Here is a 57671-nt window from a genome sequence, read left to right on the forward strand (position 1 = left end):
CACGCGCACCCGCTTTGGCGCTGCAATATTGGGTTGTGCTGCGGCGTACGTGTTTTCGACCGCGGTTGCCAGCTCAGATCCACCTGACCCGCACCAGCCGGACATGACGAAGGGCTACTGCCCGGGTGGTCGATGGGGTTATGGCAATTTGGCCGTGTGCGACGGCGAGAAGTATCCCGACGGGTCGTTTTGGCACCAGTGGATGAAGACCTGGATTGTCGGCCCGCAGTTTTACTACGACTGCGTCGGCGGCGACGAACCTCTCCCGGGTCCGCCACCGCCGGGTGGCTGCAACGGCGCGATTCCGCCCGGGCAGCCGGCCCCGCCCGCAACCTGACCGTGCGGCGCAGCGGCCGCGAAATCACTCCCGAGTTTCGACCTCGATGCGTTTCGCCGCCGGCGCGCCGTTGGGCACCGGCACCGAGATCGCGAGAATGCCCTTTTCGTAGGTGGCATGGACGTCGTCGACGTCGGCTCCCGCGGGCAGCGGAACGGAACGCGCGAAGGCTCCGTAGCTGAACTCGGACCGGCCATGGGATTCGACAGCCTGGCTGCGTACGGCCTTGATGGTGAGCATCCCGTCGTGCACGGTGATGTCGATGTCCTTAGCTGGGTCGACGCCGGGAATCTCGGCGCGCACCTCGTAGCGGCCGTTGTCCATCTCATCCTCGACGCGAAGGAGGTTGCGGTCGAAGAGCGGACGCAGGCCGGCGAACAGAGGAGTACCACTGAAGAGCTCGGCGAGATCGGGCACCAGGGTTCTGGGCTGACGCTGGATTGGCAGAATTGCCATGGATTCTCCTGAAGTCGTTGCATCTCTTTCGATTTCGATCGAACCACTGTGCCGCCGGCGGTGCCAGACGGCGCGCGTCGATGTTGCCGAGAGATTCATTGCGCGTTAAACAGGTCGGCCGCGTCCGCACGCTTGATCGGCCGCATCGCTGCTGGCGACTTCAGCCCACCCGCTTCAGTGTGTAGTGAGCACTCGTCCGTTTGGGGTCGTCGGCGAGCCTCTTCACCTCTTGGCGGATCGGATCCACGGCACCGCCCAACGCGCCGGGGCAGCCGTCGGGGCACCGGACTTCCCACCACGAGTCCGACGGGTGTGGCGGCCACGCCCCGAGCTGTCCACCCTTCGGCTGATAGCCGATCTCGGCCGCAAACTTCCTGAGGTTACCGACGTGATGCTGCGCCGGGCAGAAGAGCGATACATCGATACTGAGGTTCTCTGTTTCGTTCATGGCCGCCATTCTCGCCCGTCCCGCGAGCCACCACACTTCCTTTCTTTGCGGAGATCTCCCTCGGCAGCGTGACCACAATCACTGCGAAACGGACGGCTCAGGGGGCGTAGTCAGTTGACTACACTAGGCGTGCTGTGGTGTAGTCAACTGACTACACCACAGGCCAGGTCGCCCACAAAGAACCCAAGGAGAACCAACCATGACCACAGCCCGCGCGCGGGATCGCGGAACCGATCTAGCCATGGAATTCGACCTCGCGGCACCCCGCGGGGCAACCTGCGTCGACGAATGGGAAAGCATCGGCGCAGCTTTCAGGGTGTTCGACGGCCCGGAATGGAGAATCGAGCCCGTCAGCAACCATGGGCGGTGCCCCGATATCGGTTCTATCGTCGTGTCCGTCATTGGGCGGCAGTACGCGGATGGGCACGCTGAGCGCGAGATCATCATTGACGGCGTCGATACCCCGGTCATCACGCCGACCGAAGCGCGGAAGCTGGGAAGGGCGTTGCTCGCCGCCGCAGACGCCGCTGACGGGTGACTTGAGGGCCGCACCCGGCCGACTTGGTTTCAGCGAAAATACGGTGGTTGCACTGCCCCCGGCACGACTCGAACGTGCAACCTGGGGGATTACCGATCGACGTCTCTCGTGTTTGCTCGCGTCTGTCCGTGTTCGCTTGTCTTGCAATGAATCTGACGATGCCTTGGCTCGGCCGAGAACCGTCGATTACCGTCGAATCGCGGCCACGGCCGCTGCGGCGCGCTCGCACATGGACGCAACCGGCTTCCGGTGAATGATCGAATGAGCAGGCCTTCCCGCGCCCTTGGGAATCGGAAGATAACCGACAGGAGGACCCTATGGAGCGCCAACAGATCGATGACGAACTGTCCACGACCGGCGCGCGGGAGTTGCTCGCGTCCACCTCGTGGGGCCACCTTGCCTGCATCGCGCAGGACGAGACACCACGGGTGGTTCCGGTCGGATTCTTCTGGACGGGCGAGCAGTTTGTGGTGGCCACGGCCACGACCGCCCCAAAGGTCAAGGCGCTGTCCGCTCGCCCGGCCGTCGCGCTGGCCATCGACGCCGGCGAGACTCCCGACCAAGCGCGAGCCCTTTCAGTACGCGGGCGGGCGAGCGTCGAGATCGTCGACGGGGTGGTCGAGGAGTACCTTTCCGCCGCCAGGCAAGCCATGGACGCTGAGGCGGTGGCCGAGTTCGAGCGGAACGTCCGCGGGATGTACGACCAGATGGCCCGAATTGCGATCACGCCGCACTGGGTCCGCTATTACGACTTCGGCGCTGGCCGAGTGCCACGATTTTTGCAGGACCTGGCCGAACGGAACCAAACCTTAGGGGACCCAGCGCTCGACTGATTCCTCGGAGGTAACGTCAGGCGCAGTCAGTCGTTATAGTGGCATTTCGAAGGCGCTTCTTTAAGGCTGCGATCCTGAGCAGTCGGATGGTCATGTTTATGGAGCCGAACATAGGAAACACGCCGATATAGGGTCGCAGGGAATGGGGTCCATGCACTTCCAGGCCGCCGAACAAAAAGATACATCCAAGGGCGAAGATAGCGGCGGGGATGGAAAATGCCATCAAGGATCCGCGATCAGCAACGGCCTGCGCCGCGAAATCCCACTCTTCCTTCGACATCGCTTCGCCTCTACGCAGCTTACTCAAGACCTTTCTGGAGTTTCCCACTTCTTCGCTTGTCGATGTAGGCGCGCGTCCCAGGAGGCGGTTCACGAAGATAAAGGCGAGAGCGCCGAACACCAATTCAGCCGCCCCGGCCAGTATCGCCAGATAACCAAAAAGGCCCACTCTGTTCACTCCTTCGTGCGACGAGGCGCTGTCACGTGGCAGAAGAACCGCAGGCGAATAACACGCGGCTACGCTGTTTTGTCCGGCAAGGTTCGGCTTGTGGGCTCCTTCAGGCGCGCAGTTGGCTTCACCTCGAAGGTAACCGGGAACCGGCCACGGGGTCCCCGTCCTCCCACAGCAGCAGTTGGCGAACCGCAGGACGCGGCCCGTATGGGCGAAGCATCGTGCTGGCCGGCCGGGGTCGCACGCGCTGTGGCCACCAGAACCACCGCCCGAGAAGCGTTGCGACGGAAGGCGTCATGAAAGAACGCACGATTAGCGTGTCGAACAGCAACCCCAGCCCGATGGTGGTGCCGATCTGACCGAGCACCAGCAAACTGGCGAACACGAAGGAAGACATCGTGAACGCGAACACCAGGCCGGCAGCGGTCACCACCGCGCCGGTGCCGGCCATGGCGCGGATAATTCCCGTCTTCAAACCGGCATGAATCTCTTCTTTAAACCGGGAGATGAGCAATAGGTTGTAGTCGGATCCCACCGCCAAGAGGATGATGACGGACAGCGCAAGGCAGATCCAGTACAGCTTGATACCGAAGATGTCCTGCCAGACCAATACGGAAAGCCCGAAAGAGGCGCCCAGCGAAAGCGCCACCGTGCCCACGATGACGATCGCGGCGACCAGGCTTCGGGTGATGATCACCATGATGATCAAAATCAGGCTCAGGGCGGCTATTCCGGCGATGAGCAGGTCGTATCTCGCGCCGTCGGCTATGTCCTTATAAGTTGCCGCGGTGCCGGCAAGATAGATATTGGAGTCCCCCAGGGGGGTGTTTTTCACGGCCTGTTTCGCTGCGTTTCTGATGGGGTCGATATGCGAGATGCCTTCGGGGGTCGCGGGATCGCCTTCGTGGGTGATGATCATGCGTGCGGCCTTGCCGTCGGGCGAGAGAAATTGTTTCAGGCCTCGCTTGAACTCGGCATTGTCGAAAGCCTCCGGAGGTAGGTAGAAGGAATCGTCGTTCTTGGCGGCGTCATACGCCTGCCCCAGGGCGGTGGCTGTGTCAGTGCTGGCTCGCGCCTGTGCGTTGATCCCGAAGTTCGTGGCAAAGTTGGACAGTATTAGTCCCAGGTTCTTCTCCTGGTCGGCGATCTGGGGTGGTAGCAGTGTCACCAATTTCTGCTGCCCCGCATCCAATTTGTCCAGGCTGGCGGTGAGCTTTTCGAATTGTGCACTGAGCTGATCAATGCCGTCGATTACATCAAAAACGGATCGGAGCGCAAAGCAGGCGGGAATGTCGTAGCAGTGTCGTTCCCAGTAGAAATAACTGCGTATCGGCCGGAAGAAGTCGTCGAAATTCGCAATCTTATCGCGCAAGTCATTGATGATGGCGATGGTTTCGTGAAAGCTTTGGGTCTCCTCGTGCGTCGAGGCGGCGAGCTGTTGTTGCAGGGCATATTGCCGGTTCAGGATGCTGATCGTGTCACGCAGCTGGTCGGCCTGTTTGAGCAAGTCCTCCGCGCGGTCTTTCTGATACGGCAGGTTCTCGATGTTGCCGATGCTGCCCGCGCTGATCTGAAACGCCAGCGAAGTGTGCTCGAGCGGCGTGCCCAGGGGCCTGGTCATGGACTGGACCTGCGCGATGCCGGGCAGGTGGGCGACGGCTTTGGCCACTCGTTCCAAGTTGATCATGTCGGCCGGATTACGCATATCGTGATCAGTCTCGATCATGAGCAATTCGGGATTAAGCCGGGCTTGAGAAAAATGCCGCTCCGCGGCCGCATACCCGATATTGGCCGGGGCACTGGTCGGTAGGTAAGGGCGAGCGTCGTAGTCGGTCTTATATCCGGGCAGGGCGAGCAAGCCTATGAGCGCGACCCCGGTGGCCACCACCAGGATAGGCCCGGGCCAGCGGACGATGGCGGTGCCGATGCGCCGCCATCCACGAGTCGCCATCCTGCGCTTAGGATCGAAGAGCCCGAAGAGACTGCCCACGGTGATCACCGCCGGGGCCAACGTCAACGCGGCCACCAGCGCGACCACGATGCCTATTGCGGCGGGAATGCCCAAGCTTTGAAAATAATTGAGCCGGGTAAAGCGCAGGCAGAACACCGCGCCGGCGATGGTCAGGCCCGACCCCAACACCACGTGGGCGGTCCCGCTATACATGGTGTAGAAGGCCGTTTCGCGATTCTGCCCGCTGTGTCGCGCCTCTTGATACCGGCCGAGAAAAAATATCGCGTAGTCCGTGCCGGCGGCGATGACCAGCAAGGTGAGCAGATTCGTCGCATAGGTGGACAACCCGATTAGCCCGACGTTTCCCAGGAAGGCCACAATGCCCCTGGCCGCGGCCATTTCAACAAGGACCGTGACCAGCACGACGATTGCCGTGACGGAACGGTAAACCCACAACAACATCACCAAGATCACCAACACCGTGATCACGGTGACCTTGAAGGCGCCTTTGCTGCCGACCTCGAACTGATCGGCAACAAGAGGCGCCGCGCCGGTCACGTAGGCCTTGACCCCGGGCGGTGGTGGCGTGTGAGCCACCGTCTCGCGGACAGTGGCAACGGACTCGTTCGCCAAGGCATCGCCCTGATTGCCCGCGAGGTACAGCTGCACGTAGGCGGCCTTGCCGTCTTTGCTTTGCGAGCCCGCAGCCGTCAGCGGATCGCCCCAGAAGTCCTGGACGTGCTCGACGTGCTTGGTGTCTTGCTCGAGCTTGCGGACCAAGCTGTCGTAGAACCGGTGGGCGTCATCGCCGAGGGGCTTGTCACCTTCTAGGACGATCATGGCCGAACTGTCGGTATCGAACTCGTGGAACACTTTCCCGATGTGTTTCATCGCCAGAAAGGACGGCGCATCCGGTGTATTGAGGGATACGTTGTGCGCCCTGGCCACGTCCTCCAGATTCGGTACCGCAATGTTCGATATCGCGGCCAGACCGGCCCACAGCAGCAGGATCGGCACCGAAAGCCGGCGAATGGCGCGCGCCAACGCGTGCTCCCGGGGGCGCTGGTCGCTCATGCCGACTTCACCAGGCAGAACGTGTAGGCGTTCACTTGGTTGACGACCCGTTCGTCCTTGACTTCACCGTCCACGAGGATGCGACAGCCAAGGGAATCGCTGTTGCCCTGCGCCACAAGGTTGCTGAAGGCTCCCGGTTGTGTCGTGACCATGGTCAGCGACCACGGCAGGACCGCGTTCACCACTTGCTGCGGCTGGACATTGATGTCCACATAATTGATGGTTGCCACCGCTCCAGGGTCACCGAAGACCTCGAGGGTGATGTGTTTGGGATTGAATGGTTCCGTCTGATCTGATATGCCGCCGCCGGCCGCCGTGTTGTTGTGCGACCCGAAGATTCCGTGGAGTCGATAGACGCAAAACCCCGCGACGGCCACCACCACGGCAACGACAAGCACTATCCACCACCGTCTGACCCGACTGGTGAATGAAATCCTGTTCACCATTGGCCTTTCGATAACCGGGACACCATCGCGGGTAAAGCTTGGATGCATCGGGGCGGATCGACAGTCTGACAGTACGGTACGGGACCGTGCAGCGACAAGAGACGGGACCGTCTATAACACGCAGGTAGTTTCCCCCTGCCCAGCCGGCGAATCGATGGGCCGTTCCTTCTAACGGGGTCTGTTAAGAGGGGGATGGGCACGTCATCGGCCAGGTTTTGCGCGGGGCTTTGCGTGGGAGGCTGGTCGGCCATGATTCACCTGAAGTTGAGATGGCCGGGAAGTAAGTCTCAGAGTGCGTCGCCGACGGCGGCCTAAGCATGCCCCCCTCGCGGGACGGCTTGTCGCAGGACGTGTCCGATCGGCGCTTTCCGCCGATCGAGGAACCAATGCTCCTTCATACCGCTTTCGGCAAGCCGCTGAACGCGGAGCGCAGCTCCCCCGGTCCCGCGCCAAAGCAAGCATGCGGCCGATTGTACAAGTTGATTAAACGTTCATTCAATAATATGGTGAGCTCGTGGGTGCGCGACGTGAACAGGCCCAGCGTCGGCGGGATGAACTGATCGAAGCTGCGTTAGCCGTTTTTGCTGCCAAGGGCGTTGATGGCGCATCGGTCAAGGACATCGCGCGGGCCGCCAAGGTGACGCCGGGGTTGATGTATCACTATTTCGCGAGCAAGGAGGATCTCCTCGCAGCCGTGCTAACTGAGCGTGGGTTCATGCCGCAGTTGCGCGCGGTGCTCGGGGAGCAGGCAGAGCAACCGGCGACGGTGGTATTGCCCCGCCTGATGCGCGCCTTTGACGAAATGCTCGCCGCCAACGCTGATTTGGTATCACTGTTTTTTTCGGCGAGTCACGCCGATGCGGCGTTGCGCGAATTCGTTGCCACCGGGCAGCGTCTGCTGCAGTCGTATCTGAAGTCCCGCACCGAGGCGGGGGAACTTCGGCCCGAGCTGACCGGGGCTGCCGCAAGCACTTTGTTCGCGGCGGTGGCCATAGGCCACAAGACCGGCCGACGAATCGATACCGACGTACTCGTGGAACTTGTCTTGAACGGATTGGCGGCGTAATCACCTGCGGAGGTTGCCATGTCGTATTTGTTCAGCGATCACCAGCGTGCGCTGGCGCCGCTGCTGTTCCCCGGTGCGGGGCCAGATGCGTCGCGCCGGGGGCCCGTGTTGCCTCACTTCCAGGCACCTCCGATGGTGCCGATCCACAAGCCGGTGTCTGAACTGACCATCGGGCTGCTGGTCAGTCTGGGGGCGCGGGCGCCCGGGCAGCCACCACTGCAGCGCACCAATGACCTGTCCTACCGGATCATCGACCGCAGTGTGCCCAGCGAGCAGATCGTGTTCGACCACGCGACTCCGGCACGTTTCTGGGCCGACGAGGACCTCAACGTCGCGTTTCCCCGCGACCGCATGGCCGAGCTGGAGGCCGAGGGCACCATCGGTGCGTTGGCGCCCGAGGCGGTCAGCATCTGCGGGTCCATCACCAAGTGGGAGGAGCTGGCCACCGACACCGCGCCGCGCATCCGCGACGAATTCGACCGCCAGAACGTCGATCTGGTGCTGATGGTGCCGTTCTGCCCGCAGTGCCATCAGGCCGACGCGGTGCTGGCGCGCGCGTTGGAAGCCCGGGGTTTGCCCACGTTGATGCTGTCTACCTTGCGCGACATCTCCGAGGCCTACCTGCCGCCCCGCACCGCGCTCGTCGACTACCCCATCGGATCGCCTTGCGGCCGAGTCGGCGACCCCGAACACCAGCGCGCCACACTACGCGCGGCCCTGACCTGCCCGCTGAACACCACCACACCGCAGCTGCACCTTGTCGACCTGCCCTATCAGGCCGACGGCGGTCACGACTGGATCGAAGTCATTCAGGCGGCTTACCGCGCCGACCTCGCCAACCTCCGGGAGAACATGCGCCTGCATGGTGGCTTTGACTCCCTGGCCGGACACGAAGACGCCTTTGCCGCCCGCTGCAACTGCTGACGAGTCGATCCACGGACGAAAGGGAACGGCAATGCCGCTTTCAAGCTCCGCTCTGGTGGGTTATGTCGGGGTTGCGGCGGTGGTCGGATTGATCGTGCGGCGGCTGCGCATCGCTGCCGGGATGCGTCGTGGTGACCCAGCGGTCATTGACGCAAAGCGCAAGCGCAACAATCGGTTCGCCAACAAAATGGTCACCCGGTTTGGGCGAGCCGGGCGCCGGCACAGCGTCTTCGCCATCATGGAGTGCACGGGTCGGCGCACCGGCCGCCGCTACAGCACCCCGATCCGGGTTTTGGAGCAGCCTGACAGCTTCATCGTCCCGCTCACCTATGGCCCGAAAACCAACTGGTATGTGAATTTGCAGCACAATCCCGGCGTGCTGCACTGGCAGGGCCGCCCAATCCCAGTAGGTAACCCAACCCCCGTGCCCACCGCCACCGTGGCACACCTGCTTCCGCCGCCGTCGCGGTTCCTGCTCTGGCTCGATGGCACCGACCAGTGCGTCCGCCTCCACAAGCTCAGCGAAACAGCCCAGGTCGGCCAAAACCCTGACGCCAAGGAATGAACACCGCACACCTCACGGGCGGCTGATACCTTTGCTCAGCCACGCTCAACTCCCTCATTTAGGGAGTGTCATGGATCAGCCGAAGTAACTGCCAAGCATCAGCCGAAACACTGTCAGGCATCACCCGAAGCAGAAATGTCAAGCAGCAGCCGAGGTCATACAACAGTTCAGTGCCCCCGGCACGACTCGAACGTGCGACCTGGGGATTAGAAGGCCTTCGCCGCGCTCTAAACGACCAGGCAAAACAGTTAGCTGAAACGCCTCGAATCGCCTGTGCAGTCGTCGTCCCCATTCTCGTGGGCCGGGTTTGCCATCGTGATGTAAAGGACGCGTAAAAGACACGTAAAACACGGCTGTGTTGGCTCGCGAATGTCGTTGGGCGCTTTGTAGGGTAGTCATTCTTTACAACTCCACGGTCGAAGTTGCGCGTCGTGCTGCCTTCGCCAGAGAAAGGATTGACTATGGCAGTCGTCCGACCGCAGATCAAAGCGGCCACCTACTTCGGCGAGGTTTTCGAAGCCAGCTTAGCGTGCCAACCCAAATTCTTGACCGCAGCGCTGTGAGGCTTCAATGGCCACGGCGCAACTTCTCCCCCGCGATCGGACTCGACGCTACCGGGCGGCCGCGGGATGGAACGTGAAAGTACGCGATGCCGCGCCGACGAGCCGGGTGATGGTGGTGGCGATCACGGTGTCGATGGTTCCGTTCCTCGACGGCGCCATGGTGAGCCTGGCTCTGCCGGCCACAGAACGCGACCTCGGCGGGGGCCTGTTCCTACAACAGTGGGTCGTCGACGGCTACCTGCTGGCCCTGGCAGCCATGATTCTGCCCGGCGGATCCATCTCCGATCTGTTCGGGCGCGTACCGGTGATCCGCTTCGGGCTGATGGCCTTCGGTACGGGCTCGGTGTTGGCGGCCACCGCGGACTCGCCGGCGATGCTGATTACCGCGCGCATCATCCAAGGTCTGGGGGGCGCGGTTCTGGTGCCCGGTTCGCTTGCGCTGATCAACTCCGCGTTCGACCGCGCACACCGACCCGGAGCTATCGGCTCCTGGACGGCCTGGACCGGTACTGCCTTTGCCCTAGGCCCGTTGCTGGGCGGCTTGGCCGTGGACTTCCTTAGCTGGCGATGGATCTATGTCCTGTCGGCGATTCCGATGGTCATCGGCTTCGCCTTAACGTTTTGGCTGTGCCCGATGCCCGGGCCCGCCAAACGTGCCCGCGTCGACATCCCTGGCGCGGCATTGTCCGCGGCCGGGCTCAGCGCCGCGCTGTATGCACTGATCGAATCTCAGCGGCGCGGATGGGTCGACCCCGTTGTCATCGCGTCGATGGTCTTCGGGGGCGCGGCATTGCTGGCGTTCGTGGCATGGGAGCGCCGTACCTCTCACCCCATGCTGCCGCTGGGACTGTTCACCGTCCGAAACTTCGCCGGTGCCAATCTGGCCACTGCGTTCGTCTACGGCGCCCTAATGCTGGGCTCGCTTGCCATCGCCCTCTACATCCAGGAGGTTGCCGGATACTCGGCGACCGTCGCGGCTTTGATCACATTGCCTACGCCCGTCCTGTCATTTCTGTTCGCCCGCCGCGTCGGCCGTGTGGCCGCTCGGATCGGATCGAGGGTTTTCCTGACGGCGGGCCCACGTTGGCCGGGATCGGGCTGCTGCTCATCCGCCCCTCCGCATACGGATTCAACCTCGTCACTCACCTGCTGCCCGGGAGGATCGTGCTGGCCGTTGGTCTGGTCGCTACGATCACACCACTGAGCGCAGTCAATTTATCCTCCGTCGAGTCCGCGCACAGCGGAATAGCATCAGCATTCCAAAACGCCGTGGGCCGGCTTTCTGCCCTGATCGCGGTGGGCTGCATGGGACTCGTCGCCGCCGGCACGCTCACCGATGCCAGCTTCGAGCGGCTGCTGCAGGTCAGCGCGGTGCTGTTCTTCATCGGCGCCGTCATCGGCGCCGTCACCATCAGCAACCGGACCGTTACCATTTCACACGTGAAAGGTCGTTGGTTCGATCCCAGCGGGGACCAGACCATCGATAACTTCGCACCCTGACAGCACCCGCACACCGGTCGCGGAGACACTCAGCGCGGCGCCAAATTGGTTGAACTTCAATTCAGTTCCAAACTATTGGGTTGAAACGGGCTCGCGTGTCCCCGGGTGACGGTCGGTGAGTTGTTAGAGACCTCAGGGGTGCCGGCGAAACGTCCTGGCGCGGTATGCTGCCGCACCTGGTAGCGGCAGGTCGGCATGGCGGGGCCCGCCAAGATGCCGGAAGACGTAGGGCGCTCGGCTGAGCGCGGCGCCGAGTCATGAGCTCACGTGATGGCATCGGCTGCGCTCCTCAACCACGCCTTCCACGCGTCTGGAACGGGGACGTATCCGTTGTCCGCCAAGCCATTCTGTCCGGCGCTTGTCGCGCTTTGCAGGAACGCCCTCACGGCCGCGCCAACCTGCGGGTCCGGATACTTCGAGCAGACAATCTCATAGGTCGCCAACACGATCGGGTAGGCGCCGGGCTGCGTCGGGTTGTAAAACGACACAGCGTCGAGCACCATGTCGTAATCCCGCCCGGTGACGGCAGCCCCGGCAATCGTCTTGCCGGCCGAGTCGGCGCTGATCGTTACCGGATCCGGACCGGCCGAGGTGATGATCTTGGCCATGCTGAGGTTCTTTGCCTGGGCGAACGACCATTCGTTGTAAGTGATCGCCCCTTCCGTGGCCCGGACAGCCGACGAGGTGCCGTCGTTGCCCTTGGCGCCCTCGCCGACACCGCCGTTGAACGTCTTTCCGGTTCCCTTGCCCCACGCGCCGTTGGACGCGGAATCAAGGTAGTGCTGGAAGTTATCCGACGTCCCAGACAGATCGCTGCGGAAGATCACGCGAATCGGCTCGGCGGGCAGGGCCGCGCGTTTGTTCAGCGCCCGGATGGCGGGATCGTTCCAGGTGGTAATGCCGCCGTTGAAGATCTTGGCCGCCGTCGGAGCGTCCAGAGTCAGCGAAGTCAGGCCCTTGACGTTGTAGGTGATCGCGATCGGGCCGAACACCACCGGGAGCTCCCACGCCGGCGAGCCGCAGCGCTGCTGGGCCGCGGCGTACTCGTTCGGGGCCAGCGGCGAGTCCGACCCACCGAGATCGGTTTGGTTGCTGGCGAACTCGCTAATTCCGGCGCCGGAACCATTGGGCGTGTAGTTCAACGTCTGACCGGGGCAAGCTTGTTCAAACGCTTTGACAAAGCGGGTCATCGCGTTGGCCTGGGCTGTGGACCCGCTGGCCTTCAGCGTCTTCGTCCCGCCGCAATTCACCGGCATCGCACTCGTCGTCGCATTTCCTGCATTGGTTGCTGTGTTGTCACTGCAACCCGACAAGATCACTGCGCCGGTAGTGAGAACGCTCAGCGCGGCGCCAAATCGGTTCGGATTCAATTCCGTTCCTAGCTGTTGGGATGAAACGGGATCGCTGCCGGCCTAGCCGCGGCGCCAACCAGCCATCTGTCGCAGTCATGGCCAGACTAGACCATACGGCGCTCAATCGGAGCGTTGCATTGCTACGGCCGTGTGACAAGCTAGGACTTGTTTCGTAAATGCCTACAATGCGATTCGGCGACGATTGCTACAGTTTCGCCGACGACTCAAATGGAGTCCAATCCATTCCGTGCTGATTGTCGATGAATTGTCACGTCAACTCAGCGGCGACACATAGGAACGGGCTGACATGCGTTGGAACCATTCCGGTAGTTCAGGCGGGCACAGTGTATGTGTCGACACCTCGGAACACCTGCCATACGGACTGTAAATCCGCCCCTGGCATCCCAACCCCAGCGGCGGCCGCGTGCCAAAACTCCACAGCCGCCACCCAGCTTCTTCTTAGTTAGCCACCGAATCATGGAGTGGCTATGTGAATGGATCGACAAGTCTTGAAAGGCGGCGGATGTTCACACGAAGGTGGTGGTGGCCGCTCGCCCTCGTCGCGGCCGTTTTCGCGCTGCTGGTGCCGGTGCACACGCTGCAGTCGGATCCGGTTCAGCTGCGCGGCTACGGCGCGGCCCTGCTCGGTCGGATGCGAGCCGTCAACGCTGCCGACGCGACGGCGGACGTGGGCTCCGGACTGGTGCTGATCAACAGCGACATCAGCTGACACGCTCGACCCGGGCGGCGAAACTCATCTGGTCAACGAAGCGGCGGCCACGACGACGGTCGCGGCCGCCGCTTCACCCTGCCCCCTTGACAAACTGACCTACATATCAGCTCATAACCCGGCGACCATCGTTCGACGGGCGCCAGCACACTACTACGTGCGTAACACGTCGGCGCATATGCCCAGCACAGGGATAGCTCGCGCAACACGCCTACGTCGACAAAAGGCCATTTCACAGGCTGTTTTTGCAGGAAAGAGCAGGGGTTCGAATCCCCATACCTCAGCCAGGTTCGTGCTTAGTCAACCCGAACACGCATCGGCAGGCGGATTGACGCAAGACGCGTCGACCTGCGCGATCTGCCTCGAAGCAAACGTGTTCGTCCAGGCGCCCGACCTATCGAGTGAGGCGCGCCGTCCGTACCCGCCCGCAAAACTCTACCGCATGTTTCGCACGTCATTCTGCCGCACTATCGGGCAACGCCAGAGTCACTTGTATACGCCGCCCATAACCAGGCCCAGCTCGACGGTTCGCAGCCCTATGTCGTTCGGCCGTCATTCGCGCCGGTAACGAATATCGGAGCCTATCTGTAGATATGGCGCCTACGTCGATCCAATCGTAGAAGTTGCCCTCCCGGCAGTCATCTCGGCTGTAGTAAAATAATAGTATCTTCTATCAAGGCGAGAGGCCGATGCCGCACCGTGTGCTCGAAGAGTCAATTCGCAAAACAATTAGCGCCACACCTGAAATAGATTGGTCTATTTGTATTCGAAATCATGCAGGTCAGAAATTAGCATCATATAATCCTAACGCTTCGATGAAGACTGCTAGCCTTGGAAAGCTATTATTATTGGCCGAGGTTGCACGGCAGTGTGATGCGGGTAACCTAGACGGCACCCAATTACTCGGTCGTGATCCAAATCTTCTGGTTGCCGATTCGGGTATCTGGCAGTACCTGAAAGTTGAAAAGCTGTCTATACACGATCTCTGCGTGTTGGTCGCTGGCGTCAGCGACAATTTAGCCACAAACGTTCTATTGAAACACGTGGGATTTCAGAGGCTTCGCGAACTTTCCAAAGCTCTTGGACTGACTAGAACAGCATTGCTTGATTATGTTCGAGACTATCGCGGCCCAGACGATTTGTGGACACTTTCGGTAGGCTCAGCCGCCGAGCTGTCTAGTTTCATGAGCCGTGTAGCCAGAAAAGAGCTCATATCGCAAACAGTGTCGGAGCAGCTAGACGCATGGCTGGCGACAGGCATGGACCTGTCGATGGTGGCGTCTGCTTTCGGGTTTGATCCACTTGCACATGCAGAATCAGATAGGGGCTTTTCCATACGCAACAAAACTGGCGCAGACACAGGAATCAGAGCGGATGTTGGCACTATCGGACGGAAAAGTTCGTGGTTCTCCTATGCGGTTATTGCCAATTGGGAAGCTGCTAACCCTAGCTTACGCGATGCGGTACTTTCGAGAATGAACTCAATCGGTAGGGTGCTCAGAGAGTTCCTTCAACAAGATTTGCGATAAGGCATCGTTTGCGCATTTTAACAAGGCCGCCAACCGCTCGTCGACGTGGACGGCCCCCCGCCCACGTCTAGCGATCAGATAGGAACCGTCCGAAATCCGGCCGTACCTTGTCACGGCAATGTCACGACTCGGCGGCAACACGCAGGTATCCGGTGACATGCCCTGACATCATTACAGCAGGTCATCAGAGGGGTTTGGCGTTAGGACGCCGACCCCTCCAAATGCGAAACGCAATCGACATCCTTGCCTGCGACGTGTTCCAGCGCGCCGACCGGACACACCAACACGGCTCCGATAACGTCGACGAACGTGATCGTCGCCGCCACCCGAACAGTGCTTGCCGGTGTTTTGTCCACCGGTGTCTTGTCCACCGGGCTCGCGGCAGTATCCGTCACCGCTGACCCTGCCAACCTCTCCGGGTCGTCGGAGGCGCGCAGCGCTTATGTCGCCGTTTCGGTGGCCACGGTATGGGCCACGCCGCAGAGCCCGCGTCCAGTCGACCATCCCGCCCTGACAAATCCAGTCGATATTCGCGGCTGGCTGTCGGACATGACGCTGGCCCAGCAGGAAGCGCTCACCTCGGACAATCTCAACCAAACGCAGGCCCTCTTCGGCGACCACGTCTTTGTGGTAGGGGAGCAGGGCGACTGGGACGAGGTACTGGTCCCCGGTCAGCCCACACCGAAGGACTCCCTGGGCTATCCCGGCTGGATTCCCAAGGCCCAGTTGACGACCGACCCGGGCTACGGCGCGCTGAAGGAACACGCTCCCTTCGCGCTGGCCGATCGCGGCATCACCACCTGGCTCTACCGCGAATCCGGACTCTCCGATCAGGACCTCGAGATCAGTACCAACACCAGGCTTCCCGTCCTGAGCCGCACCGACAAGGCCGTTCAGGTGGCCACCCCCGATCGCGGCCCGAAGTGGCTGGATGCCCGAACGGTGGCGGTCTACGAAAAGCCCACGGACATACCGCATCCCACCGGAGCCGATTTGGTCCGGTACGCCGCCGTGTTCGTGAACGTCCCCTACCTGTGGGGCGGCCGTGCCGGGTTCGGGTTCGATTGCTCCGGTTTCACTTCCACCATCTACCAGGTGTACGGCATCACCCTGCCGCGCGATGCTGGCCCGCAAGCCGCCGACAGCCGGGGCCGCCCCGTCGACAAATCCGCGTTGCAACCCGGCGATCTGCTCTTCTACTCGCACGGCAGCAGGGACCCCGACAATCCCGACGCGATCTACCACGTGGCCATGTATTCGGGGAACGGCGACATGATCGAGGCATTCGACAAGACGGCACCAGTGCGCATCACCCCGGTTCGACTGGACGCAGACTACTGGGGCGCGCGCCGCTACCTCGACCAACCGCAGTGATAGACAATGTCTCCTACGGCGATCGGCGGACGCGACAATCTTCGCCATCCAGGTTGGCGGAGCTTGCACTGGCGGATTTATCCGCCGGCTGGTGCGCATCCTGCCGGTTATCTCAGGTCAGAGCCCGATAAAACGGTCGTCCTGTGCCCAGAGGCTGCGTGCGCGGCGGCGACCGTCGTAGTCAGTCCGACTGCGCTCTCCCGCTGCACGGTCCAGCAATACGACGGAATATGCAAGATTACCGTAGGAGTCGCCGTTTTCCCGCAGATCATGACCGCGGACTGCAACGGTCACATAGCCTGGGCCGTAGATGTCTCAACCCTGAAGCTGGCGTCAACCCGGAGTGGCTAATGTTCGGTAAGCCATCTGTGCGAAAGGCCATCGCTATCGGAACTGTCCTGCTTACACTCGCTGTGGCTTGCTCGCAGGGAAATTCAGCGCACACAGCGGTAAGCGACAGCGCGCGGGCAACGCCGGCGCCGGCTGAGGATCCCACAAGCGCGCGGGCAACGCCGGCGCCGGATGCGGCCCCGGCACCTGAGTTCGCAACAGTGTCAAAGCTGATGAACGATGCGATTGCGGCACATAGGCTGCCGGGCGCTGTGGTTGTGATCGGCCACGGCGGCAAGATCGTCTTCCACCAGGCTTTTGGCTCCCGCAAGCTGGCCGGCGAACCGGGGCTAGATGGATCGCTTGCACCTGCAGAGCCGATGACCGAGGACACGGTCTTCGACATGGCATCGTTGACGAAGTGCCTCGCGACGGCGACTGCCGTCATGCAGCTTTACGAACAGGGCAAGGTTGCGTTCGACGATCCCGTGCAGACGTATTTGCCTGACTTCAACACGGCGAACGATCCACAGCGGGCAAAGGTGACGGTTCGCATGTTGCTTACGCACACTTCAGGCATAGCGGGAGACACGGGAGACGTAAGCCTCAAAGATCCGTGGGGACTGGACGGAGCCGATAAAACAGAAGGCATTCACCGTGCGCTCACCACGCCGCTGCAGTCGGGTCCCGGTGAGGTTTTCCGCTACGCCGACATCAACTACGTTCTGCTTGGCGCGCTGATCGAGAAAGTCACCGGCGAGGCAGAAGACGCCTACGTTCAGCAAAACGTATTTGCGCCGCTTGGCATGGCAGACACCCACTATCTTCCGCCGGCCAAAGCATGTGGTCCACACACGATGAGAGGAGCCGCGATTGCGTGGGCTCCCGCGCCAGAAGGGCGCGCGCTGGTCGCCTGTCCCGCGGGGAGGACTTGGAGCACCAGTCTTTTGTCGCGCATCGCACCAACAACACATGACGACGAAAGCAAAACCGATCCGAGCAAGAATCCCGATTATGATTACCTGCTTCGGGGCACAGTGCATGACCCGACGGCGCGCCGCATGGGTGGGGTGGCCGGGCATGCCGGTGTGTTCTCGACGGCGCACGATGTCAGCCTCTATGCGCAGGCCCTGCTTGATCGGCTTGCGGACCGCCCGAGCAGCTTTCCGCTGAAGCAAGCGACCCTCGAGTTAATGACGACCCCGCAGCAGCCCGGACATACGGCTGAACAACTCGACGCAGCGAACCGTGCCAGCCGAGAAGCCATCGCCAAGACACCAAACAAAACAGATCCGCTGCTCGCTCCGCGCTATCCGGCGATCAACGGACAAAACCTGCGCGGCTTTGGCTGGGATATCGATACGGCCTATTCCGTGCGAGGCAAGATCTTTCCCATCGGTAGCTTTGGCCACACCGGCTATACCGGAACCACGCTTTGGATCGACCCAGGCTCAGATACCTACGTAATCCTGCTCGCCAACTCAATCCATCCGCGAGACAATCTGCCGCCGATCACGAATCTGCGCGGTGAAGTGGCTACAGCAACAGCTCAGGCCCTGCGTCTTTAGCGGTTGAGGCTCGATCGCGCCGGCAGTGGCATATTTCGGCGCGATGCTTCGACGCCCGCCAGAAACGCTCAATCATCGCCAACGTCGCCGGTTAGCCGCCTGGCCCCGGGCCCGCGCCGCCGGTGAGGCAAGATCCCAGCGGCCGCCATCGCCCGCGAACTCGCGGGCTGGTGCTGGTCACTGGCCGTCATGCCCGACTGACACCAACAATCGTCCAGATGAACAACGCCAAGGGGCGGCAAGCGTCCTGGAGTGACCCGCGATAGGGCTATGAGCAATCACGTTGTCACACAACGGATCACGCTCGACTCTAGACCCGCTGGCCAACTCCGATTCGAAGGTACCGTCCTGCGGTAACCAACCCGCGCATTTCAGACTGACACGCGTCGGCACGACACGCTCGACCCCGACAGCGAAACTCATCTGGTCAACGAAGCGGCGGTCACGGCGACGGTCACGGCCGCCGCTTCACCCTGCCCCCTTGACAAACTGACCTACATATCAGCCCGCTCTCGCTATCGCGACACCGACGGGGTGACGCGGATTGTCCAACGTGTGGGCCCCGCAACTACGACCCTGACGCGGGCACCATCGTGGTGACCGGCAAGCTGGTACGCCAGCGTGGAGGCGCCTGACACGGATCGACGAGACCAAGACCGCCGCTGGCCGCCGCATCGTTCCGTTGCGTTATTCGCCGTGACGGCTCTCACCGACCGCCGCAAACGCCCGTACGTCGGCCAGCAGCAAACGATCTTCGCATCCTGCGGCGGAACGCTTCGTGACCCCGAGAACTTCAACACCGCGTGGCGTGCCGTACGCGACGAGCTCGGGATGCCCAATGTGACGTCGCACAGCTTCCGCAAGACCATGGCGACGCTCATCGATGACGCGGGACTTTCGGCACGCACCGGCGCCGATCATCTCGGGCACGCCAAGGTGTCCATGAGCCAAGACCGCTACGTGTCCCGCGGCCGCGTCCACACCCCGGTCGCTGACCTGCTGGAGCGCACTGTGGCGGACATAAACGATGAATAGACGATGACCCGCATTATCAGCGGGCCCGAAACCGCCTCTGACCAGTGCCCCCGGCACGACTCGAACGTGCGACCTAGGGATTAGAAGGCCCTTGCTCTATCCACCTGAGCTACGGAGGCAATGTGCAGGTCAGTCTATCGAACGCGACACGCCGGAAGGACTCGCCGAGCGCGACGCGCCCGAAAGGTCTTCCCGCGCCGCGCTTATCGGTTATCGTGTGAGCCTCGACACACGTACAACACCGGTTGATAAACAGCCGTTAACCGCAACGAAGCGTGTGCATAACGTCGAGGGGTGCGTCGAATGAGCGTGGCCTTGAACTTGACTTCGCGGTGCTCGTGGGCCGGTGCCCAGGCGCTGCGGCTGGCTGCTGATGCCAGAGACACCTACCGGGCCGGCGCCTTGTTGCTGCGCGGCTCACCGTTCGCGGTCGGCTGGGTCGCCGGCTGGCTGTCCACGGAGTTTCCCCCGCACGTGGTGACCGGCCACGCGTTATCCCGGGTCTCGCGGCCCTCGATTGGCCGCGTCGGCGCCTCGTGGGCCGCGCAGAAAGCCGATGAGGCCCTCACGGCCGCGCTCGAGGAGTGCTTCGGGCCGGACTTTCGCGACCTGGTGCGTCACCCGGCGTGCGCCCAGTCCGAGTGCGCCTCGCCCGGCGGTTTGTTGCGCAGGCCCGGGCCGCACCGCAGGTACGCGGCGCAAACCTCCGACATCCCCTACGGCCCGGGCGGCAGCGCGCACCTGCTCGACATCTGGCGGCGCCACGACCTGGCGCCCGGTCGCCGCGCGCCGGTGCTGATTCAGGTCCCCGGGGGCGCATGGGCCGTCAACGGCAAACGCCATCAGGCCTACACGCTGATGAGCCGTATGGTCGAACTCGGCTGGATCTGCGTCTCGATCAACTACAGCAGGAGCCCGCGCTGCACGTTCCCGACGCACCTCATCGACGTGAAGCGGGCGATCGCGTGGGTCCGCCAGAACATCGCCGACTACGGCGGCGATCCCGACTTCATGGCGATCACGGGCGGGTCGGCGGGCGGACACCTGGCGTCGCTGGCCGCGCTCACCCCGAACGACCCGAGGTTTCAACCAGGCTTCGAGGACGCCGACACCGCAGTCCAGGCCGTCGCGCCCTATTACGGCGTGTACGACTTCACCGACGCCGAGAACATGCACGAGTTGATGCTGCCGTTCCTCGAGCACTTCGTCCTGAAGACCCGCTACCACGAAAACCCGGACCGGTTCAGGGCGGCGTCGCCGATCACCTACGTGCACAACCAGGCTCCGCCGTTTTTCGTGCTGCACGGCGACAAGGACGAACTGGTGCCCAGCGGCCAGGCCCGGGCCTTCTGTGCGGCGCTGCGCGAGGCCGGGGCCGCCACGGTGGGCTACGCCGAACTCGCCAACGCGCACCACGCATTCGACATCACCCCGACGGTGCGATCGCGGCTGGCCGCCGGCGCCGTCGCCGACTTCCTGGGCGTCGTCTATGGGCGGCGCGCTTACCCACTGATGGATTCCATGCCGGTGCCGGCAACCACCGCCAGCTGAGCGGCCATCGAGTTCCGCGCACCGGATCGCGCCTTTCACCCCCGGGGCAACCCGACTAGCGTTGGGTGAACGATTTGGTTGGCAGGTCCGAGGCAGGAGGCTTGGTCGGCGGTGACAACGTTGGCGCGTCGGGTTGGACATGGCTGAGTCGGTCGGGGCCATTCAGTTGCCCGACGAGCTTGGGCCCGTCGACTACCTCATGCATCGGGGTGAAGCGAATCCCCGGACCCGGTCGGGGATCATGGCGCTGGAGCTCCTGGAATCGACGCCGGACTGGGACCGGTTCCGCACCCGATTCGACAACGCCTCCCGGCGGGTGCTGCGGCTGCGGCAAAAGGTGGTCGTGCCGACCCTGCCGACGGCGTCTCCGCGTTGGGTGGTCGATCCCGACTTCAACCTGGACTTCCACGTGCGCCGGGTGCGCGTGTCCGGGGCCGGAACCCTGCGCGAGGTGTTCGACCTCGCCGAGGTAATCCTGCAGTCGCCGCTGGACATATCCCGGCCGCTGTGGACGGCCACGTTGGTGGAGGGCCTGGCCGGCGGCAAGGCGGCGATGCTGCTGCACGTCAGCCATGCGGTCACCGACGGCGTCGGCGGCGTGGAGATGTTCGCCGAGATCTATGACCTCGAGCGCGATCCACCGCCCAGGCCGGCGCCCCCACAACCCATTCCGCAGGACCTGACGCCCAATGACCTGATGCGGCAGGGTTTCAACCGCCTGCCCTTCGCCATCGTCAGCGGCATCGTGGGCGCCGTGGCGGGGGCGGTGTCGGCGGCCGGCAAGGCGGTGCTCGACCCCGTGTCCACGGTCGGGGGGGCGGTCGGTTACGCCATGTCCGGCGTGCGGGTGATGAACCGCGCCGCGGAGCCGTCGCCGCTGCTGCGCCGGCGCAGCCTTGCCACCCGCACCGAAGCGATCGACATCCCGCTCTCCGACCTGCACAAGGCCGCAAAGGCCGGCGGGGGATCCATCAACGACGCCTACCTTGCTGGCCTGTCGGGCGCCCTGCGGCGCTACCACGTGGCCCTCGGCGTGCCCATCAGCACGCTGCCGATGGCGGTGCCGGTAAACCTGCGGGCCGAGGCCGACACGGCCGGCGGCAACCGGTTCACCGGCGTCAACCTGGCCGCGCCGTTGGGCACCGCCGATCCCGTCGCGCGGATGAAGAAGATCCGGGCCCAGATGACCCAGCGGCGCGACGAACCCGCCATGAACATCATCGGGTCCATCGCGCCGGTGCTGAGCGTGTTGCCCACCGCGGTGCTGGAGGGAATCACCGGCTCGGTCATCGGCTCGGACGTGCAGGCCAGCAACGTCCCGGTCTATCCGGGTGACACCTACATCGCCGGCGCAAAAGTGTTGCGGCAGTACGGCATCGGCCCGCTGCCCGGCGTGGCGATGATGGTGGTGCTGATCTCGCGCGGCGGCTGGTGCACGATCACCGTGCGCTACGACAGGGCCGCCGTGCGCAACGAGGCGCTGTTCGCCCAGTGCCTGCTGGAGGGTTTCGACGAGATCCTCGCGCTGGCCGGCGACCCGGCGCCCCGCGCGGTGCCCGCCTCGTTCGCCGAGCCGGCCGTTTCGTCTCGATCGGTGGCGGGCTCATGAGCGCCTCACAAGAGCGCGGCGTGGCCAAGCCGGTGCCGGACATGCGGCTGCCCGGGTCGGTCGCCGAGATCATGGCCAGCCCTCCCGGGCCGAAGATCGGCGCGTTTTTCGACCTGGACGGGACGTTGGTCGCCGGCTTCACCGCCGTCATCCTGACCCAGGAGCGGCTGCTGCGCCGCGACATGGGGGTGGGGGAGCTGCTCAGCATGGTGCAGGCGGGCCTGAGCCACACCCTGGGCCGCATCGAATTCGAGGACCTCATCGGCAAGGCCGCCGCGGCGCTGGCCGGGCGACTGCTGGACGACCTGGAGGAGATCGGCGAGCGGCTGTTCGCCCAACGGATCGAGTCGCGGATCTATCCCGAAATGCGCGAGCTGGTGCGGGCCCACGTGGCCCGGGGCCACACCGTGGTCTTGAGCTCGTCGGCGCTGACCATCCAGGTCAACCCGGTGGCGCGCTTCCTCGGGATCTCCAACATGCTCACCAACAAGTTCGAGACCAACGAGGACGGGATGCTCACCGGCGGCGTGCAAAAGCCGATCCTGTGGGGGCCGGGCAAAGCCGCTGCGGTGCAACGGTTTGCGGCCGAGAACGGCATCGACCTCAAGGACAGCTATTTCTACGCCGATGGCGACGAGGACGTCGCCCTGATGTACCTGGTCGGCAACCCGAGGCCGACCAACCCCGAGGGGAAGATGGCGGCCGTGGCCAAGCGCCGCGGCTGGCCGATCCTGCGGTTCGACAGCCGGGGCCGCCTCGGCCTGCGGCGCCAGATACGGACGCTCGCCGGCTTAGGCTCGATGTTCCCGGTCGCCGCCGGCGCGGTGGGAATCGGCATGTTGACCCGCAGCCGGCGGCGGGGTGTCAACTTCTTCACGTCGACCTTCTCCCAGTTGTCGCTGGCGATCGCCGGGGTGCAGCTCAATGTCATCGGCGAGGAGAACCTGACCGCGCAACGTCCGGCGGTCTTTATCTTCAACCACCGCAACCAGGTTGACCCGGTCATCACCGGCGCGCTGGTACGCGACAACTGGACGGCGGTGGGCAAGAAGGAACTCGCCAAAGATCCGATCATGGGCACGATCGGCAAGGCGATGGACGCCGCATTCATCGACCGCGACAACCCGGTCGCCGCGGTGGAGTCGCTGCACCAGATGGAAGAGCTGGCCAGAAAAGGCCTGTCGATCGTGATCGCGCCGGAAGGCACCCGCGTGGATACCACCGAGGTGGGGCCGTTCAAGAAGGGGGCTTTCCGCATCGCGATGGCGGTGGGGATCCCGATCGTGCCGATCGTCATCCGCAACGCCGAGATCGTCGCCGCCCGAAACTCCACCGTGATCAACCCCGGTACGGTCGACGTCGCGGTGTTCCCGCCGATTTCGGTGCAGGACTGGACGATTGAGACCCTGCCCGAGCACATCGCCGAGGTGCGTCAGCTGTATCTGGACACGCTGGCCAACTGGCCCGTTGACGAATTGCCCGAGGTCGGTCTGTACGCGAAGAAGAAGGCGGCGAAGAAAGCCCCGGCAAAAGCGAAAGCCCCCGCCAAGAAAGCACCGGCCAAGAAGGCACCCGTCAAGAGGGCCGCACCCGGACCGAAGCCGGCGAAGGCGAACCCGAACGCGTCCAAGGTCGCGCTGAACGACGGTGAGGCGCAACGGCCCCGAGGGCGGCCGTGACCAAACCGGCCGCGGATATCAGCGCAGCGCTTGCCCTCCAAGACTCGCTGATATTGGCGTCGATGACCTCCCCGGTCGAGCGGGAGCTGGTCATGGCCTGGGTGGGCCGGCAACGCGCCGGTGCCCCGGATGCCGCGTTCGAGGTGTTGGCGTTGCCGCCACCCGATGCGGCGGCGGCGGCGCTGTCCGAGCTTGCCGAGCGGCTCGAGTCCGAATCCAATGACGACCGGTCGGTCGTGCCGGTGCGGGTGTTCTGGCTGCCGCCGGCCAATCGCGGCAGGCTCGCCCAGTTGGCCGGGCTGCTTCCCGGTCAGGATCCCTACCACCCCAACCAACGTCAGCAACGACACATCGTGCGCAACGACCCGCAACGCGCGCGGGTGGTGGCCGGCGAGCCAGCCAAGGTCTCCGAACTCCGCCAGCAGTGGCGCGACACCACCGTCGGTGAGGACAAGCACGACTTCGCGCACTTCGTCACCCGCCGCGCCATCCTGGCGCTGGAACGCGCCGAATACCGAATCCTCGGACCGCAATACAAGTCCCCGCGGCTCGTCAAACCGGAGATCTTGGCGTCCACGCGGTTTCGCGCGGGCCTGAAGAGGATCCCGGGCGCCACCGTCGAGGAAGCCGCGAAGATGCTCGACGAACTCGCCACCGGCTGGAGCCGGGTGTCCGTCGACCTCGTCGGCGTCCTCGGCAGGGCGCTCAGCCGGGGGTTCGATCCGGACATCGACTACGACGAGTACCAAATCGCGGCCATGCGCACCGCACTGGAAACCCATCCGGCGGTGCTGCTGTTCTCGCACCGCTCCTACATCGACGGCGCCGTGGTGCCGGTGGCGATGCAGGAGAACCGGCTCCCGCCGGTGCACGTGTTCGCCGGCATCAACCTGTCGTTCGGGGTGATGGGCCCGCTGCTGCGCCGCTCCGGCGTCATCTTCATCCGCCGCAACATCGGCAGCGATCCCCTCTACAAGTACGTGCTGCGCGAGTACGTCGGCTACATCGTGGAGAAACGGTTCAACCTGAGCTGGTCCATCGAGGGCACCCGCTCCCGCACCGGAAAGATGTTGCCGCCCAAGCTGGGTCTGCTGTCCTATGTGGTCGACGCCTACCTGGACGGCCGCAGCGAAGACATCCTGCTGCAGCCGGTGTCGATCGGATTCGACCAGCTGCACGAGACCGCCGAATACGCCGCCTACGCCCGCGGCGGCGAGAAGACGCCGGAGGGCGTCGGGTGGCTCTACAACTTCATCAGGGCCCAAGGCGAACGCAACTACGGCAAGATCTACGTCCGCTTCCCCGAGGCGGTCTCGATGCGGCAGTACCTCGGACCGCCGCATGGTCCGCTCGCGCAGGATCGGGACGCCAAAAGGCTTGCGCTGCAAAAGATGTCCTTCGAGGTGGCGTGGCGGATTCTGCAGGCGACGCCGGTGACGGCGACGGGTCTGGTGTGCGCGCTGCTGCTGACCACCCGCGGTGCGGCGTTGACACTCGGCCAGCTGCACCACACCCTGCAGGACTCGCTGGACTATCTCGAGCGCAAGCACAACCCGATGTCGACGAGCGCTTTGCGACTGCGCACCCGCGACGGGGTGCTGGCCGCGGTCGACGCGTTGTCCAACGGGCACCCGATCACCCGGGTCGACGGCGGCCGGGAGCCGGTGTGGCTGATCGGGCCCAACGAGCAACACGCCGCGGCGTTCTATCGCAACTCGGTGATCCACGCCTTCCTGGAGACCTCGATCGTCGAACTCGCGCTCGCCCACGCCAGGCGGGTCGAGGGCGATCGGGTCGAGGCGTTCTGGGTCCAGGCGATGCGGCTGCGTGACCTGCTGAAGTTCGATTTTTACTTCGCCGACTCGGCGACGTTCAGAGAACACATTGCCGAAGAGATGGCGTGGCACGACAACTGGGAGGCCCATGTCACGGCCGGCGGCGACGAGATCGAGGCGATGCTGTTCGCCAAGCGTCCCTTGATGTCCGACGCCATGTTGCGGGTGTTCTTCGAGGCGTACGAGATTGTCGCCGACGTGTTGCGCGATGCGCCGGCCGATGTCGGTCAGAAGGAGCTGACGGCGTTGGCGCTGGGCGTCGGCCGGCAGTACGTGGCCCAGACCCGGGTCCGCAGCAGCGAGTCGGTGTCGACGCTGCTGTTCGCCACCGCTTACCAGGTCGTGGTCGACCAGGATCTGGTCGCGGCCGCCGACGATCTCGCCGACCGCCGGATCGCGTTCCGGCGGGAATTGCGCGACATCTTGCATGACTTTGACTACGTCGGGCGGATCGCGCGGAATCAGTTCGTCGCCCGCGAGGCCAAAACGCGTCTGGACAGCCAGGCTCCGTAGCCCGGGCGGGCGCCAATACCCTGACTGTATGACGGTCGACCGGTCCGCAGCCACACCCCGCGCGCTGGTGTGGCCGCTGCTGATCGGCGTCGCCGTGCTGGCCGGCTGCACGGCCGCGGGAATCGGGGCGCTGTCGCTGGCGGACGCGCTGTCGGCCACCGGGTTGCCCGATCCGGGTCCGGCAACCACGCTGGGGCTGCCCTTCGTCCGGGCGGCGGGGGAGATCGCCGCCGTCCTGGCCGTCGGGTCGTTTCTGTTCGCGGCGTTCCTGGTGCCGCCGCAAAGCAGCGGCGTCCTGGACACCGGCGGGTACCGCGCCCTCCGCGTGGGGACGGTGGCGTCGGGTGCGTGGGCGGTGTGTGCCGCGCTGCTGGTCCCGCTGACCATCTCCGACGTGTCGGGGCACCGGCTGGCTGACCTCGACCCGGGCACGATCTGGTCGTTGGCCGGTTTGATCAACACCGCCTCCGCCTGGCGCTGGACCGCGATCCTGGCCGCGGTGGTCACGCTGGCGAGCCTGTGGGTGCTGCGCTGGTCCTGGACGCCGGTGCTGCTCGCCGCGTCGTTGGCGACGCTGATTCCGCTCGGGCTCACCGGTCACTCGTCGGCCGGCGGCTCGCACGACCTGGCCACCAACAGCCTGCTGATCCACCTCGTCGCCGCCAGCCTGTGGGCGGGCGGTCTGCTCGCCCTGCTCGCCCACGCGCTGCGCGGCGGTGACCATATCGGGCTGGCCACGCGGCGTTTCTCGAAGGTTGCGCTGTGGTGCTGGATCGCGATGGCGCTCAGCGGATTGGTGAACGCGCTGGTGCGTGTGCTGCCGTCGGATCTGCTGACCACCGGTTACGGGCGGCTGGTGGTCGCCAAGTTCGTCGCGCTGTGCGCGCTGGGAGCCCTCGGGTGGCGCCAGCGGCGCTCCACGGTTGCCGCGTTGCAGGCGGACGCGAGCCGGCCCCACGCGCGCAGGGCGCTGATCAGGCTGGCGCTGATCGAGGCCGCGGTGTTCGGCCTCACGTTCGGCATCGCCGTCGGGCTGGGCCGCACGGCACCGCCACCGCCTCCCGCCCGGCTGCCCACGATTCCGGAAGCCGAGATCGGCTACGACTTCGACGGGCCGCCCACGCCGGCGCGCATCCTGTTCGACTGGCGCTTCGACCTGATCTTCGGCACCGCCGCGATCGTCTTCGCCGCGCTGTATGTGGCGGGGGTGGTGCGGCTGCGCCGCCGCGGCGATCGCTGGCCGCCGGGGCGGACCGTGGCCTGGCTGCTGGGCTGCCTGGCGTTGCTGTTCGTCACGTCGTCGGGAGTCGGCCGCTACATGCCGGCGATGTTCAGTATGCACATGGTCGCCCACATGGGGCTCTCGATGCTGGTGCCGATCCTGCTGGTGCTGGGCGCCCCGGTCAGCCTGGCGCTGCGGGCGCTGCCCGCCGCCGGCCGCGACGATCCGCCGGGGATGCGGGAATGGCTGCTGGCCGCGCTGCACAGCCGGTATTCACGATTCGTCACCAACCCGATCGTCGCCACCGTGCTCTTCATCGCCGGGTTCTACGGGCTGTACCTCTCGAACCTCTTCGACACCGCGGTCAGCAGCCACGCCGGACACCTGGCGATGAACGTGCACTTCCTGATCAGCGGCTACGTGTTCTATTGGATCGTCATCGGGGTGGACCCCACCCCGCGGCCGATCCCGCCGCTGGCCAAGGTCGGCGTCGTGTTCGCGTCCCTGCCGCTGCACGCGTTCTTCGGGGTGGTGCTGATGGGCACCCGAAAGGTGCTCGGCGCCGACTACTACCGCTCGCTCGGATTGCCCTGGCACACCGACCTGATCGGCGATCAGCACCTGGGCGGCGGAATCGCCTGGGCCGCAGGCGAAGTGCCGCTGGTGGTCGTGATGATCGCGCTGCTCGTGCAGTGGGCGCGCAGCGACAAGCGCACCGCCCGGCGGCTGGACCGGGCGGCCGAACTCGACGACGACGCCGAGCTGACCGCCTACAACGCGATGCTGGCCGAACTGGCGCGAAGGGAAACGCCGGGCCGTAGCGGTAGCCCGCGAGCGTAACCTGACTGCGATTTCCGGCCCGGTGGATTCAAGCGGTGTGGTTACGCTCGTGCGCCGGCGCGAGCAACCCCCTAGGCGTAGTGGTATCGCTCTCGAGGATCTGGAGGTCATCGCCGACGATGCGGTAGACGAGCCGGTGCTCCTCGGTGATGCGTCGAGACCAAGCGCCGACCAGCCCGTATCTCAATGGTTCCGGCTTACCGATGCCCTCGTGCGGAGACCGGCGAGCGTCTTTGATGAGCTTGTTGATCCGCTGAGCACCGCACGGTCGGCGTCTGCCAGTGCAGGTAGTCCTCCCGCGCGATCGCACCGACCAGCGGACTGATCCACAGTCACGGTTTTCTCCACAGGTGCAGCAGGTGGGACGTCGTTTCAATGCCGAACCCGTCTGTGGTGCCGGGCTGAATGGCGATCGGATAGGGCGGTGATGCGGTCACCGCGCCAAGGAAGAAATGAAACCGAGAAGGGATCAGCCCATGTTCGAGACACCGCTTACGGTCGTCGGCCACATCGTCAACAACCCCGAACGCCGACAGGTCGGCACCCAGGAGGTCATCAAGTTTCGCGTCGCCAGCAATTCCCGGCGGCGCACGGCCGACGGCGGCTGGGAGCCGGGCAGCTCGCTGTTCATCAACGTCAATTGCTGGGGCAAGTTGGTCACCGGCGTGGGCGCCGCGTTGGGCAAGGGTGCACCGGTGATCGTGGTGGGCCACGTCTACACCAGCGAGTACGAAGACCGCGACGGCAACCGCCGCTCGTCGCTGGAGATGCGTGCGACCTCCGTCGGGCCCGATGTGTCCCGCGCGATCGTGCGCATCGAGAGGCCCGGCTACACCGGTCCGACGAGCGGCGAGGCCGCCACACCCCCGACGGATGCGGCCGACGCCGCTGGTGAGGACGCCGACGCCGATGGCAGCGTCGAGTCCGCCAACACCGGGCTGCTGCCGCTGTCGGCTTAGCTGCGGGATCCGGCCCCCCGCGCGTTGCCTAGGATGGTCGCGAGAACTCTCTCAAAGACCAGAAAGGCAAAACCGCGGCATGGCTGAGTTCATCTACACGATGAAGAAGGTCCGCAAGGCGCACGGCGACAAGGTGATCCTGGACGACGTCACGTTGAGCTTCTTCCCGGGCGCCAAGATCGGTGTCGTCGGCCCCAACGGCGCCGGCAAGTCGAGCGTCTTGCGGATCATGGCCGGCCTGGACAAGCCCAACAATGGCGAAGCCTTCCTGGCCACCGACGCCACCGTCGGCATCCTGCAGCAGGAGCCGCCGCTGAACGAGGAAAAGACAGTGCGCGGCAACGTCGAAGAGGGCCTGGGCGACATCAAGGTCAAACTCGACCGCTTCAACGAGGTCGCCGAATTGATGGCCACCGACTACTCCGACGAGCTGATGGAGGAGATGGGCCGGCTGCAAGAGGAGCTGGACCACGCCGACGCATGGGACCTGGATTCCCAGCTCGAACAGGCGATGGACGCGCTGCGCTGCCCACCGCCCGACGAGCCGGTCACCAATCTGTCCGGCGGTGAGCGCCGCCGCGTGGCGCTGTGCAAGCTGCTGCTGTCCAAACCGGACCTGCTACTGCTCGACGAGCCGACCAACCACCTGGACGCCGAAAGCGTGCAGTGGCTCGAACAGCACCTGGCCGCCTATCCGGGCGCCATCCTGGCGGTCACCCACGACCGGTACTTCCTGGACAACGTCGCCGAGTGGATCCTCGAGCTCGACCGTGGTCGCGCCTACCCCTACGAGGGCAACTACTCGACCTACCTGGAGAAAAAGGCCGAGCGGCTGTCGGTGCAGGGCCGCAAGGACGCCAAGCTGCAGAAGCGGCTGACCGAGGAGCTGGCCTGGGTCCGGTCCGGCGCCAAGGCGCGTCAGGCCAAGAGCAAGGCCCGCCTGCAGCGCTACGAAGAGATGGCCGCCGAGGCGGAGAAGACGCGCAAGCTCGATTTCGAAGAGATCCAGATCCCGGTCGGGCCGCGGCTGGGCAACGTCGTCGTCGAGGTGGAACACCTCGACAAGGGCTACGACGGGCGCACCCTCATCAAGGACCTGTCGTTCACCCTGCCGCGCAACGGCATCGTCGGGGTCATCGGCCCCAACGGGGTCGGGAAGACCACTCTGTTCAAGACCATCGTCGGGCTCGAGCAACCGGACAGCGGCACGGTCAAGGTCGGGGAGACCGTCAAGCTGAGCTACGTGGACCAGACCCGCGCGGGGATCGACCCCAAGAAAACCGTGTGGGAAGTGGTCTCCGACGGGCTGGACTACATCGAGGTCGGCCAGACCGAGATCCCGTCGCGGGCCTACGTGTCGGCGTTCGGTTTCAAGGGCCCGGACCAGCAGAAGCCGGCCGGTGTGCTGTCCGGCGGCGAGCGCAACCGGCTGAACCTGGCCCTGACGCTCAAGGAGGGCGGCAACCTCATCCTGCTGGACGAGCCGACCAACGACCTGGACATCGAGACGTTGAGCTCGCTGGAGAACGCGCTGGAGAAGTTTCCCGGCTGCGCGGTGGTGATTTCGCACGACCGCTGGTTCCTCGACCGCACCTGCACGCACATCCTGGCGTGGGAGGGCGACGAGGACAACGAGGCCAAGTGGTTCTGGTTCGAGGGCAACTTCGGGGCGTACGAGGAAAACAAGGTGGAACGACTCGGCGTCGAAGCCGCCAGGCCGCACAGAGTGACTCACCGCAAGCTGACGCGCGACTAGTGTCAGGGCTGCCCCGCCGAGCAGCGGGGCGATCGGGCGCAGAGCCCCGCGACGATGCGAGTTGGGAGCAATCGGCATGGCCATCGATCCCGGTGCCAAGCAGGATTTCAAGCCGTGGACCACGTTCAGCAAGAGCGACGACATTCCCGACTGGATCGCGAATGCCTACATCGAGAGCTATCGCGGTCCGCGCGGTGACGAACCGGGCGCCGCCGAATCCGATCGCGTCGACCCCGCGGAGCTGGTGACCCCCGCGATGCTGCGCGCGCACTACCGGCTCGGCGAGTGCCGCCCGGAACGCGGAAGCTGTGTGTGCGTGCACCCGGAAGGCGATTCCGAGGGATTCGGGCCCGCCCTGCAGGTCGTCACCGCCCACGGCAGCATGCTGCTGGACTCCGTCACGGTGTTGCTGCACCGGCTCGGCGTCGGCTACGGGGGCATCATGACCCCGGTGTTCGACGTCCATCGCAGCCCGACCGGCGACCTGGTCAGCGTCGAACCGAAAGCGCCCGGCACGTCGCAATTCGACGGTGAGGCCTGGATATACGTCCCGCTGTCGCCGGCCGTCGACAGCAAGGCCCTCGCCGAGGTCGAGCGGCTGCTGCCCAAGGTCCTGACGGACGTCGAGCAGGTCGCCACCGACGCGACGGCGATGATCACCGCCCTGGGCGATCTCGAAGCGGCCGTCGAGACCAACGCCGACAACCGCTTTTCGGCGCCGGACCGCGAGGACGTCGCGGAGCTGCTGCGCTGGCTGGGCAACGGAAACTTCCTGCTGCTGGGCTACCAACGCTGCCGGGTGCACGACAGCCAGGTTTCCCCCGACGGATCACCGGGCCTCGGCGTGCTGCGCACGCGCACCGGCTCGCGGCCCCGGCTGACCGACGAGGACCATCTGCTGGTCTTGGCCCAGTCCGTCGTCGGCAGCTACCTGCGCTACGGCGCCTACCCGTACGCGATCGCGGTTCGCGAATACGGCGACGGGGGCAATGTGATCGAGCACCGCTTCGTCGGGCTCTTCACGGTCGCCGCCATGAACGCGGACGTGCTGGAAATCCCGATGATTTCGCGCCGGGTCCGCGAAGCGCTCATGATGGCCGACAGCGATCCCATCCACCCGGGCCAGCTGTTGCTCGATGTCATCCAGACCGTCCCGCGCTCGGAGCTGTTCACGCTCAGCGCCGAACGGCTGCTGGCGATGGCGAAGGCGGTGGTGGACCTGGGATCCCAACGGCGCGCGCTGCTGTTCCTGCGCGCCGACCGGCTCCAATACTTCGTCTCGTGCCTGGTCTATGTGCCCCGGGACCGCTACACCACCCCGGTGCGGTTGCAGATCGAGGACATCCTGGTCCGCGAGTTCGGCGGGACGCGACTGGAATTCACCGCCCGGGTCAGCGAATCACCATGGGCGCTGATGCATTTCATGGTCCGGCTGCCCGAATCCGCCGCGCCGGTCGACGTTTCGGAAGACAACCGCATCCGCATCCAGGGGTTGTTGAGCGAGGCCGCGCGGACCTGGGGGGACCGGCTGATCGCCGCCACCGCGGCCGGCGCACCCGCGCACGCCGACGCCGAGCATTACGCCAGTGCCTTCTCCGAGGTCTACAAACAGGCCGTCACGCCCGATGACGCCATCGAGCACATCGCGATCATCAATGAGCTGTCCGACGATTCGGTCAAGCTGGTGTTCTCCGACCGTGGCGAGGACGGCGCCGCCCAGCTGACCTGGTTCCTCGGCGGGCACACCGCGTCGCTGAGCCAGTTGCTGCCGATGCTGCAAAGCATGGGCGTCGTCGTGCTCGAGGAGCGACCGTTCACCGTCACCCGGCCGGACGGGCTGCCGGTGTGGATCTACCAGTTCAAGATCCAACCGCATCCGACGATCCCGTTCGCGACGTCGGCGGCCGAGCGGGATTCCACCGCAGAGCGATTCGCCGATGCCGTCACCGCGATCTGGCAGGGCCGCGTCGAGATCGACCGGTTCAACGAGCTGGTGATGCGCGCGAGGCTGACCTGGCAGCAGGTGGTGCTTATGCGTGCCTACGCGAAATACCTTCGCCAGGCGGGCTTTCCGTACAGTCAGTCCTACATCGAGTCGGTGCTCAACGACCACCCCTCCACGGTGCGGTCGCTGGTCACGCTGTTCGAGGCCCTCTTCGACCCCAGGGCATCTTTTTCCGCGGGGTCGCCGACCAGCCGCGACGCGCAGGCGGCCGCCGCCGCGGTCGCCGCGGACATCGATGCGCTGGTGAGCCTGGACACCGACCGCATCCTGCGCGCGTTCGCGTCGCTGGTTCAGGCCACCCTGCGCACCAATTACTTTGTGACGCGCGAGGGTTCGGCCCGGGCCCGGAATGTGTTGGCGCTCAAGCTGGATGCGCAGCTGATCGACGAGCTTCCGCTGCCGCGGCCCAAGTACGAGATCTTCGTTTACTCGCCCCGCGTCGAGGGCGTGCACCTGCGGTTCGGCCCGGTGGCGCGCGGGGGCCTGCGGTGGTCGGACCGCCGCGACGATTTCCGCACCGAGATCCTGGGTCTGGTCAAGGCGCAAGCGGTGAAGAACGCGGTCATCGTGCCGGTCGGGGCCAAGGGCGGGTTCGTGGTCAAGCGGCCGCCGCTGCCCTCCGGCGAGGCCGCCGTCGACCGCGACGCCAGCCGCTCCGAGGGTGTCGCCTGCTATCAGCTGTTCATCTCCGGGCTGCTCGACGTCACCGACAACGTCGACCACCGAACGAAAAAGGTCAGCCCGCCGCCCGAGGTGATACGGCGCGACGGTGACGACGCCTACCTGGTGGTGGCCGCGGACAAGGGCACCGCCACGTTCTCCGACATCGCCAACGATGTCGCCAAGTCCTACGGGTTCTGGCTGGGCGACGCGTTCGCGTCGGGCGGATCGGTGGGCTACGACCATAAGGCCATGGGCATCACCGCCAAGGGCGCGTGGGAGGCCGTCAAACGGCACTTCCGGGAGATGGGCGTCGACACCCAGACCGAGGACTTCACCGTCGTCGGCATCGGCGACATGAGCGGCGACGTCTTCGGCAACGGCATGCTGCTCAGCGAGCACATCAGGCTCGTCGCCGCCTTCGACCATCGGCACATCTTCCTCGACCCGGACCCGGATGCCGCGTCCTCGTGGCGGGAGCGCAAGCGGATGTTCGCGCTGCCGCGGTCCAGCTGGGACGACTACGACAAGTCGTTGATCAGCCAGGGCGGCGGGGTGTACAGCCGCGAGCACAAGGCGATTCCGGTCAGCCCGCAGGTCCGCGACGCCCTCGGCATCCAGGGTGCGGAAGAGGGGGCCACCGAAATGTCCCCGCCCGACCTGATCAAAGCGATCCTGCAGGCGCCGGTAGACCTACTCTTCAACGGCGGCATCGGCACCTACATCAAGGCCGAATCCGAATCCGATGCCGACGTCGGCGATCGCGCGAACGACCCGGTGCGGGTGAACGCAAACCAGGTGCGCGCCAAGGTGATCGGCGAGGGCGGCAACCTCGGCGTGACGGCCCTGGGCCGCGTCGAGTTCGACCTGTCCGGCGGCCGCATCAACACAGACGCGATGGACAACTCCGCCGGCGTGGACTGTTCCGACCACGAGGTCAACATCAAGATCCTGATCGACTCGCTGGTCACCGCCGGCAAGGTCAAGGCCGAGGAGCGCAAGGAGCTGCTGGAGTCGATGACCGACGAGGTCGCCCGGCTGGTACTGCAAGACAACGAGGACCAGAACGACCTGATCGGCACCAGCCGCGCCAACGCGGCCAGCCTGCTGCCGGTGCACGCGATGCAAATCAAGTACCTCGAAGATCGCGGCCTCAACCGGGAATTGGAGGCGCTGCCGACGGAGAAGGAGATTCACCGGCGCACCGACGTCGGCATCGGGCTCACCTCCCCGGAGCTGTGCACCCTGATGGCCCACGTCAAGCTGGCGCTCAAAGAGGACATGCTGACTACCGAGCTGCCGGAGCAGGACGTGTTCGCGTCCCGGCTGCCGCTGTACTTCCCGAGGCCGCTGCGCGGACGGTTCACCCCGGAGATCCGGACCCACCAGCTGCGCCGGGAGATCGTCACCACCATGTTGATCAACGATCTGGTCGACGCGGCGGGCATCAGCTACGCGTTCCGGATCACCGAAGACGTCGGCGTCGGACCGATCGACGCGGTGCGCACCTACGTCGCCACCGACGCCATCTTCGGTGTGAGCCAGATCTGGCGGCAGATCCGCGCGGCGGACATCCCCGTCGCGCTGTCGGACCGGCTGACGCTGGACACCCGGCGGCTGATCGACCGCGCCGGGCGCTGGCTGCTCAACTACCGCCCGCAACCGCTGGCCGTGGGCGCCGAGATCAACCGGTTCGCCGCGAAGGTCAGGGAGCTCACGCCGCGGATGTCGCAGTGGCTGCGCGGCGACGACAAGGCCATCGTCGAGAAGGAAGCGGCGGAATTCGCGTCGCAGGGCACACCGGACGACTTGGCGTACATGGTCGCCGCGGGCCTGTACCGCTTCAGCCTGCTGGACATCATCGACGTCGGCGACATCACCGAAATCGACACCGCCGAAGTCGCCGACACCTATTTCGCCCTGATGGACCGGCTGGGCACCGACGGCCTGCTGACCGCGGTCTCCGAGCTGCCCCGGCACGACCGCTGGCAATCGTTGGCGCGCTTGGCGATTCGCGACGACATCTACGCCTCGCTGCGGTCGCTGACCTTCGACGTGCTCGCGGTCGGCGAGCCCGACGAGAGCGGCGAAGAAAAAATCGGTGAGTGGGAACAGATGAGCGCGTCCCGGGTGGAGCGGGCGCGCCGCACGCTCAGCGAAATCCAGGAAAGCGGGGCGAAGGATCTCGCGACGCTCTCGGTGGCCGCCAGGCAGATCCGCCGCATGACCCGCACCAGCGGACGCGGGTCGTCGAGTTGAGCGTCGGTTTCGTCGCGCCGGTGCCGGTGCGCTGGTCGGACATCGACATGTACCAGCACATCAACCACGCCACCATGGTCACCATCCTCGAGGAGGCGCGCGTGCTGTTCCTCCAGGAGCCGTTCGCGGCCGACATCACCACCATCGGGCTGCTGATCGCCGATGTGCGGGTCACCTACAAGAACCAGCTGCGGCTGACCGATTCGCCTCTGCAGGTGACCACCTGGACCAAGCGGGTGCGAACGGTGGACTTCACGCTCGGCTACGACGTGCGATCCGTCAACGCCGATCCCGCTTCGAAGCCCGCTGTCATCGCCGAGACGCAGCTGGCCGCCGTCCATATCGAGGAGCAGCGGCTGGTGCGACTATCGCCACACCATCGGGAGTACTTGCAACGATGGCTGAGGGAGTAAGGGCCGAGCGCGGCCTGTGGTTGCGTGACGCCGCGCACCGCGGGGACCTGGCCACGTTCGTCGATCACGCGATGCGCCTCGACGACGCCGCGGTCATCCGGCTGCGGGCCCGATCGTCCGGACAGCTGACCGCTTGGGTGGCAACGGGTTTCGACGTGCTGGCCAGCCGGGTGGTCGTCGGCACGGTACGGCCCGACGATCTGTCGGTGGCCGCGGACGCGCTGGCGCGCGGACTCTCGGCGATGGACGCATCGGGTTACGTCGATCCGGGCTTCGCGATGGACTCGGCGTGGCGGGGCGCGCTGCCCCCCGAATCCGGGTTCGCCCACCTCGAGGACCTGCCCGCCCGGGTGATGCTGGACCTGGCGCAGCGTGGTGCCCGGCTCGCCAAGGAACACAGCGGTTCTCACGGCCCGCCGGTCTCGCTGCTCGACCAGGAGGTCATTCGGGTCAGCTCGGCCGACGTCAGCGTCGGGCTTCCCATGCGCTGCGTATTCGCTTTGATCGCAATGGGTTTCCTGCCGGCCTCACCCGACGCGATCGGGGCCGACGAGATGGTGCGCGTCCGGATACTGCCGTCGTGGCTGCGGGTCGACGCCAAGTTCGGCTCGGTGTACCGGCGCCGCGCCCGCGCGGCGCTCGTGCTGCGCTGACCCGGCCTCAGACCAGCCAGGCCGCCGCGTCGGGCGGCAATTTGCCTTTGACCAACGGCGCGCTGGCCAAGATGAGTTGCCCCGGCGGCAACACCATGGGGCGGCGGCCGGCGTTCAGGGCGCACACCAGGCCCCCGCGGCGCCGAAAAATAAGCGTGTCGCGCGTCGCGGCCTGCCAATCGAGGCCCCCGTCGAATTCGGCTCGCTGCCTGCGCATTTCGAGTGCCCGCCGGAAGAACGACAGCGTCGAGTCGGGGTCGTCGCGTTGTTTTTCGACCGTCAGGGCCGACCAGTCCGCGGGCATCGGCAGCCAGGTGTCGGGTCTCGTGGAGAACCCGAACGGCGGCGCGTCACCCGACCAGGGAATCGGGACTCGGCACTTGTCGCGGCCGCGTTCGGTGTGTCCGGAGCGTTCCCACGTCGGGTCCTGCAGCGCCTCGTCGGGCAGCTCCACGTCGGGCAGGCCCAGTTCCTCACCGTTGTAGATGAACACCGCGCCCGGCAGGGCGAGCATCACCATCGCCATCGCCCGCGCCCGGCGCAGCCCGACCTCGCCGCCGCCATACCGGGTGACCTCCCGGCCCACGTCGTGGTTGGACAGCGTCCAGGTCGGCGTCGCGTTTTCGATGGCCGTGGCCGCCAGCGAGTTGTCGATCGCGTCGTGAACTTCGGTTGCGTCGAAGTCGATCTTCGTCAGCCGGAAGTTGAAGCCGAGATGCAGTTCGTCGGGCCGCAGATACTCGGCCCAGCGAGCGTTGTCCATGACCCACACCTCGCCGATGGTCACCGCCCCGGGATAGTCGTCGACGATCGCGCGGATGCCGCGGTGGATCTCATGCACGCTCGGGTGGTTGAAGCGCGGGTCGTCATCGCTATGGCTCAACACCTTGATGTCATCCTTCGCGTCAGGCAGTTCGGACGGCTTGGCCATCCCGTGTGCCACGTCGATGCGGAAGCCGTCCACGCCGCGTTCCAGCCAGAAGCGCAGGGTCTTCTCGAAGTCGTCGAAGACCTCCGGATATTCCCAGTTCAGATCGGGTTGCTCGGCATCGAACAGGTGCAGATACCACTGGCCGGGATTGCCGTCGGGTTCGACCACCCGCGTCCAGGCCGGCCCGCCGAACACCGACGTCCAGTTGTTCGGCGGCAGCTCGCCGAGCGGACCGCGGCCTTCGCGAAAGTAGTAGCGCTCCCTCGCGTCGGTGCCCGGGCCGGCGGCCAACGCCGCCTGAAACCAGGGGTGCTGCGAGCTGGTGTGATTGGGCACCACGTCCATGGTGACCTTGATGCCCCGCTGATGCGCCCCAGCGATCAGTCGCTCGATGGCGGCCATGCCGCCGAACACCGGGTCGACGTCACGCGGGTCGGCCACGTCGTAGCCGTGGTCGGCCATCGGCGAGACGGTGACGGGGTTGAGCCAGATCGCGTCGACACCAAGGTATTCCAGGTGTTCCAGCCGGGAGGTCAGCCCGTCCAGGTCGCCGATCCCGTCGCCGTCGCTGTCGGCGAACGACCGCGGATAGACCTGGTAGAAGACCGCGCTTGACCACCACGGCTCGTGGCTCATACTGCTCCGTTCGGTAGGCGTCAGAACGATGAATTGACCAAGGAGTGCGCGGCCATTTCGAGGTATTCAAGGAGCTCGCGACGGTGCTCGTCGTCGAGGGTCCGCGAGTCGATGGAGGCCACCGCGGTGTGCATGCACCGTAGCCAGGCGTCGCGTTCGATGGGCGTGATCCGGAACGGGGCATGACGCATCCGCAGCCGCGGATGCCCGCGCCGCTCGGAGTAGGTGCGCGGGCCGCCCCAGTACTGCTCGAGGAACATCCGCAGTCGCTCCTCGGCGCCCGCGAGGTCGTCCGCGGGATAGAGCTGACTCAGAATCTCGTCCTCGGGGACCTGCTCGTAAAACCGCGACACGATCGCATTGAAGGTCTCGGCACCGCCGACAGCGTCGTAAAAGCTCACCTGATCCATCGCCTCCATTGTGGTGCATCGCCATGGTGGCAACTTCGGACCGCCCCGGGTGTTCACCGGATTGACACGGCGCGCACCAGCAATGAGGGTGCGTTTGGCGGCGAATCATGGTGGACTATCCGCGGAGGATCTATGGCGCATGGCAAGAGACGCCGCAGTCACCGCAGTTCCGGTGCCGCGGCTGGGTTGACCGGGCCCCCAACCGCGTCGTGCCTGCATAGCGTCGAAACCCATCCGCCCACCCGCCACGAGAGCGCCTCGATCTGGAGCCGGCGGCGGGTGCTGCTGCTGAATTCCACCTACGAGCCGCTGACCGCGCTGCCGATGCGGCGGGCCATCGTCATGGTGATCTGCGGCAAGGCCGACGTGGTGCACGACGACCCGGCCGGGCCGGTCATCCACTCGGCGAGCAGGTCGATCGTGGTGCCGTCGGTGATCCAGCTGCGGTCCTACGTGCGGGTCCCGTACCGGGCGCGGGTGCCCATGACCCGCGCCGCGCTCATGCATCGCGACCGCTTCTGCTGCGCCTACTGCGGGGCCAAGGCCGACACCGTCGACCACGTGGTGCCCCGCAGCCGCGGCGGTGACCACTCCTGGGAAAATTGCGTCGCCTGCTGTTCGACCTGCAACCACCGCAAAGGCGACAAGCTGCTCGCCGAGCTGGGCTGGGCGCTGCGCCGCGCGCCCCTGCCGCCGACGGGGCAGCACTGGCGACTGCTGTCGACGGTCAAGGAACTGGACCCGGCCTGGGCCCGATACCTCGGTGAAGGCGCGGCCTGAACAATCCCGTGTCCGAGTGTGCGGGCAGCTCACCCGGTGGGATACGGTTTGCGTCGTGAGCCTTGCAGAGATTCACCTGTACTTCATCGGCATCCCGCTGTTGCTGGTTGTCGTGCTGTCGGCGCTGATCTGGTCGCACAAGGGGCCCCACCCCGCGACGTACAAGTTGTCGGAGAAGTGGACCCACCCGCCGATCCTGTGGGCCGCGACCGACGAAGACGTCGGCGGCGGACACGGCGCGTCGGGGTTCTCGGTTGGAGGTGGCGCCAGTGGCACGTGGTGAGGTCGCGACGGTCGAGCGCGGCGAGCTGCCCAGGGGTTGGGTGATCACCACCAGCGGACGGATCTCGGGCGTGACCGAGCCCGGCGAGCTGTCGGTGGACTACCCGTTCCCGACCAAGGACCTGGTCGCCATCGACGACGCGCTGAAATACGGCTCGCGGGCGTCGAGGACGCGGTTCGCCATCTACCTGGGGGACCTGGGTAGCGACACCGCCTCGCGGGCCCGCGAGATCTTGGGCGACGTGCCGACGCCCGACAACGCCGTGCTGCTCGCCGTCTCGCCGAACCAGCGCGCCATCGAGGTGGTCTACGGCTCGGCGGTCCGGGGCCGCGGCGCGGAGTCGGCCGCACCGCTCGGGGTTGCCGCGGCTTCTTCGGCGTTCGCGCAGGGAAACCTGGTCGACGGGCTGATCAGCGCGATCCGCGTGCTCAGCGCCGGGATCTCACCCGCCTAACCGACCGCTCGCGAGCGCGCGTATTTTTACGCGACACACCGGTCACCGGTGTACAGACACGCGCGCTCGGCGACCGAGTGGCCTGGTCAGGACGCGTCGAACCGGCGGGCCCGCAAGGACCTTTTCACGCCGGCCTGCCCTTCCAGCACAAGCCGGCGCAGCGCCGGCGGAATGTCGGGGTCGCGCAGGAACTCATCGGCGGCCGCGATGGCCCCCTCGCTGATGTCCCAGTGCGGGTACAGCCCGATCACCACCGTTTGGGCGACCTCGCTGGATCGCCGCACCCACACGCCGGGGATCGCCGCGAAGTAGCGCGCGGTGAACGGCTTGAGCAGCTCATGCTGTCCCGGCGGCGCGATGCCCGCGATAATCGAGCGCGCCGTGATGTTGGCCAGGGTGTCGTCCTCGACCACCGTGGTCCAGGCCTCCTCCTTGACCCGCAGCTGGGGCCGCGCCGCCGCCGCCTGGGCGCCGTGGCGCTTCCCCGCAGCGGTCGGGTCGCGCTGCACCTCGGCGTCGATGAACGGTGTCGCGGACCCGTCGGCGTCGATCTCGCCGGCGGCGGCCAGCGCGGTCACCAGGCGCCAGCGCAGGTCGGTGTCGATCTCAAGGCCGGGCAGCTCCAGGTCGGCGGGGTCGTGGTCGAGCAGGTCGGCCAGCACGACGACGTGCCGGGTCGACAGCACCGAGGTGGACAGCGTGTTGACGAACGCGAGCTGGTGATCCGATCCGGGCTGCGCCGCGCGCGCCAACTCCAGCAGCCGGTCGGCGAACTGCGGCCAGCCGTGCTCGCGCGCCCACCCCGGCTCGGCGTAGGACGCCAGCGCGGTCTGGGCCTGCAGCAGCAGCCGCTGCGCCACCCCGACCTCGGTTTCGGCCTGTACCCCGCCTGAAACCAGTGCCAGGAAGTCGCGGGCGCGCAGCTCGGCCTCACGGGTCATCTCCCACGCCGCCGACCACACCAGTGAGCGGGGCAGCGGCTCGGCGATGTCGGCGATCCGCTCCAGCGCGGTCTGCAGCGACTGGTCGTCCAGCCGCAGCGAGCAGTAGGTCAGGTCGTCGTCGTTGACCAGGATCAATTTGCCGCGCGAAACCCCAACCAGCGCAGGGACTTCCGTCTGCGGCCCCTCGACGTCGAGCTCCTCGCGGTGCACCCGCACCAGCCTGCCGGCGCCATCATCGTCGTAGATGCCCACCGCCAGCCGGTGCACTCGCGTCTCGCCCTCGCCCGGCTCGGCGCCACTCTGGGTCACCGCGAACCGGGTGAACCGGCCGTCGGCGTCGACGTCAAAATCCGCGCGCAGCGTGTTCAGCCCCGTCGTCCTCAGCCACTGGCGTCCCCAGTCGGACAGGTCGCGCCCCGACGCCTGCTCCAGCGCGGCGATCAGGTCGTCGAACGTGGCGTTGCCGTAGGCGTGCGTGCGGAAGTAGTCGCGCAGCCCGGCCAGGAAGTGCTCCAGCCCGACGTAGGCGACGAGCTGCTTGAGCACCGAAGCGCCCTTGGCGTAGGTGATGCCGTCGAAGTTCACCTCGACGGCGGCCAGGTCGGGGATCTCGGCGGCGATCGGGTGCGTCGACGGCAACTGGTCCTGACGGTACGCCCACGACTTTTCGACGGTGGCGAACGTCGTCCAGGCCTCCGTGAATTCGGTTGCCTCGCTTTGACACAACACGGACGCGAAGGTGGCGAACGACTCGTTGAGCCACAGGTCGTCCCACCACGTCATGGTGACCAGGTCCCCGAACCACATGTGCGCCATCTCGTGCAGCACCGTCTCGGCGCGCCGCTCATAGGAGGCGCGGGTGACCTTGCTGCGGAAGACATAGTCCTCGAGGAACGTCACCGCCCCGGCGTTTTCCATGGCGCCGGCGTTGAACTCGGGGACGAACAGCTGGTCGTACTTGCCGAACGCGTAGGGCAGGCCAAAGTTCTTGTGGTAGAAGCCAAATCCCTGCTTGGTCTGGGTGAACAACCGCTCGGCGTCCATGTACGGCGCGAGCGACGCCCGGCAGTAGATGCCCAGGGGGATCTCGCCGTGCTCGTCGACATAGGTGTCCTTCCACCGCTCGTAGGGGCCGGCGATCAAGGCCACCAAATAGGTGCTCATCCGCGGGGTGGTGGCGAACGTGTGCACGCCATCCTCCACCGACACGGGGGCGCCGTTCGAAATCACCTTCCAGTGCCTGGGGGCGACCACCCGCAGGTCGAACGTCGCCTTGAGGTCGGGCTGGTCGAAGCAGGCGAACATGCGCTTGGCGTCGGCGGTTTCGAATTGCGAGTACAGATAGGTCTCGTCGTCCACCGGGTCCACGAAGCGATGCAGCCCCTCGCCGGTGTGGGAGTAGAGGCAGTCGGCGTCGACGACGAGGGTGTTGCGTTTCTCGAGCCCGGTCAGCGGGATGCCTATCGATTCGTCGTATCCGGACACGTCGAGCTCGCGGCCGTTGAGGGTGGCGCCGCGCACCGTCGCGGCGGCGAGGTCGATGTACGTGTCGGCGCCGGCGAGCGCGTCGAACACCACGGTGGTGACGGACCGGAAGGTGTGTTCGCCGGGCGCCCCACTGTTATGGGGGCGGTCGGTGACATCGAGGCTGATCTGGTAGCTGTCGACGGTGATCAGGGCGGCGCGTTCGACGGCCTGGTCCCGGGTGAGGTTAGGAAGGGCCACGCATTTAACTTACGTCCCGAGCAGGACGGGAACAGCCTCGAGCGGCCTACGGTTGTGCTGAGGGTGCCTTGACCGACGAAAGGACTGCGCTATGCCTGAGAACGTCCCCGCGAAAGACCAGGCCGATTTCTGGTTCGATCCGCTGTGCCCGTGGTGCTGGATCACGTCGCGCTGGATCCTCGAGGTGGAGAAGGTTCGCGACATCGACGTCCACTTCCACGTCATGAGCCTCGCGATCCTCAACGAGAACCGCGAAGGCCTGAATGACAAGTACCGCGAAATGATGAAGCACGCGTGGGGGCCGGTGCGGGTGGCTATCGCCGCCGAGCAGGCCCACGGTGCGGGCGTCCTGGATCCCCTCTATACCGCCATGGGCACCCGGATTCACAACGAGGACAACAAGAACCTCGACGAGGTCATCAAGCTGTCGCTGGCCGACGCGGGCCTGCCGGCGGAGCTCGCCGAGGCCGCGCATAGCGAGGCCTACGACGACGCCCTGCGCAAGAGCCACCACGCTGGGATGGATGCCGTCGGCGACGACGTCGGCACGCCGACGATCCACGTCAACGGGGTGGCGTTCTTCGGGCCGGTGCTGTCGAAGATCCCGCGCGGTGAGGAAGCCGGCAAGCTGTGGGACGCGTCGGTGACCTTCGCGTCCTACCCGCACTTCTTCGAACTCAAGCGGACCCGCACCGAGAAGCCCGAATTCGACTAGACCGTCCGGGCGGCGACCCGCTTCGCCCGGCTGCGCCGCGCTTGCGATCGCCGCCGATCGTCGGGCGCGCTGCTGTGTAAGGATTGCGGGCATGCGCGTCTACCTCGGCTCCGACCACGCCGGATTTGAGCTCAAGCAACACATCATGGCCCACCTCAGGGAAGCCGGGCACGAGCCGATCGATTGCGGCGCCTTCACGTACGACGCCGAGGACGACTACCCGGCGTTCTGCATCGCGGCCGCGACGCGCACCGTGGCCGACCCGGACAGCCTGGGACTCGTGCTGGGCGGGTCGGGCAATGGTGAGCAGATCGCGGCCAACAAGGTGCCGGGGGTCCGCTGCGCGCTGGCGTGGAGCGTCGAGACCGCGACGCTGGCCCGCGAGCACAACAACGCGCAGCTGATCGGCATCGGTGGCCGCATGCACACCGTGGCCGAGGCGCTGGAGATCGTCGACGCCTTCCTGAGCGCGCAATGGTCGAAAGCCGAACGCCACCAACGCCGTATCGATATCCTGACCGAGTACGAGCGCACCCACCAGCCGCCGCCGGTGCCCGGCGCGCAGGGCTGAGCGTGCCCGAGGGGCACACCCTGCACCGGCTGGCCCGGCTGCATCAACGCCGATACGGCGGGGCGCCGGTCGCGGTATCCAGCCCGCAGGGCCGGTTCGCGGCTGCGGCGGCCGAGGTGGACGGCCGGGTGCTGCGACGGACCAGCGCCTGGGGCAAGCACCTGTTTCATCACTACGAGGGCGGCCCGATCGTGCACGTGCATCTCGGCCTCTACGGCGCGTTCACCGAGTGGGAGCGCGCCGGCGGTGCGCCGCTGCCCGAACCGGTCGGGCAGGTGCGGATGCGGATGGTCGGGGACGACTACGGCACCGACCTGCGCGGCCCGACGGTGTGCGAAGTCATCGACGAGGGTCAGGTCAGCGACGTGGTGGCCAGGCTCGGTCCCGACCCGTTGCGCAGCGACGCCGACCCGTCGTGGGCGTGGGCGCGAATTGCCAAGTCCCGCAGGCCCATTGGAGCGCTGTTGATGGACCAGACCGTCATCGCCGGCGTGGGCAACGTCTACCGCAACGAGTTGCTGTTCCGCCACCGCATCGATCCGTTCCGGCCCGGCCGGGGGATCGGGGAGGCGGAGTTCGGCGCGGCCTGGACCGATCTCGTGGCGTTGATGAAGGTCGGCCTGCGCCGCGGCAAGATCGTCGTGGTGCTGCCCGAACACGACCACGGCCCGCCGTCGTACCTGCCCGGGCGGCCGCGCACGTACGTATACCGGCGCGCGGGGGAGGGGTGCCGGGTGTGCGGGGGTCCGATCCGCACCGAGGTGAGCGAGGGGCGAAACGTCTTTTGGTGCCCGGCCTGCCAGACGTGACCAACTTCACCGCGGGACCGGTCGAGGAATCCGCAGGTCCGCGCGGCGCACGCCGACTGGCAGGAAACCCCAAGCAAGAAACGCTGGCGTCTACTGTTTGAGGGCGGCCTCGGCGGGGGTACTGGTAGCCACCGTGAAATCTCTTCCACGGTTAGTTGCAACCATTTTCGCGATAATCATCGGTCTCGGGCTGGCGGGTCTCGGCGCCGCGGCCGGGGCCGACGCGCAGCCCGGGCCGTTCCCGCAGTGGTGCCCCGGGGACTTCTGGGACCCGGGCTGGGGCGACAACTGGGACGCCTGGCACTGCCACGACAACTGGCGAGGACCGGGTCCGAACCCCCATCCCGAGCCCTTCCGCGGCCCCGGTGGCCCGGGCGGTCCCGGCGGCTCGGGCGGTCCGGGCGGACCTGGCGGTCCCGGCTGGGACCATCGCTGACCCGTATCCGCACAACCGCGCCCTGCCGACCACTGCTCGGCAGGGCGCGCTTTATGCCTAGACGCGCTCGACGAGGCCGAGCGCGGCGTAGACCTCGTCGCTCAGCGCGAGGCTGCGCGGGTCCGCGTTGGCCTTGGTGGCGTCGAAACGATTCGCCACGTAGGCGTAGCCGATTCCGTGCTCCAGGTCGACGAACCCGAACGAGCCGCCCAGGCCGCCGTGACCGAAGATGCGGGGGTTGGGTCCGTTGACGCAGCGCTGGTTGAGCATGTAGCCCAGACCCCACCCGTGATCGGCGACCCGCGGGCCCAGCACCAAGTCGCTGTCGAAACCACCCTGCGGGACCCGGACCAGCTCCATGTGCTCACGACTGAGGAGCTTCTCCTGCGCGAGCGCGTTGTAGAACGTCGCCAATCCCAGCGCCGACACCTGGCCGTTGGTGCCGGGGAACTCCAGCTCGCGCCACAGCCGCAGGTCGTGCGAGCCGAGTTCGTCGTCGGGCGCGAATCCCATCGAGATGGACAGCCCCGCCTTGGGGTGTTCGGCCAGGCTGGTCGGGTCGCCGGGGGCTTGCGCCTCCGCGAGCAGGTCCCTGGCGTGCGGCTTGTTCACCCGCTCGGCGCAGCGGCGTTGCTCTGCCATGGACAGGCCGATGTGGACGTCGGCGCCCAGGGGTTCGGCGATCTCGGTGCGCAGGTAGTGGCCGATGGTGCGCCCGGTGACGCGGCGGAACACCTCGCCGAGGATGAAGCCGAACGTGGTCATGTGGTAGCCCTGCGCGGTGCCGGGCTCCCACCACGGCTCGGCGGCGGCCAGTTGGCTGCAGACGAAGTCCCAGTCGGCGACATCTTCCCAGCGCATCCGGGTGCGCGGCCCGATCACGCCGGAGCGGTGGCTCATCACCATGGCCAGCGTGATGGACTCCTTGCCCGCCTGCCCGAACTCGGGCCAGTAGCGCGCCACCGGCGCGTGCAGGTCCAGTTCGCCGCGGTCGGCCAGTTGGTGCACGCAGGTAGCCGACAGGCCCTTGGTGCCGGACAGCACCGTCGTCAGGGTGTTTTGCTTCCAGGGGCGGGTGCCGGCGGCGTCGGCACAGCCGCCCCAGAGGTTGACGACGAGGTCGCCCTCGGTCCACACCGCCACGGCCGCGCCAACCTCTTTGCCCAGCGCAAAATTGCGCTCGAACGCGTCGCGGACACCGACGAACTCGGACGCGCATGAGCCGTGGATGTCGGTGTGGCGCATGGCCCCCCTGTCGCACAGGCAATTACCCGAGCGGGCGACGGGAATCGAACCCGCGTAGCTAGTTTGGAAGACTAGGGCTCTACCATTGAGCTACGCCCGCAAGCTTTAGTCGAGCGCGACTGTATCTGGCGGCGAACATCAAATCTAATCGAAGCGGTTTTGTGATGGCTCCGTGAGGTCGGAGGTCGCTGCGAAGCCAATGCCCTCGCGCCGTAGGATCGCGAGGTCAGCGCGGGGTGTAGCGCAGCTTGGTAGCGCATCCGCTTTGGGAGCGGAAGGCCGCAGGTTCAAATCCTGTCACCCCGACCACCACTGCGCCGATCCACCGAACACCGAGGAGCAAGACCCGTGAAGAGCAGCGTCGAGCAGTTGAGCCCCACCCGGGTGCGCATCAACGTGGAGGTGCCGTTCACCGAACTCGAGCCCGATTTCCAGCGGGCCTACAAGGAGCTGGCCAAGCAGGTGCGGCTGCCCGGATTCCGCCCCGGCAAAGCGCCGGCCAAGCTGCTCGAGGCCCGGTTCGGCCGGGAGGCGATGCTCGACCAGGTCGTCAACGAGGCGCTGCCCGCCCGGTATGGGCAAGCGGTCGCGGAGTCGGAAGTCCACCCGCTGGGACAGCCCAACATCGAGGTCACCAAGAAGGAGTACGGCGAGGAGCTGGCGTTCACCGCCGAGGTCGACGTCCGCCCCAAGATCACCCTCCCGGACCTGGGCTCGCTGAAGGTGTCCGTCGACCCGATCGAGGTCAGCGACGACGACGTCGAGGCCGAGCTGGACTCGTTGCGCGCCCGGTTCGGCACCCTGACTGGGGTCGATCGGCCGGTGGCCGACGGTGATTTCGTCTCGATCGACCTGTCGGCCACCGTGGACGGCGAGGAGGTCCCGAACGCGGCCGCGGAGGGCCTTTCCCACGAGGTCGGTTCCGGTCGGCTCATCGCGGGCCTGGACGACGCGCTGGTCGGCCTGTCCGTCGACGAGTCGCGGGAATTCACCGCGCAGCTGGCGACCGGCGAGCACGCCGGCAAAGACGCGCAGGTCACGGTCACCGTCCGGTCGATCAAGGAACGCGAGCTGCCCGAGCCCGACGACGAGTTCGCCCAACTGGCCAGCGAATTCGACACGATCGACGAGCTGCGGTCCAACCTCCGCGAGCAGGTGGGTCGGGCCAAGCGCGCCCAGCAGGCGGAGCAGATTCGCGACGCCACGATCGACGCTCTTCTCGAGCAGGTCGACGTGCCGCTGCCGGAGGCCATCGTTCAGGCCCAGGTGGACGGCGCCGTGCACAACGCGCTGCACGGCTTCGACCATGACGAGGCCAAGTTCGCCGAGGTGCTGCGCGAGCAGGGCAAGTCACGCCAGCAGTTCGAGGTCGACGCGCGCAACGCGGCCGAGTCGGACGTCAAGAGGCAGTTGTTGCTGGATGCGGTGGCCGACGAGCTGGAAATCCAGGTCGGCCAGAACGACCTGACCGAGCGGCTGGTGATGACGTCCCGGCAGTACGGCATCGAGCCGCAGCAGCTGTTCGCCTACCTGCAGGAGAACAACCAGCTTCCCGCCATGTTCGCCGACGTGCGCCGCGGGCTGGCCGTCGCCGCCGTGGTCGAGGCGGCGACGGTGACCGACACCGACGGCAACATCGTCGACACCAGTGAGTTCTTCGGCAGGCGTTCGGAGGGCGACGAGGCCGAGCCGGAGGCCGAGGCCGAGGAGGCCGCGGAGGCCGAGGGCGCGGCGGAGGCCGCGGAGGCCGCGGAGGCCGAGGTCTCCCACGACGAAGGGGAGTGACCCGATCGTGACGCTGTGAGCGAACGCGCCCATTTCAGAGGGTGCGCGACCGGCACACAGCGAGCTCGGTTGGTTAGGGTCGGAGCATAGAAGAACTCGAGAAAGCAGGTAACCCAGTCGTGACTGACATGCGTTCGAACTCGCAGGGTCTCAATCTCACGGACTCGGTCTATGAGCGCTTGCTGTCCGAGCGCATCATCTTCCTGGGTTCCGAGGTGAGCGACGAAATCGCCAATCGGCTGTGCGCGCAGATTCTGCTGCTCGCCGCCGAGGACGCCACCAAGGACATTTCGCTGTACATCAATTCACCCGGGGGATCGATCAGCGCCGGAATGGCGATCTACGACACTATGGTCCTGGCGCCGTGTGACATCGCCACCTACGCGATGGGCATGGCCGCCTCGATGGGCGAATTCCTGCTGGCGGCGGGCACCAAGGGCAAGCGCTACGCGTTGCCGCACGCCCGCATCCTGATGCACCAGCCGCTGGGCGGGGTGACCGGCAGCGCGGCCGACATCGCGATCCAGGCCGAGCAGTTTGCGGTCATCAAGAAGGAGATGTTCCGGCTCAACGCCGAATTCACCGGCCAGCCGATCGAGCGCATCGAGGCCGACTCCGACCGCGACCGCTGGTTCACCGCCCAGGAAGCCCTGGAATACGGGTTCGTCGACCACATCATCACCCGCGCCGCCCACATCACCAACGGAGAAGCCCAGTGAATCCCCAGCACCCCGAGATCCAGCCCCAGGCGCGCTACATCCTGCCGTCGTTCATCGAGCACTCGAGCTTCGGGGTCAAGGAGTCGAACCCCTACAACAAGCTGTTCGAGGAACGCATCATCTTCCTCGGCGTCCAGGTCGACGACGCGTCGGCGAACGACATCATGGCCCAGCTGCTGGTGCTGGAGTCGCTGGATCCCGACCGCGACATCACCATGTACATCAACTCGCCCGGCGGCGGGTTCACGTCGCTCATGGCGATCTACGACACCATGCAGTACGTGCGCGCCGACATCCAGACGGTGTGCCTGGGCCAGGCCGCCTCGGCCGCGGCGGTGCTGCTGGCCGCCGGGACGCCCGGCAAGCGGATGGCGCTGCCCAACGCGCGGGTGCTGATCCACCAGCCCTCGCTGTCGGGCGTGATCCAGGGCCAGTTCTCCGACCTGGAGATCCAGGCCGCCGAAATCGAGCGGATGCGCACGCTGATGGAGACCACGCTGGCCCGCCACACCGGCAAGGACGCCGCAACGATCCGCAAGGACACCGACCGGGACAAGATCCTGACCGCCGACGAGGCCAAGGACTACGGGATCATCGACACCGTCCTGGAGTATCGGAAGCTCTCGGCGCAAACCGCCTAGGGTTATCCGCCCAACGTGCACTCAGGGCGAGTTCTTCGCCGATTTGTCGCCCCCCGTGCACGCTCGGCGAAGCGCAGCGATATCCGCCGGCCCCACCCGGCAGCAGCCCCCGACGATGCGGGCCCCGGCCGCGACCCATTGCCTCGCGAGCCCCGCGCTGAATTGCGACCGCCCGGTCCATTGGCGCCGGCGACGATCCCAGCGCTCACCGCTGTTCGGGTAGACGATCACCGGCTTGCCGACAGCCGCCGCCATGCTGATCGCCGGCAGTACGTCGCCGGGCGCGCAGCAATTGACGCCGATCGCGACGATCTGAGGGATCCCCGCCGCCACGGCGAACGCGTCGGCCAACGGTTGTCCGGCGCGGGTCCGGGCCCCGTCGATGGTGTAGCTGAGCCAGGCCCGCACACCCACGGAGCCCACCAGGTTGACCAGCGCCTCGGCCTCGTCGACATCGGGCACCGTCTCGCACGCCAGCACGTCGGCTCCAGCCTCGGCCAGGATCTCCAGCCGGGGCCGGTGCCACCGCGACAAGGCCGCGACGGACAGGCCGTAGCGCCCGCGATATTCGGACCCGTCGGCCAGCGCGGCGCCGTACGGGCCGACCGAGGCGGCGACGAGCCCGCCCCCGCCGGCCTCCGCACGCGCGGCGCGGGCGAGTTCGACGCTGCGGCCCATCAGCACCGCGGCCTCCCGTCGGTCGAGACCATGGGCCGCGAAGCCCTCGAACGACGCCTGGTAGCTGGCTGTCGTCGCGATCGTGGCGCCGGCGCGAAAGTACGCGGCGTGCACGGCGACGATCTCCTGCGGTGCGTCCGCCAGCAGCCTGGCCGACCACAACGAGGGCTGTGAGGTCGTGGATAGGTCAAAGCCGCGTGCCTCCAGTTCGGTGGCCAGGCCGCCGTCGCTGATCAGGACGGATTCGCTGGGCTCGCCAAACCCGACTGCCAATCCCATTCGGTAAATGTAGGGTTGTGGCGGCGGACCGGACTCGCTCGGGTAACGACCGCGACACGCCACAGGCACGGAATGCGCGTCTCGGCGAGTGAGGGGGGCCGTCTGCCTATATGTTTCATCCAGACGAAAGAGCATGAACGCCCCACGAAGGCCCTCGAATATCAAAGACGCGATTCAGCGGTAATGGTCGCGGGGGGCCCGAGCAAGCGGGTAGCGTCGGGGAATACATGCGGCATAGCAAGACGACGGCGAACAGGAAGTAGGCCCTCAGCACCATGGCGCGCATCGGAGACGGCGGTGACCTGCTTAAGTGCTCGTTCTGCGGGAAGAGCCAAAAGCAAGTCAAGAAACTCATTGCTGGCCCCGGTGTGTACATCTGCGATGAGTGCATCGATCTTTGCAACGAGATCATCGAAGAGGAACTCGCCGACGCCGACGACGTCAAGCTCGACGAACTGCCCAAGCCCGCCGAAATCCGGGAATTCCTGGAGGGCTACGTCATCGGGCAGGACACCGCCAAGCGCACGCTGGCCGTCGCGGTCTACAACCACTACAAGCGGATCCAGGCCGGCGAGAAGGGCCGCGACTCCCGGTCCGAGCCGGTGGAGCTGACCAAGTCCAACATCCTGATGCTGGGACCGACCGGCTGCGGCAAGACTTACCTGGCCCAGACGCTCGCCAAGATGCTCAACGTGCCGTTCGCCATCGCCGACGCCACCGCACTGACCGAGGCCGGCTACGTTGGTGAGGACGTCGAGAACATCCTGCTCAAACTCATCCAGGCCGCCGATTACGACGTCAAGCGCGCCGAGACGGGCATCATCTACATCGACGAGGTCGACAAGATCGCCCGCAAGAGCGAGAACCCGTCGATCACCCGCGACGTTTCCGGGGAGGGCGTGCAGCAGGCCCTGCTGAAGATCCTGGAGGGCACCCAGGCGTCGGTTCCCCCGCAGGGCGGCCGCAAGCACCCGCATCAAGAGTTCATCCAGATCGACACCACCAACGTGCTGTTCATCGTGGCGGGCGCGTTCGCCGGGCTGGAGAAGATCATCTACGAGCGCGTCGGCAAGCGCGGGCTGGGCTTCGGCGCCGAGGTCCGCTCCAAGGCCGAGATCGACACCACCGATCACTTCGCCGACGTGATGCCCGAGGACCTCATCAAGTTCGGCTTGATCCCCGAATTCATCGGGCGGCTCCCGGTCGTGGCCTCGGTGACCAACCTGGACATGGATTCGTTGGTCAAGATCCTCTCCGAGCCGAAGAACGCGTTGGTCAAGCAGTACACTCGGCTGTTCGAAATGGACGGCGTGGAGCTGGAATTCACCGACGAGGCGCTGGAGGCGATCGCCGATCAAGCGATCCACCGCGGCACCGGCGCCCGCGGACTGCGGGCGATCATGGAAGAAGTCCTGCTGCCGGTGATGTATGACATCCCGAGCCGCGACGACGTCGCCAAGGTCGTCGTGACCAAGGAGACCGTGCAGGACAACGTGCTGCCGACCATCGTCCCGCGCAAGCCGTCGCGCAGCGAGCGGCGCGACAAGAGCGCCTAACAGCTCGCCGGTCGGCGCCCCGCGCATTTGGGTACTAAATGCGCATGCCGCCCGATGTTGAGCAGCCCATCGGAGTTCCGCGCCGACTCGCGCATGCACTGGACCTACTGAACTTCCTGCTGGCCGACGTTCGCGACGGGTTGGGGCCGTACCTCTCGATTTACCTTCTGCTGACGCACCATTGGGACCAGGGGTCGATCGGGTTCGTCATGGCGGTCGGCGGCATCGGGGCGATCGTCGCCCAGGCACCGGCCGGCGCGCTGGTGGACCGGACCACCGCCAAGCGGGCGGTGATCATCGTCGGCGCGCTGACGGTCACCGCCGGATCGCTGGCGATGCCGTTGTTCCCCGGCTTCTACTCGATCTCAGTCCTTCAGGCCCTCACCGGGATCGCCGGCTCGGTGTTCGCGCCGGCCTTGGCGGCGATCACGCTCGGCGTGGTCGGCCCCCGCCTCTTCTCCCGGCGGGTCGGACGGAACGAGGCCTTCAATCACACCGGGAACGCGTCCGCCGCAGCCATCACCGGCGGCCTGGCCTACTTCTTCGGACCGGTCGTGGTGTTCTGGGTACTCGCCGCGATGGCGGCCGGCAGCGTGATTGCGACCCTGCGGATCCCGGGCGACGCGATCGATCACGACGTCGCGCGCGGCATGGACCATGTGCGCGGAGAGCCGCACCAGCCGCCGTCGCGGCTGACGGTGCTGCTGCACAACCGCAGGCTGATGATTTTCGCCGCGACGGTCATCGCGTTTCACTTCGCCAACGCGGCGATGCTTCCCCTGGTCGGCCAGCTGCTCGCGCTGCACAACAAGGATGTCGGGACCGCGTTGATGGCGGGCTGCGTCGTGGCCGCGCAGGTGGTCATGGTGCCGGTCGCGTATGTCGGCGGGGCCAAGGCCGATTCGTGGGGGCGCAAGCCGATCTTCCTGGCCGGATTCGCGGTCCTCGCCGCACGCGGATTTCTCTACACCCTGTCCGCCAACTCCTATTGGCTGGTCGGGGTGCAACTGCTCGACGGCGTGGGGGCCGGTGTCTTCGGTGCGCTGTTCCCCCTCGTCGTGCAGGACGTGACGCACGGGAGCGGCCGGTTCAACATCAGCCTGGGCGCCGTGACGGCCGCGACGGGCATCGGCGCCTCGGTCTCGAACCTCGTCGCAGGCTCCATCGTGGTCGCCGCCGGCTACAACGCCGCTTTCGCCTTCCTCGGCGCTCTGGCCGCCGCGGGCTTCGTCTTGTATCTCGTCGCGATGCCGGAGACGGCCCCGAAGCAACTCAGCGCCCCGTCCGTGCGGCGGACGTGACCAATACCACAGTTTTACATCGTCCGCACCGTCGTCCCTCCCTGACTTCGGCATTGGGGCAAACCCGCTGCATGCAATGCTTTCGAGACGCCCATGCTCCCCTAAAAGGAATGCCATAATTGGTACTAGGAGTGACACACAAGCTCGACGGCGCGGGAGCGGCCAAAATGGCGCGTAACCTAAAGCTCCAGCGCAGTGCCTATCCGGATAACGAATGGAAGGCGGATACGTGGATCCGAACGGCAGCGGAGCCGGGGCTGATTCTCACGGTGGCTCCTCCGGAAACGGGTCGTCGGACCGTCAGCGCCTAGAACAGGTTGTCATTCGGTTCGCCGGGGATTCCGGCGACGGCATGCAGCTGACGGGTGACCGGTTCACCTCGGAGGCGGCGCTGTTCGGAAACGACCTGGCGACCCAGCCGAACTACCCCGCCGAGATCCGCGCCCCCGCAGGCACATTGCCCGGGGTCTCTTCCTTCCAGATCCAGATCGCCGATTACGACATCTTGACCGCCGGCGACCGCCCCGACGTCCTCGTCGCCATGAATCCGGCCGCGCTGAAGGCCAACATCGGCGACTTGCCCCGCGGCGGAATGGTCATCGCTAATTCCGACGAGTTCACCAGGCGCAACCTGACCAAAGTCGGCTACGTAACGAACCCGCTGGAGTCCGACGAGTTGTCCGACTACGTGGTGCACTCCGTCGCGATGACGACGCTGACGCTCGGGGCCGTCGAGGCGATCGGGGCCTCGAAAAAGGACGGCCAGCGCGCCAAAAACATGTTCGCGCTGGGCCTGTTGTCGTGGATGTACGGGCGGCCGATCGAAGCCAGCGAGAAATTCGTCAGGGAGAAGTTCGCCCGCAAGCCCGACATCGCCGAGGCCAACGTGCTCGCCCTCAAGGCGGGCTGGAACTACGGCGAGACGACCGAGGCGTTCGGCACCACCTACGAGGTCTCGCGGGCATCCCTGCCGTCGGGCGAATACCGCCAGATCTCGGGCAACACCGCCCTGGCCTACGGCATCGTGACGGCCGGCCGGCTGGCCGGGATCTCGGTCGTGCTGGGCAGTTATCCGATCACGCCGGCCTCCGACATCCTGCACGAGTTGTCCAAGCACAAGAACTTCAACGTGATCACCTTCCAGGCCGAGGACGAGATCGGCGGCATCTGCGCGGCGATCGGCGCTTCCTACGGCGGTGCCCTCGGCGTCACCAGCACGTCCGGGCCCGGCATCTCGCTGAAGTCCGAGGCGCTGGGCCTCGCGGTGATGACGGAGCTGCCGTTGCTGGTCATCGACGTCCAGCGGGGCGGGCCGTCCACGGGGCTGCCCACCAAGACCGAGCAGGCCGACCTGCTGCAGGCGCTGTACGGCCGCAACGGGGAGTCGCCGGTGGCGGTGGTGGCGCCGCGATCGCCGTCGGACTGCTTCGAGACCGCCATCGAGGCGGTGCGCATCGCGGTGTCGTACCACACCCCGGTGATCGTGCTGTCCGACGGCGCGATCGCCAACGGCTCGGAGCCGTGGCGGATCCCGGACGTCGGCTCGCTGCAGCCGATCGCGCACACCTTCGTCAAACCCGACGAGCCCTTCCAGCCGTATAACCGCGACCCGGAGACGCTGGCCCGGCAGTTCGCCGTTCCGGGCACCCCCGGGCTCGAGCACCGCATCGGTGGCCTGGAGGCCGCCAACGGCTCGGGCAACATCTCCTACGAACCGGTCAACCACGACCTCATGGTCCGGATCCGCCAGGCCAAGATCGACGGCATCGCCGTCCCCGATCTGGAGGTCGACGACCCGACCGGTGACGCGGAGCTGCTGCTCATCGGGTGGGGCAGCTCCTACGGTCCGATCGGCGAAGCCTGCCGGCGTGCGCGGCGCAAGGGCATCAAGGTCGCGCACGCGCACCTGCGCCACCTGAGCCCTTTCCCGCCGAACCTGGGCGACGCGCTGCGGCGCTACCCGATGGTGGTATGCCCGGAGATGAACCTGGGCCAGCTGGCGCTGATCCTGCGCGGCAAGTACCTGGTCGACGTGCAATCCGTCACCAAGGTCCAGGGTGTCGCCTTCCTGGCCGACGAGATCGGGCGCCTCATCCGCGCCGCGCTGGGCGGCACGTTGGCCGAAATCGAGCAAGACAAGAAGATGGTCGCCAGAATGGCGGCAGCAACGGTTGGAGCGGGAGCTAGCGAATGACCGACCTGGTTGGCGCAGACCTCGGGGTTACCCCGAGGCTCACCAAGAACGACGGGGTCCCGAGGGTGTCTGCAGAGGACCAGCCGCAGAAGGCCAAGGACTTCACCAGCGACCAGGAGGTGCGCTGGTGCCCGGGCTGCGGTGACTACGTCATCCTCAACACGATCCGCAACTTCCTGCCGGACCTCGGGCTGCGCCGCGAGAACATCGTCTTCATCAGCGGCATCGGCTGCTCCAGCCGGTTCCCGTACTACCTCGAGACCTATGGGTTCCACTCGATCCACGGCCGCGCGCCGGCGATCGCCACCGGTCTGGCGCTGGCGCGCGAGGACCTTTCGGTGTGGGTGGTCACCGGCGACGGCGACGCGCTGTCGATCGGCGGCAACCATCTGATCCACGCGCTGCGCCGCAATGTCAACATCACCATCCTGCTGTTCAACAACCGGATCTACGGCCTGACCAAGGGCCAGTACTCGCCCACCTCGGAGGTCGGCAAGGTCACCAAGTCGACGCCGATGGGTTCGCTCGACCAGCCTTTCAATCCGGTGTCGCTGGCGCTGGGCGCCGAGGCGACGTTCGTGGGCCGGGCGCTGGATTCCGACCGCGCCGGCCTGACCGAGGTGCTGCGTGCCGCCGCAGGGCACCGGGGCGCCGCGGTCGTCGAAATCCTGCAGGACTGCCCCATTTTCAACGACGGTTCCTTCGACGCGCTGCGCAAAGAGGGCGCCGAGGAGCGGGTGATCAACGTCCGCCATGGCGAGCCGATCGTGTTCGGCGCCAACGGCGAATACTGCGTGGTGAAGTCGGGCTTCAGCCTGGAGGTGGCCAAGACCGCCGACGTCCGTGTCGATGAGATCGTCGTGCACGATGCGCACGCCGACAACTCGGCCTACGCGTTCGCGCTGTCGCGGCTGTCGGATCAGAACCTCGACCACACGGTCCTGGGCATTTTCCGCAACATCAGCCGCCCGACCTACGACGACGCGGCACGCTCTCAGGTGCGCGCCGCCCAGTCGTCGAAGCCGTTCGACTCCGCCGCGCTGCAATCGCTGCTGCGCGGGCGTGACACCTGGACCGTCGACTGACGTGGCCGAGCAGGTGCCCGACGCAGTGGAACAGGCGCTGGCCGGGGTGGTGCTGGCTGGGGGGGAGTCGCGGCGCATGGGCCGCGACAAGGCCACCCTGCAGGGACCCGGGGGAGCCGCCACGATGGTCGAGTATGTCGTCGCCATCGTCGCCCAGCGCTGTGAACCGGTGTTCGTGATGGCGGCCCCGGGACAACCGTTGCCCAAGTTGCAGGCCCGCGTCATCCGCGACGACGTGCGCGGGCTGGGCCCGCTGCCTGCGACCGGGCGGGGACTGCGCGCGGCCGCCGAGGCGGGCGCGCGGTACGCCTTCGTCTGCGCCGTCGACATGCCGCTGCTGAACGCCAAGTTGATCGACGACCTCGTCCGCCTCGCCACCGAGACCGACGCCGAGGTGGTGTTGCCGTGGGACGGTCGTAGCCACTACCTGGGGGCGGTGTATCGCACCGATCTGGCCGGGCGGATCGACG

Annotated in this window: 49 protein-coding genes, 3 tRNA genes and 1 pseudogene (1 of these 53 running past the window's edge); 39 read left to right on the forward strand and 14 right to left on the reverse strand. The window is 66.1% G+C overall.

The features are described 5' to 3' along the window. The coding region (locus VMD50_RS21225) for a hypothetical protein (protein WP_414686135.1) at window positions 1–337 on the forward strand (337 nt) is incomplete at its 5' end. Window positions 338–361: 24 nt separating this feature from the next. On the opposite strand, the gene VMD50_RS21230 is transcribed toward VMD50_RS21225, so the two are convergent. Continuing rightward, window positions 362–793, reverse strand: a complete 432-nt coding sequence (locus tag VMD50_RS21230; protein WP_325430409.1) for an Hsp20/alpha crystallin family protein — start codon at window positions 791–793, stop codon at window positions 362–364. Between the two features lie 160 nt (window positions 794–953). Beyond that, entirely contained in the window at window positions 954–1241 is a 288-nt protein-coding gene (locus VMD50_RS21235) for a hypothetical protein (protein WP_325430411.1), read from the reverse strand. A 199-nt stretch (window positions 1242–1440) separates the two neighbouring features. On the opposite strand from VMD50_RS21235, the gene VMD50_RS21240 reads away from it, so the two are divergent. Continuing rightward, window positions 1441–1779: a hypothetical protein gene (locus tag VMD50_RS21240; RefSeq protein ID WP_325430413.1), complete on the forward strand. Its 339-nt coding sequence runs from the start codon at window positions 1441–1443 to the stop codon at window positions 1777–1779. Between the two features lie 317 nt (window positions 1780–2096). Beyond that, on the forward strand, window positions 2097–2612 hold the full coding sequence (locus VMD50_RS21245) for a pyridoxamine 5'-phosphate oxidase family protein (protein WP_325430415.1): 516 nt from the start codon (window positions 2097–2099) through the stop codon (window positions 2610–2612). Between the two features lie 16 nt (window positions 2613–2628). On the opposite strand, the gene VMD50_RS21250 is transcribed toward VMD50_RS21245, so the two are convergent. The 3 genes from VMD50_RS21250 to VMD50_RS21260 form a co-directional block, all read right to left on the reverse strand. Further along, window positions 2629–3060, reverse strand: a complete 432-nt coding sequence (locus tag VMD50_RS21250; protein WP_325430417.1) for a hypothetical protein — start codon at window positions 3058–3060, stop codon at window positions 2629–2631. A gap of 127 nt (window positions 3061–3187) precedes the next feature. Continuing rightward, complete coding sequence (locus tag VMD50_RS21255; protein WP_325430419.1) at window positions 3188–6088, reverse strand: MMPL/RND family transporter; 2901 nt, start codon at window positions 6086–6088, stop codon at window positions 3188–3190. Then, window positions 6085–6534, reverse strand: coding sequence for an MmpS family transport accessory protein (locus VMD50_RS21260; protein ID WP_325430549.1), 450 nt, complete (start codon window positions 6532–6534; stop codon window positions 6085–6087). Before VMD50_RS21260 ends, VMD50_RS21255 begins: the two co-directional genes overlap by 4 nt. Before the next feature lie 514 nt (window positions 6535–7048). On the opposite strand from VMD50_RS21260, the gene VMD50_RS21265 reads away from it, so the two are divergent. The 5 genes from VMD50_RS21265 (at window position 7049) to VMD50_RS21285 (ending at window position 11152) form a co-directional block, all read left to right on the forward strand. After that, window positions 7049–7600, forward strand: a complete 552-nt coding sequence (locus VMD50_RS21265; RefSeq protein WP_325430421.1) for a TetR/AcrR family transcriptional regulator — start codon at window positions 7049–7051, stop codon at window positions 7598–7600. A gap of 18 nt (window positions 7601–7618) precedes the next feature. Next, the gene (locus VMD50_RS21270) at window positions 7619–8524 is read left to right on the forward strand and encodes a glycine/sarcosine/betaine reductase selenoprotein B family protein (protein WP_325430423.1); all 906 of its coding nucleotides are present in this window, start codon (window positions 7619–7621) and stop codon (window positions 8522–8524) included. Continuing rightward, a complete protein-coding gene (locus VMD50_RS21275) occupies window positions 8502–9089 on the forward strand; it encodes a nitroreductase/quinone reductase family protein (protein ID WP_325430425.1) in 588 nt (195 codons plus the stop codon). Before VMD50_RS21270 ends, VMD50_RS21275 begins: the two co-directional genes overlap by 23 nt. Window positions 9090–9725: 636 nt before the next feature. Then, window positions 9726–10856 (forward strand): MFS transporter, encoded by a 1131-nt coding sequence (locus VMD50_RS21280; protein ID WP_325430427.1) that lies wholly within the window; start codon window positions 9726–9728, stop codon window positions 10854–10856. A gap of 101 nt (window positions 10857–10957) precedes the next feature. Next, the gene (locus VMD50_RS21285; RefSeq protein ID WP_325430429.1) at window positions 10958–11152 is read left to right on the forward strand and encodes a hypothetical protein; all 195 of its coding nucleotides are present in this window, start codon (window positions 10958–10960) and stop codon (window positions 11150–11152) included. A gap of 263 nt (window positions 11153–11415) precedes the next feature. On the opposite strand, the gene pstS is transcribed toward VMD50_RS21285, so the two are convergent. Next, window positions 11416–12522 (reverse strand): phosphate ABC transporter substrate-binding protein PstS, encoded by a 1107-nt coding sequence (gene pstS, locus VMD50_RS21290; RefSeq protein ID WP_325430430.1) that lies wholly within the window; start codon window positions 12520–12522, stop codon window positions 11416–11418. Between the two features lie 505 nt (window positions 12523–13027). Here pstS and VMD50_RS21295 point away from each other — a divergent pair. The 5 genes from VMD50_RS21295 (at window position 13028) to VMD50_RS21315 (ending at window position 19070) form a co-directional block, all read left to right on the forward strand. Further along, a complete protein-coding gene (locus tag VMD50_RS21295) occupies window positions 13028–13234 on the forward strand; it encodes a hypothetical protein (protein ID WP_325430431.1) in 207 nt (68 codons plus the stop codon). 689 nt (window positions 13235–13923) lie between these two features. Then, a complete protein-coding gene (locus VMD50_RS21300; protein WP_325430433.1) occupies window positions 13924–14763 on the forward strand; it encodes a serine hydrolase in 840 nt (279 codons plus the stop codon). A 309-nt stretch (window positions 14764–15072) separates the two neighbouring features. Then, on the forward strand, window positions 15073–16137 hold the full coding sequence (locus VMD50_RS21305; RefSeq protein ID WP_325430435.1) for a C40 family peptidase: 1065 nt from the start codon (window positions 15073–15075) through the stop codon (window positions 16135–16137). A 350-nt stretch (window positions 16138–16487) separates the two neighbouring features. After that, window positions 16488–18035, forward strand: a complete 1548-nt coding sequence (locus tag VMD50_RS21310) for a serine hydrolase domain-containing protein (protein WP_325430437.1) — start codon at window positions 16488–16490, stop codon at window positions 18033–18035. Between the two features lie 696 nt (window positions 18036–18731). Beyond that, window positions 18732–19070 (forward strand): tyrosine-type recombinase/integrase, encoded by a 339-nt coding sequence (locus tag VMD50_RS21315; protein WP_325430439.1) that lies wholly within the window; start codon window positions 18732–18734, stop codon window positions 19068–19070. 45 nt (window positions 19071–19115) lie between these two features. Here VMD50_RS21315 and VMD50_RS21320 read toward each other — a convergent pair. Further along, window positions 19116–19189, reverse strand: a tRNA-Arg gene (locus tag VMD50_RS21320). A 184-nt stretch (window positions 19190–19373) separates the two neighbouring features. Between VMD50_RS21320 and lipQ the strand changes: the two genes are divergently transcribed. From lipQ to VMD50_RS21345, 5 genes are all read left to right on the forward strand, one after another. Beyond that, window positions 19374–20621, forward strand: a complete 1248-nt coding sequence (gene lipQ, locus VMD50_RS21325; protein ID WP_325430441.1) for an esterase LipQ — start codon at window positions 19374–19376, stop codon at window positions 20619–20621. Window positions 20622–20760: 139 nt separating this feature from the next. Further along, window positions 20761–22230 (forward strand): WS/DGAT/MGAT family O-acyltransferase, encoded by a 1470-nt coding sequence (locus VMD50_RS21330; protein WP_325430443.1) that lies wholly within the window; start codon window positions 20761–20763, stop codon window positions 22228–22230. After that, window positions 22227–23909, forward strand: a complete 1683-nt coding sequence (locus VMD50_RS21335) for an HAD-IB family hydrolase/lysophospholipid acyltransferase family protein (protein ID WP_325430445.1) — start codon at window positions 22227–22229, stop codon at window positions 23907–23909. The genes VMD50_RS21330 and VMD50_RS21335 overlap by 4 nt, the downstream gene beginning before the upstream one ends. Next, a complete protein-coding gene (locus VMD50_RS21340; protein ID WP_325430447.1) occupies window positions 23906–26257 on the forward strand; it encodes a glycerol-3-phosphate 1-O-acyltransferase in 2352 nt (783 codons plus the stop codon). The genes VMD50_RS21335 and VMD50_RS21340 overlap by 4 nt, the downstream gene beginning before the upstream one ends. 28 nt (window positions 26258–26285) lie before the next feature. Continuing rightward, on the forward strand, window positions 26286–28319 hold the full coding sequence (locus VMD50_RS21345; protein WP_325430449.1) for a bifunctional copper resistance protein CopD/cytochrome c oxidase assembly protein: 2034 nt from the start codon (window positions 26286–26288) through the stop codon (window positions 28317–28319). A 71-nt stretch (window positions 28320–28390) separates the two neighbouring features. Here VMD50_RS21345 and VMD50_RS21350 read toward each other — a convergent pair. Continuing rightward, window positions 28391–28645 (reverse strand): annotated as a pseudogene (locus VMD50_RS21350) (Txe/YoeB family addiction module toxin). A gap of 150 nt (window positions 28646–28795) precedes the next feature. Here VMD50_RS21350 and VMD50_RS21355 point away from each other — a divergent pair. The 5 genes from VMD50_RS21355 to VMD50_RS21375 all read left to right on the forward strand — a co-directional run bounded on the left by VMD50_RS21355 (window position 28796) and on the right by VMD50_RS21375 (window position 37024). Next, window positions 28796–29278, forward strand: a complete 483-nt coding sequence (locus VMD50_RS21355) for a single-stranded DNA-binding protein (RefSeq protein WP_325430450.1) — start codon at window positions 28796–28798, stop codon at window positions 29276–29278. A gap of 79 nt (window positions 29279–29357) precedes the next feature. Continuing rightward, window positions 29358–31034, forward strand: a complete 1677-nt coding sequence (gene ettA, locus VMD50_RS21360) for an energy-dependent translational throttle protein EttA (RefSeq protein ID WP_325430453.1) — start codon at window positions 29358–29360, stop codon at window positions 31032–31034. A 76-nt stretch (window positions 31035–31110) separates the two neighbouring features. After that, window positions 31111–35958, forward strand: a complete 4848-nt coding sequence (locus VMD50_RS21365; RefSeq protein ID WP_325430455.1) for an NAD-glutamate dehydrogenase — start codon at window positions 31111–31113, stop codon at window positions 35956–35958. After that, window positions 35955–36371, forward strand: coding sequence for an acyl-CoA thioesterase (locus VMD50_RS21370; protein WP_325430457.1), 417 nt, complete (start codon window positions 35955–35957; stop codon window positions 36369–36371). Before VMD50_RS21365 ends, VMD50_RS21370 begins: the two co-directional genes overlap by 4 nt. Beyond that, window positions 36356–37024, forward strand: a complete 669-nt coding sequence (locus VMD50_RS21375; protein WP_325430459.1) for a DUF8010 domain-containing protein — start codon at window positions 36356–36358, stop codon at window positions 37022–37024. The genes VMD50_RS21370 and VMD50_RS21375 overlap by 16 nt, the downstream gene beginning before the upstream one ends. A gap of 7 nt (window positions 37025–37031) precedes the next feature. On the opposite strand, the gene VMD50_RS21380 is transcribed toward VMD50_RS21375, so the two are convergent. Together VMD50_RS21380 and VMD50_RS21385 are read right to left on the reverse strand one after the other, a co-directional pair. Next, complete coding sequence (locus VMD50_RS21380) at window positions 37032–38591, reverse strand: glycoside hydrolase family 13 protein (protein ID WP_325430461.1); 1560 nt, start codon at window positions 38589–38591, stop codon at window positions 37032–37034. Between the two features lie 20 nt (window positions 38592–38611). Further along, window positions 38612–39001 (reverse strand): globin, encoded by a 390-nt coding sequence (locus VMD50_RS21385; RefSeq protein WP_325430462.1) that lies wholly within the window; start codon window positions 38999–39001, stop codon window positions 38612–38614. 132 nt (window positions 39002–39133) lie between these two features. Between VMD50_RS21385 and VMD50_RS21390 the strand changes: the two genes are divergently transcribed. Genes VMD50_RS21390 through VMD50_RS21400 form a run of 3 tightly spaced genes read left to right on the forward strand, consistent with a single transcriptional unit; the run spans window position 39134 to window position 40518 of the window. Next, window positions 39134–39781 (forward strand): HNH endonuclease, encoded by a 648-nt coding sequence (locus tag VMD50_RS21390; protein ID WP_325430463.1) that lies wholly within the window; start codon window positions 39134–39136, stop codon window positions 39779–39781. 55 nt (window positions 39782–39836) lie between these two features. After that, window positions 39837–40064, forward strand: a complete 228-nt coding sequence (ctaJ, locus tag VMD50_RS21395) for an aa3-type cytochrome oxidase subunit CtaJ (RefSeq protein ID WP_325430465.1) — start codon at window positions 39837–39839, stop codon at window positions 40062–40064. Next, window positions 40051–40518 carry a DUF5130 domain-containing protein gene (locus tag VMD50_RS21400; protein WP_325430467.1) on the forward strand — a complete coding sequence of 156 codons (468 nt, stop codon included), beginning with the start codon at window positions 40051–40053 and terminating at the stop codon, window positions 40516–40518. Before ctaJ ends, VMD50_RS21400 begins: the two co-directional genes overlap by 14 nt. Window positions 40519–40604: 86 nt before the next feature. Here the strand turns inward: VMD50_RS21400 and pepN are convergent, their stop codons facing one another. Beyond that, window positions 40605–43187 (reverse strand): aminopeptidase N, encoded by a 2583-nt coding sequence (gene pepN, locus VMD50_RS21405; RefSeq protein WP_325430468.1) that lies wholly within the window; start codon window positions 43185–43187, stop codon window positions 40605–40607. A 91-nt stretch (window positions 43188–43278) separates the two neighbouring features. Here pepN and VMD50_RS21410 point away from each other — a divergent pair, with 91 nt between their 5' ends. The 4 genes from VMD50_RS21410 (at window position 43279) to VMD50_RS21425 (ending at window position 45718) form a co-directional block, all read left to right on the forward strand. Further along, window positions 43279–43902: a mycothiol-dependent nitroreductase Rv2466c family protein gene (locus VMD50_RS21410; RefSeq protein ID WP_325430471.1), complete on the forward strand. Its 624-nt coding sequence runs from the start codon at window positions 43279–43281 to the stop codon at window positions 43900–43902. 91 nt (window positions 43903–43993) lie between these two features. Beyond that, window positions 43994–44473: a ribose-5-phosphate isomerase gene (locus VMD50_RS21415; protein ID WP_325430473.1), complete on the forward strand. Its 480-nt coding sequence runs from the start codon at window positions 43994–43996 to the stop codon at window positions 44471–44473. Window positions 44474–44475: 2 nt separating this feature from the next. After that, window positions 44476–45282: an Fpg/Nei family DNA glycosylase gene (locus VMD50_RS21420; protein WP_325430475.1), complete on the forward strand. Its 807-nt coding sequence runs from the start codon at window positions 44476–44478 to the stop codon at window positions 45280–45282. A gap of 133 nt (window positions 45283–45415) precedes the next feature. Next, window positions 45416–45718 (forward strand): Mtp family mycobacterial-type pilin, encoded by a 303-nt coding sequence (locus VMD50_RS21425; RefSeq protein WP_325430477.1) that lies wholly within the window; start codon window positions 45416–45418, stop codon window positions 45716–45718. A gap of 57 nt (window positions 45719–45775) precedes the next feature. Here VMD50_RS21425 and VMD50_RS21430 read toward each other — a convergent pair whose 3' ends face one another. Together VMD50_RS21430 and VMD50_RS21435 are read right to left on the reverse strand one after the other, a co-directional pair. After that, window positions 45776–46963, reverse strand: a complete 1188-nt coding sequence (locus tag VMD50_RS21430; protein ID WP_325430479.1) for a serine hydrolase domain-containing protein — start codon at window positions 46961–46963, stop codon at window positions 45776–45778. A gap of 29 nt (window positions 46964–46992) precedes the next feature. Then, a tRNA-Gly gene (locus tag VMD50_RS21435) sits at window positions 46993–47063 on the reverse strand. Window positions 47064–47195: 132 nt separating this feature from the next. Between VMD50_RS21435 and VMD50_RS21440 the strand changes: the two genes are divergently transcribed. From VMD50_RS21440 to clpP2, 4 genes are all read left to right on the forward strand, one after another. After that, window positions 47196–47272: transfer RNA gene (locus VMD50_RS21440), tRNA-Pro, on the forward strand. 39 nt (window positions 47273–47311) lie between these two features. Further along, window positions 47312–48748 carry a trigger factor gene (tig, locus tag VMD50_RS21445; protein ID WP_325430481.1) on the forward strand — a complete coding sequence of 479 codons (1437 nt, stop codon included), beginning with the start codon at window positions 47312–47314 and terminating at the stop codon, window positions 48746–48748. Window positions 48749–48876: 128 nt separating this feature from the next. Further along, window positions 48877–49467: an ATP-dependent CLP protease proteolytic subunit ClpP1 gene (gene clpP1, locus VMD50_RS21450; RefSeq protein ID WP_066941837.1), complete on the forward strand. Its 591-nt coding sequence runs from the start codon at window positions 48877–48879 to the stop codon at window positions 49465–49467. After that, entirely contained in the window at window positions 49464–50108 is a 645-nt protein-coding gene (gene clpP2, locus VMD50_RS21455; RefSeq protein WP_325430483.1) for an ATP-dependent CLP protease proteolytic subunit ClpP2, read from the forward strand. Before clpP1 ends, clpP2 begins: the two co-directional genes overlap by 4 nt. Before the next feature lie 21 nt (window positions 50109–50129). Here clpP2 and mmuM read toward each other — a convergent pair whose 3' ends face one another. Then, window positions 50130–51065, reverse strand: coding sequence for a homocysteine S-methyltransferase (gene mmuM / locus VMD50_RS21460; RefSeq protein WP_325430485.1), 936 nt, complete (start codon window positions 51063–51065; stop codon window positions 50130–50132). Window positions 51066–51340: 275 nt separating this feature from the next. Here mmuM and clpX point away from each other — a divergent pair, with 275 nt between their 5' ends. The 5 genes from clpX to mobA form a co-directional block, all read left to right on the forward strand. Further along, window positions 51341–52621: an ATP-dependent Clp protease ATP-binding subunit ClpX gene (clpX, locus tag VMD50_RS21465; protein ID WP_066941843.1), complete on the forward strand. Its 1281-nt coding sequence runs from the start codon at window positions 51341–51343 to the stop codon at window positions 52619–52621. Between the two features lie 44 nt (window positions 52622–52665). Then, window positions 52666–53922 carry an MFS transporter gene (locus tag VMD50_RS21470; RefSeq protein ID WP_325430488.1) on the forward strand — a complete coding sequence of 419 codons (1257 nt, stop codon included), beginning with the start codon at window positions 52666–52668 and terminating at the stop codon, window positions 53920–53922. A 229-nt stretch (window positions 53923–54151) separates the two neighbouring features. After that, entirely contained in the window at window positions 54152–56116 is a 1965-nt protein-coding gene (locus VMD50_RS21475; RefSeq protein WP_325430553.1) for a 2-oxoacid:acceptor oxidoreductase subunit alpha, read from the forward strand. Further along, window positions 56113–57201, forward strand: coding sequence for a 2-oxoacid:ferredoxin oxidoreductase subunit beta (locus VMD50_RS21480; RefSeq protein ID WP_325430490.1), 1089 nt, complete (start codon window positions 56113–56115; stop codon window positions 57199–57201). Before VMD50_RS21475 ends, VMD50_RS21480 begins: the two co-directional genes overlap by 4 nt. A 1-nt stretch (window position 57202) precedes the next feature. Further along, window positions 57203–57671: the 5' portion of a molybdenum cofactor guanylyltransferase gene (gene mobA / locus VMD50_RS21485; RefSeq protein ID WP_325430492.1), read on the forward strand. It continues 143 nt past the right edge of the window; 469 of the gene's 612 nt are visible here — the first part of the coding sequence; it begins with the start codon at window positions 57203–57205; its stop codon lies off the right edge, out of view.

The sequence above is a fragment of the Mycobacterium sp. genome, assembly GCF_035506235.1.
Lineage (GTDB): Bacteria > Actinomycetota > Actinomycetes > Mycobacteriales > Mycobacteriaceae > Mycobacterium.

What these genes read in the sequence shown, in the direction of transcription:
- VMD50_RS21310 (WP_325430437.1), top strand. Translation starts at nt 16,488, where the DNA reads ATGTTCGGTAAGCCATCTGTGCGAAAGGCCATCGCTATCGGAACTGTC.
- VMD50_RS21270 (WP_325430423.1), top strand. Translation starts at nt 7,619, where the DNA reads ATGTCGTATTTGTTCAGCGATCACCAGCGTGCGCTGGCGCCGCTGCTG.
- VMD50_RS21415 (WP_325430473.1), top strand. Translation starts at nt 43,994, where the DNA reads ATGCGCGTCTACCTCGGCTCCGACCACGCCGGATTTGAGCTCAAGCAA.
- VMD50_RS21255 (WP_325430419.1), bottom strand. Translation starts at nt 6,088, where the DNA reads ATGAGCGACCAGCGCCCCCGGGAGCACGCGTTGGCGCGCGCCATTCGC.
- VMD50_RS21335 (WP_325430445.1), top strand. Translation starts at nt 22,227, where the DNA reads ATGAGCGCCTCACAAGAGCGCGGCGTGGCCAAGCCGGTGCCGGACATG.
- VMD50_RS21390 (WP_325430463.1), top strand. Translation starts at nt 39,134, where the DNA reads ATGGCGCATGGCAAGAGACGCCGCAGTCACCGCAGTTCCGGTGCCGCG.
- VMD50_RS21245 (WP_325430415.1), top strand. Translation starts at nt 2,097, where the DNA reads ATGGAGCGCCAACAGATCGATGACGAACTGTCCACGACCGGCGCGCGG.
- VMD50_RS21385 (WP_325430462.1), bottom strand. Translation starts at nt 39,001, where the DNA reads ATGGATCAGGTGAGCTTTTACGACGCTGTCGGCGGTGCCGAGACCTTC.
- lipQ (WP_325430441.1), top strand. Translation starts at nt 19,374, where the DNA reads ATGAGCGTGGCCTTGAACTTGACTTCGCGGTGCTCGTGGGCCGGTGCC.
- VMD50_RS21375 (WP_325430459.1), top strand. Translation starts at nt 36,356, where the DNA reads ATGGCTGAGGGAGTAAGGGCCGAGCGCGGCCTGTGGTTGCGTGACGCC.
- VMD50_RS21365 (WP_325430455.1), top strand. Translation starts at nt 31,111, where the DNA reads ATGGCCATCGATCCCGGTGCCAAGCAGGATTTCAAGCCGTGGACCACG.
- VMD50_RS21240 (WP_325430413.1), top strand. Translation starts at nt 1,441, where the DNA reads ATGACCACAGCCCGCGCGCGGGATCGCGGAACCGATCTAGCCATGGAA.
- VMD50_RS21355 (WP_325430450.1), top strand. Translation starts at nt 28,796, where the DNA reads ATGTTCGAGACACCGCTTACGGTCGTCGGCCACATCGTCAACAACCCC.
- VMD50_RS21470 (WP_325430488.1), top strand. Translation starts at nt 52,666, where the DNA reads ATGCCGCCCGATGTTGAGCAGCCCATCGGAGTTCCGCGCCGACTCGCG.
- VMD50_RS21295 (WP_325430431.1), top strand. Translation starts at nt 13,028, where the DNA reads ATGTTCACACGAAGGTGGTGGTGGCCGCTCGCCCTCGTCGCGGCCGTT.
- clpX (WP_066941843.1), top strand. Translation starts at nt 51,341, where the DNA reads ATGGCGCGCATCGGAGACGGCGGTGACCTGCTTAAGTGCTCGTTCTGC.
- VMD50_RS21410 (WP_325430471.1), top strand. Translation starts at nt 43,279, where the DNA reads ATGCCTGAGAACGTCCCCGCGAAAGACCAGGCCGATTTCTGGTTCGAT.
- VMD50_RS21430 (WP_325430479.1), bottom strand. Translation starts at nt 46,963, where the DNA reads ATGCGCCACACCGACATCCACGGCTCATGCGCGTCCGAGTTCGTCGGT.
- VMD50_RS21480 (WP_325430490.1), top strand. Translation starts at nt 56,113, where the DNA reads ATGACCGACCTGGTTGGCGCAGACCTCGGGGTTACCCCGAGGCTCACC.
- VMD50_RS21235 (WP_325430411.1), bottom strand. Translation starts at nt 1,241, where the DNA reads ATGAACGAAACAGAGAACCTCAGTATCGATGTATCGCTCTTCTGCCCG.
- mmuM (WP_325430485.1), bottom strand. Translation starts at nt 51,065, where the DNA reads ATGGGATTGGCAGTCGGGTTTGGCGAGCCCAGCGAATCCGTCCTGATC.
- VMD50_RS21260 (WP_325430549.1), bottom strand. Translation starts at nt 6,534, where the DNA reads ATGGTGAACAGGATTTCATTCACCAGTCGGGTCAGACGGTGGTGGATA.
- VMD50_RS21330 (WP_325430443.1), top strand. Translation starts at nt 20,761, where the DNA reads ATGGCTGAGTCGGTCGGGGCCATTCAGTTGCCCGACGAGCTTGGGCCC.
- VMD50_RS21345 (WP_325430449.1), top strand. Translation starts at nt 26,286, where the DNA reads ATGACGGTCGACCGGTCCGCAGCCACACCCCGCGCGCTGGTGTGGCCG.
- clpP1 (WP_066941837.1), top strand. Translation starts at nt 48,877, where the DNA reads ATGCGTTCGAACTCGCAGGGTCTCAATCTCACGGACTCGGTCTATGAG.
- VMD50_RS21285 (WP_325430429.1), top strand. Translation starts at nt 10,958, where the DNA reads ATGGGACTCGTCGCCGCCGGCACGCTCACCGATGCCAGCTTCGAGCGG.
- VMD50_RS21230 (WP_325430409.1), bottom strand. Translation starts at nt 793, where the DNA reads ATGGCAATTCTGCCAATCCAGCGTCAGCCCAGAACCCTGGTGCCCGAT.
- ettA (WP_325430453.1), top strand. Translation starts at nt 29,358, where the DNA reads ATGGCTGAGTTCATCTACACGATGAAGAAGGTCCGCAAGGCGCACGGC.
- VMD50_RS21380 (WP_325430461.1), bottom strand. Translation starts at nt 38,591, where the DNA reads ATGAGCCACGAGCCGTGGTGGTCAAGCGCGGTCTTCTACCAGGTCTAT.
- VMD50_RS21300 (WP_325430433.1), top strand. Translation starts at nt 13,924, where the DNA reads ATGCCGCACCGTGTGCTCGAAGAGTCAATTCGCAAAACAATTAGCGCC.